Below are 46,825 nucleotides of genomic sequence, written 5' to 3'. Positions count from 1 at the left end.
ACCCGATGGCCCAGGAGCTCTCGCGCGAACTCGACGCCATACGCGCGGTGCTCGACGCCGGGCCGCCGGATCCGGGAACGGCTGCGGCGAGCGGTGTCCGGGTGCCATCCGGGGCACTCGACGGCGCCCCCGCGCAGACCCACCGCGCCCGGCTGGACCGGGCTCAGGGTGAGGTGCTCGCGGCGCTCACCGCCGGGGCGCCCGCGCCGGGGCGTTTCGACCCGGAGCGGCTGGCCACCGCGTCCCGCGCCCTCGCCGCCAAGCGTTACGAGGTGGCCTCCCGGATCGCCCCGGAGGTGACCGAGGGCGCGCGGCAGGACTTCATCGACTGGGCCAGGACCAACCCGCTGCGGGACGGGGCCCGTTCGGACGTGGCCGGCTTCGCCCGGCACCTCCTGGCCCGCGGCGGCCTCCCCGCGGCCCGCCGCCGCGCACTGCGGCGCCGGCTCCGGCAGCTCGCCCCCCGGCGCCCGTCGCGCGGCATACCCGGCGTCCCCCGCATCTTCGGAAGGAAGGTCACTTCATGAGCATCGCATACCTGTGCCTGGCGGCCTTCTGGCTGGTGACGGCCGCCTGGGCGGCCTATGGCACCGCGGCCCGCGCCAAGGCCGTACGCGCCCAGGCCGGCACGACCGAGCCGGTCCCGCTGGAGAAAGAGACCGGCCCGGCCCCGCTGCACATACTGGAACTGGCCTGGATGCACGGTGGCCCCGGCCGGGTCGTCGACACCGCGGTGGCCGCCATGCACCGGGACGGAACACTGCGGATCACCCGCAAGGGCAAGGTCCACCTGCCGCACGGCAGCTGGGCGCGTACCGACGTGGAGAACGCGGTCCGGCGCGCGCACGCCGAAGCGGGGCGCGGCACCTCGCCCTCGATGACCGCACTGCGCGCACGGGCCACGGCCCGGCCGGAGGTGCTCGCCATCGGCGACGACCTGGCCAGGCGCGGCCTGTCCTACACCCGTCGGCAGCGCAAGCGCTTCCTCTTCGGCCGACGTGTGCTCTGGCTGCTGCGGTGGCTGCCGCTGCCCTGGATCGTCCTGTTCGGCATAGACCACTACCTCCTCAAGGTCGGCAACCTGCTCTTCGCCGTGCTGCTGGCCCTGTCCGCCTACGCCGCCCACCGGGTCCGGGCGCGCGTCCTGCCCCCGCCCGGCGCCCTCACCCCCGGCGCGCAGGAGCTCGAGCGGCGGACGAGGCAGGAGGCCGCACCCACCGCACCCACGACGCCCACCACACCCACCACGACCCCTGTCACCGCGGGCGTCGGCGCGAGCGTGGCCGCCGGCCTCGGGCTGTCGGCGCTGGTCGCCCTGGCCCTGGACGGCGCGGAGAGCGTGGCGGACGAAGAGCTGCGGGAGCAGCTGGCCGCGACGGCCGAGGGCAGCACCACAGGCTCCGCCCTCGCCGACTTCTTCACCGGCGGCTGGGGCGGCGACGCAAGCAGCGGCACCAGCTGGAGCTGCGGGAGCTCCGGTGACAGCAGCTCCAGCGACAGCAACTCCGGTGACAGCGGCGGCTGTTCGAGCGGAAGCAGCTGCGGGAGCAGTTGTGGCAGCAGTTGCGGAAGCAGCTGTGGCGGTAGCAGCGACTAGCCTGGCTCCGCCGGGTACCGCGCAGCCGTCGAGGTCGCGCGCGGGAGTGCCCCCGGCCTCGCGACCCGCTGTGTGATCCACATCATGGGAACCCGCACTCCCCACCGGACATATCCAGATGTGATGTCACTACACACCCGCATCAGGGACGGCGACCCGGACTCCTTCCGCCATCTCTTCCGCGCGCACGCCCAACTCGTCCACCGCTACGCCCTCCGCGCCACCGGCGACTGGGCCACGGCCGAGGACGTCGTCTCGCTCACGTTCCTGGAGGCCTGGCGCCTGCGCGCCAGGCTCCCCGAGGAACCGGACGGCGCGAGGGCCTGGCTGATGGGCATCGCGGTGAACGTCCAGCGCAACACCAGCCGCGCCGCCCGCCGCCACGAGAAGGCCCTGGGCCGCATGCCCGCCAAGGAAGCCATGCCGGACATCGCCGGCGAAGTGGTGGACAGGATGGCGGCCGCCGAGCAACTCACCGCCGCGAAGAACGCCCTGGGCAAGCTGCGGCGGCCGGAGCGCGAAGTCGTCACCCTCTGCGTCTGGTCCGGCCTGAGCTACGTGGAAGCGGCCCAGGCCCTGGGCGTGGCTGTCGGCACCGTACGGTCGCGGCTGTCCCGGGCCCGCGAACGTCTGCGCGAGTTCGCCGAGCGTGAGCTCCGGCAGCACGCGGACGAGGCGGCGACCCGCCAGTCCGAGCGCCTCCACCTTCACCTGACCCGGCCCGACGAGAAGTGGAACCGATGATGCGCACCTCCCGGCGGCCTCAGAAGCCGCTCGACCTCGGCGACTTCGACCTCCTGCTCCCGCGGCAGGTCGAGACGTCCTTGCCGGAAGCCCGGCAGAACTTGCTGGAAGAGGCCCTGTGGGCCGAGGCGCACCGGACGGCTCCGAGCGCGCCGCGCTCCCGGTCGCGCCGTACGGTCTGGATCGCACTCCCGGTCGCCGCGGCCGTGATCGGGGGCGCCGTGATCGTCGCCCCGGACGGCTCGGGCGCCCCGAGTACGGACACCCGTCCGCCGAAGGCCGGAGTGACGCTGGAGTCCGGCACCGCCAAAGGGCTGTCGTCGGCCGTCGACCGCATCTCGCTCGCGGCGGCACGGCTGCCGGCCCTGGAGCCCCGGCAGGACCAGTACATCTACGTGGAGAGCAAGGTGACGGGAGGTTGGGTCGACAGGGCGGGCGGCAAGGAGAAGCTCGTGGTGAGCCCGCTGCACTCCCGCCAGGTCTGGCACTCGCCCGACGGCCTCAGGAATTTCGTCTACGAGCCGGGCCACAAGTTCATGGACAAGAACGGCGAGGACCTCGACCTCGACCACGCCGGTGAAGTCGCCGACCGGGGTTCCTACAACAGCGTCAAGGCGCTTCCCACCGATCCCGACGCCCTTCTCGCGCGCTTCTACGGGTCGGGCAGGATGGGCGACCCCCAGGCCGACTGGACGGCCTTCGGCGAGGTGGGCCAACTGCTGGAGGAGCAGATCGCGGCGCCGCGGATCAGCGCCGCACTGTTCAAGGCGGCCGCCAGGATCCCCGGCGTCGCTCTCGTGGACAGGGCCACCGACGCGACCGGCCGGGCCGGCATCGCCATTACGCACACGGGTCCCGACAGCCGCCAGGAGTGGATCTTCGACAGGAACACGTACCAGTACCTCGGCCAGCGCGAGGTACTGGTCAAGCCGTACCGGGGCCTCGAACCGGGCGCCATCACCTATGAGACCGTGGTCGTCAAGCGGGCCGTGGTCGACGCGAAGAAGGAACTTCCCGACGGCAGGACACTCTGATCCGCCGGCCGGACGGAATCGTCCGAGGCTGTCACCGGGTGCCTCCTGAAGCGGTGTGCACCTGCCCGGTCAGCGTGGAGCCACCCGGCTTGAGTGCGTGCCTGTGCGGCTGAAGTGGTCGTCGATCAAGGCGAAGGTGGCTTCGGGCTGTTCGATCTGCGGAAGGTGGCCCGCCTCGGGAATGACGGCGAACCGGCCGTCCCCGAAGGCCGCCGCGTACGCCGCCCCGTAAGCGGGGGTGACGATGCGGTCGCTCTCTCCCCACAGCAGGAGGGCGGGTTGCCGGACGCGTCCGAGTCGGCGCCGCAGTTTGGGATCGTGCATGTAGGGGTCGCAAGTGAGGGCACGCATGGTGGTCATGTTGGCCTGAAGTGTGGCGCGTTCGTCCGGGCTCAGAGCGGCGGGGTCGCGGTAGTAGCGGTCCGGGTCGTGCCAGGTGTGTTCCGCCGCGCCACGGGGATCGAGCGCGAAGTAGTCCGTGATCGGTTCGGCTTCGACGTGCACCCCGACCGCGTTGATCAGGACAAGGCCGGTGATGATGCCCGCCGTGTCGCGCACCGCCATCTCAGCCGCCGTCCACCCGCCGAGGGAGGAGCCGATGACCAGCACGTCCGTCAATCGGCGGTCGTGGAGGTGGTGCAGGTAGGCGAGTGCCAGGTCGTCGATGCCGGTCAGCCACGCGGGGCGGGGTGTACCGTCCCAGCCCGGGTGGACGGGGGTGAGGGTGTGCGCGGTGCGGGAGAGGTGCTCGGCGAGGCCGGCGACGGTGGCGCGGCCCCCGCCGCCGTGGAGGATCAGGACCGGTCGGCCGGTCCCGGCCTCGGACAAGGTGAGCGGCAGGTCGTCGTAGACGGTCGCTGTGCGGTCTGCTGACATGACCCGCAGAGTAACCCGCTGTGGGGACCGTGGGGACCCCTCGCCCAAGTGGGACGCCCTGCGCGCCATAAGCCGCTCGCCCGGCGCCTCTGTCCGGTGCCGACCTAGCTGCCCTGCTCGGCCTGCTTCAACACCTCACCGTAGAAGGCGACTTCAAGTAGACACCGGCGTCGGTGCCGCCCGCACTGGGGCCTGCCGTACCCCACCCCGGTGGCCGGCCCCATTCCTGAGCACCAGCAGCCGCCCGTACGGTCAACACATGGAATCTCATTGGGAATCGAGCGGCGGAAGTGACGATGTTCGGCGAGGGCGGGCGACCCGCAGGGGCGTGCTGCGAGGGCTCGGGCTGGCCACGGGAGGCATGGTCCTCAGTACGGGCACGGCCACTGCCGCCGTTCCCGGGTGGGGCCGGGCCGGGCCATGTACATATGTACTCGTCCATGGCACGCACAGCGCGGGAGCGTACTGGCTGCCCGTCGCGCAGGAGCTGACCCTGCGCGGTCACCGTGTCGTCGCCGTGGACCTGCCCCTGCACGGCTCGCAGGCATTCGTGCCGGAGTCGTACCAGAGGCAGGACCTCGCCGCCATGGCCGTCGAACCCTCGCCGGTCGCGGCACTGAGCCTGGACGACTACGAGGAGCACGTCACGCGTGTCGTGCGCCGGGCGGCCGCGCACGGTCCCGTCGTCCTGGTCGGCCACAGCCTCGGCGGTGCCACGGTCAGCCGCGTGGGCGACGCCGTACCGGAACTGCTCCATCACATCTGCTACATGGCGGCCTTCTGCCCCAGCCCCGCGCTGCCGACCCCCGACGCCTGCACCGCGGCCCCGGAGAACGCGGACGCGCTCATCCCGCTCGCCCAGATCATCGGGAACCCCGACCGGCTCGGCGTCATGCGGCTCAATCCCCGTACGGGAGACCCGGGAGACCTCAAGGCGCTGCGGGAGATGATGTGCGCCGACTATCCGGACAACGCGTTCCGGCAGCGCCTGGGCAGTATGCAGACGGACGAGTCGACCACGGCCTACGCGGGCCGGGCCGTGGGGCGGACCGAGACCTGGGGACGCCTGCCGCGCACCTATCTCCGCTTCGGGAAGGACCGCACGATCGCCACGAAGCTCCAGGACCGGATGATCGCGGAGGCGGACGCCCGCACACCGCGCAACCCCTTCCGGGTCCACGGCTTCCCGACCGCACCCCACATCGGCCCGCTCGACCCCGCGCCGGTGGCGGACGCGTTGGCGACGCTCGCCCCGTAGGCCGTGTTCCGGCCGATGGCGAGTCCTTCCTCTACGGCCGCCACCACTGCCCCGGCGCCCACCTGGTGCGCAACCAGTCCGCCACCGCCTTCCGCGTCCTGCTCGACCGCCTCCCGGACATCCGCCTCGCAGTACCGGCGGACGAGGTGCCCTGGCATCCCAACCGCATGGCGATCATGCCGGCGGGCATCCCGGTGACGTGGTGACGTCTGTGCCACGCGCGGCCGCGAACGGGATTGTCCACATTGTTTGTCGTGCGTGAGCTGCGCTTTCGGACAATGCGCGACCGCTCGAGGATGAGGGACGTCCCTGGGCGCTCTGCCGGAGCAGCGAGCAGTCGGGCCGCTGGAACGGGGGACAGAGCTCCCACAAGCCCATCCGGAACGGAGATAATGGTGATGCGCAAGTTTTCGCTGGGTGCCACGGCGGTCGTCCGCGACGAGCGGATGTCCATATCGTGGATCCCTGTGTTCTATTACAGGCACGTCTGACACTCGCAGCACCACCGCGAGTTCAGCGGGGCCGGCCGCCCGAGGAGGCGCCGGCCCCGGCACCACTCCTCCGCCTTCCGCCCGGGCCGCCGCCCGGCTGCCCTTCCGCTCTCCTGGAGTGCGCATGCGTCTTCGCCGGTCACGCGGCCTGGCCTGCTATTGGCACGAGGGCGCATTCGTCGCCCACCCCTATCCCCACGGGACTCCTACCGCGCTGCATCCCGTGGCGGCGGAGATCCTCAGCGCGTTCGAGGACTTCACCGAACCCGACGACGCGGCCAAGGCACTGGATCACCTCGCACCCGAGGACGTGGCAGACGCGGTGGCGCAGTTGACCGAGGCCGGCCTGCTGCTGGCCGAGGACGGCCCCGAGGCCGAGCGGGACGAACGCAGCGCCAGGCACTGGGGGCCCTGGGCGCCCGAGGCACCGTTCTTCCACTACGCCACCCAGGATGTGCCGTACGCCCCACTGACGGCCGCACCCGAGAACGTGACCGCGGAGCGGCAGCAGGACGAAGACCTGCCTCCCATGTTCACGCGCCACGCGTCGGCCGACCGGCTGCTCCTGCCCCGCGTGCCCGCCGACCTCCGTGCCCCCTACGACCAGGTGCTCTACGCCCGGCGCACGCACCGCGACTTCACGAGCCGACCGGTCCCGCAGGACACGCTGGCCGCCCTCCTCGCCACCACCTTCGGCCCGGTCGACTACATCGACTCCGGGCGCAGCGCCTTGCTGCGCAGGACCAGCCCGGCGGGCGGCGCCCGCCAGGAGATCGACGCCTATGTCGGCATCTTGAACGTCACCGGCGTCGACCCGGGGATGTACCACTACAACAGCCTGGAACACTCCCTGGAACTCGTCTCCCCCGGACTGACTCCCGAGGAGACGGTCTCTCTGTGCGGCGACCAGGAATGGGCGGGACAGGCTGCCTTCATCGTGGTCCTGGCCGCTGTGTTCGAGCGCACGGGCGTCAAATACCGTACGCCCCGGGCCTACCGCGTCACCCTGCTCAACGCGGGGCACCTCGGGCAGACTTTCGCCCTCACCGCCACCGCCCTGGGGCTGGGACCCGCTCAGACCGGCGCCTTCGCCGACACCCCCGTCGCGGCGCGCTGCGGCCTCGACAACATCGCGCACACCCCGCTGTACGTCCTCCTGGCGGGCCACCCCCACCCGGAGCCCCGGGAAGCACCGCCGGCGGCGACCCTGGAGACGTTCCGCCGTACGCGGTTGACCCCCGCCGGAGGCGCGGCCGCGGTGAGGCCGCTGGGTGTCAGCCTCGCAGCCGGTCCGCCAGGGCCAGGAGCAGATAGAGGTTGGGCACCTCGGGGACGCCGACGCCTTTCAGGAGGCTGCGGCTCCGGGCATCGCGGAACCACACCAAGGCGTTCGAGACGCTGACCTCACCGATCTCCGCCCAGGCGGCGGTCTTCCCTTTGAACGACACGCCGTTCCGGTCGACCGAGATGCGGCCGAAGGCCAGTGTCTCGCCCCTTGCCACCCGTTCGAGGGCGATCGATCCCTGCGTGCGCAGCACGCCGTTCTGGGTCTCCGGTCCCCACGAACGCTCGAACAGGATCCAGGGACCGCGCGTGTGCGAGGTCACGCCCGCGGCCTTGAGCTTGCCCTCGAACAGCCCGTGGGTGCCGCGCCCGACCGTCAGCGCCGCGCCGCCCGGGCCGATCAGGGTGTACGCCGCGTCCCGGACCGCGCCGTTGAGCGTGCTCAGGTTCTGCAGGACGCTGGTCGACTCCCAGCGGTACACCCACTCACCGCCGCTCTCGGGATCGGTGACGATGAGCCCTTCCTCGTACAGATGGAGCCGCGCCTCACCCCAGGTCTTCCGGAAGCGGCCCGTCCTGTTCGCGGCCACCATCCGCCAGCGCCCCAACCGCTCCCGCTCCGCCAGCGCGACCACGCGGCCGTCGGGCCCGGGTATCTGCTCCTCCATGAATACCCCCGATATCAGATGTCAGTTCGCACAATCTAGACCATCTGATCTCCCGGGAGCCGCGCCCGCGAGCGTCAAGGACCGTGAAGGCCGCACCCGTACCTACACCGCGGGCGTCGGCGACCTGACCACCGGATCGAAGGTGCCGGCCGACGGTCAGGTGCGGATCGGCAGCAACACCAAGACGTTCACCGCCGTGGTCGTGCTCCAACTGCTGGCCGGCCTGATCGTCCAGAAGGTCACGGGCAGACCCCTCGCCCAGGAGATCGACCGGCGCATCATCGAACCCGTCGGGCTGCGCCACACCTACTTCCCCGCCCCCGGTGACGTGACCATCCGGGAGCCCCATCCCAAGGGCTACTACCAGGATTCGGCGGGCGCGCCTCTGCGCGACGGCACGGAGCTGGACCCCTCCTGGGGCTGGGCCGCAGGCCAGATGATCTCCACGAACTCCGACCTCGACCGGTTCTACACCGCGCTGCTGGGCGGCCGCCTCCTCCCGGCGGCCCAGCTCGCCCAGATGCGCACCACCGTCCCCGCCGGCTACCCCTTCGCCTCCGGCGTCCGCTACGGCCTGGGGCTCACGAGCACGCCGCTGTCGTGCGGCGGCGTCTACTGGGGCCACGGCGGCAGCACCACGGGATACGAGACCCGGGGCGGCGCCACCGAGGACGGCCGCGCCGCCGGCGTCGCGGTGACCGTGCAGCCGGACCAGGCGACCAAGGACCGTGTCGAGCGCGTCGTGGACACGGCCCTGTGCCGTAAATGACGTACGCCCTCCTGCCGAAGCAGGCACCATCAGGGGGCAGTACCCCCTTGTGACAGTCAGTGGCCGTGAGCACGTCGCGCGGCCGCTGCCCCTCGCCCGCACCAGGCTCGGAGGACTCGCAGTGCCGTACGCCATGACCCCGGACGGGGTCCGCATCGCCTATCAGCTCCAAGGCGGCGGAGCCCCGCTCGTCCTGCTCGCCGGCCAGGCGAACAGCCACCGGTGGTGGGACGGGATACGGGAGGATTTCCACGGCGCCCGGAGCACCATCACCATCGACTACCGCGGCACCGGGGACAGCGACGCCCCCGAGACGCCTTCGTCCACCGAGCAGTTCGCGCGGGACGTGACCGCCGTGCTGGACGACCTCGGCATCGATCGCGCGGACGTCTACGGCACGTCCATGGGCGGACGCGTGGCCCAGTGCCTGGCCGTTCATCACCCACAGCGCGTCCGTTCGCTGGTCCTCGGCTGCACCTCGCCCGGTGGGCCCAACAGCGTCGAGCGCAGCGACGACGTCCGCCGCTCACTGGCCGGTACGGACCCCGCCGCGGTGAAGCAGGCGCTCCTCCGACTGATGTACACACCGGAATGGCTGGCGACACACCCCGGCCCGTACCGCACCCTGGGCGACCCCACCATGTCGGCCCGCGCCCGGCGGCAGCATCTGGTCGCGAGCGACCGGCACGACGTATGGGACGAACTGCCGGGCATCGAGGCCCCCACGCTCGTGCTGCACGGCGGTGCCGACCTCCTCAACCCCACCGCGAACGCCCACCTGCTCGCGAACCGCATCCCGGGGGCCTCGATGGTGATCATCCCTGAGGCGAGGCACGCCTACTTCGAGGAATTCCGCTCCACCGCCGCACCGCTCGTCCTCGACTTCCTCAGTCGTGACGCATCCCGTGGCCCGTCCTATACCAGATCGAAGGGGGCCGGAGCGCGGCCCTTCCAGATCCGGTGGGAGGCGTGTTCGGGGTAGGGAAGCGTCTTCGAGTCGGCGTCCAGGACGCGGGTGAGCTGCCGGCCTGGGTGGTACGCGGCCCATCCGGGGTCGCCGGTGGTGACGAAACCGGTCCACGCCCGCTGGAGTTCCTGCGACACGGCCATGGCCTCGGGGGCAGGCTGGTCGCCGAGGAGTTGGCGGCCGGTGGGGCTGTCCGGCGTGCCGAACGCCAGGGGGATGTCGAGGCTGTGGCAGGCACCCAGAACTCCTCCCGCGGCCGGCGAGGCCAGTCGCAGCTCGAAGAGGAACGAGGTGCCGCCGGCCGCGGCGTTCGCCTCGGCCAACAGCGTGGAGGGCATCCGGAAGAGGGCGTCGGAGTACACCGTCTCCAGCAGTTCCTCCGGGGTGGCGTGCGGGTGGGCCGCACGGTAGGCGTCCGCACCGTCCGGTGCCGGGGCGAACAGCTCCAGGGCGGTACGCGCGTCCTGCTCGGTGAACGTGCCCCGCTTTCCGAACATGACGCTGAACAGCCGGAATTCATCGCGGGTATGGCCGGCGAGAAGTTCGATGCCGCTCGCGCGGCCGCCGGCCAGCGCGGACCAGGGCGTTTCGGCGAGGACTTCGCCGTCGACCACGGGGCAGATGGCGACACCCGTCCCGGAGAGCCGTCCCCAGCCCTCGTGGTATCCGTGGAGGTCGGCACTGAGGGCGGTGACCTCTTCGGCCAGGCGCCAGGGATCGATGCCGGCCAGGACCGCGGCGGTGGGCACCGTGCCGAGCCGGTCCGCGAGCTCGACGGCGACCTGCTGTGCCAGTGCGCGAGTGCAGTGCAGGCCCGGTACGGAGTGGGTGATGGCCCGCCGGAACAGGCCGCGCGCCGGCTTCATCGTCATCAGGGCGGCGACCGACCCCGCCCCGGAGGACTGTCCGGCCACCGTGACCTGGCCGGGGTCGCCTCCGAAGGAGGCGATGTTCCGCCGAATCCAGTGCAACGCCGCGATCTGGTCGAGGAATCCGCGGTTCGGCGGGGCACCCTCCAGGAGCGCGAAACCCTCGGCGCCCACCCGGTAGTTGACGCTCACCACGACGAGCCCCGCCCCGGCAAGCGCCGCCGGGTCGAGCATCGGGTCACTTGTGTCCGCCGCCATGTAGCCGCCACCGGGTATCCACACCAGCACCGGCAGCCCCGCGGCTCCAGGGTCCGGGGTGCAGACGTTGAGCGTCAGCCAGTCCGTGTCGTCCGGCGAACTCGCGTGAACCGGCCCGGACCGCGGCACCACCGGCCCGAACTCCGCCGCCTGCCGCGTCCCTTCCCAGGACCGGGCTGGGGCGGGTGCCGCGAAACGGAGCTTCCCCACCGGTGGCTCCGCATAGGGGATGCCGCGGAACACCGCGTGCCCCCGCCGCCAGCGGCCCTCCACCACACCCTCCGCGATACGCACCGTCGGCTGTTCAGGCATGTCGCCTCCTTCCTCCACAGGCTTCAGGGTTTTAGGTCAGGCGTATTATTTCAGTCAGCTGTATTATGCCAACGGTTTGAGAACGAGGCCCATGGAGTAGCCGACGATGCCGAAACAGGTGGATCACCGCGAACGCCGCGAAACGATCGCCCGAGCTCTGTGGCGGGTGGCGGAGCAGCGCGGCGTGGCGCATCTGACCATGCGTGAGGTGGCACAGGAGGCGGGCATCTCCCTCGGGCAGCTTCAGCACTACCTCAGCTCACGGGAGGCGATGCTCTCCTTCGCCATGGACTTCGCGTCCGAGCAGGCCTCGTTGCGCGTCAGCCAGGGCCTCGTGGAGCTCGGCGACCAGCCGCACCCCCGTGACGTACTCCGAGTGATGCTCACGGAAATGCTTCCCCTGCATGCCGACGCCCGCGCGACCAGCCGGATGAGCGCCGCCTTCGCCCTGGAGGCGTTGCACAACGAAGGCTTTCACGCCCGGGCGCGCGACGGGATGGTCCAAGGGCGCGCCATGGTCGAGCAGTTGGTCCGCCAGGCGATCACCGACGGGCAGATCGCCCCCGACCGCGACCCGGCGGTCGAGACCAATCTGCTGCTCGCCCTCACCGGCTTCACCACCCTCATCGAACTGGGCGTGATCGAGCCCCGGGACGTGCTCACTGCTGTCGATCGCCACCTGGACGGACTGTTCGGCGCGGACGATCGGCACGCGGGAGGCGGGAGGCGGAATGCGGCCGGTGACGAGCGTTCGCGTCCCGGCACGGTGTAGCCTGCCCGCTCGGCAGGTTGCGGAACACTTCAGCCCGTGCACACCTTCGGCACCGTCTCCTTCACCCCGAGCAGCCCGTAGTAGTTGGCCCCGAGGGCGATGTCGCGGAACGCCTCGTCGCTCAGCGCCTTGTTGATGCGGCTGGTGACCTCGAGCTCCTGCTCATAGACGTGATAGTCCTTGTCCCGCGACGCCACGAAGTCGGTCCCGGGGATGGCCCTGGTGGGATAGCGGTCGAAGAACGCGGCGTACTTCTCCCTGACCCCCGGCTTGCTGAAGTAGCTGTCCTCCAGCACCCGCCAGCTGAGGTCCAGTGTGAGATTGGGGTACTTGTCGAGCAGCCGCTTCATGATCCCGATATGCCGGTCGGGGTCCATCGTGGTCAGCTCCTTCGACAGCCCCATGTGCGCCCACACGATCTTGTTCTGCGGATAGAGCCTGAGCGTCTCCTCCATCAGGTGCAGGTACTTCACCTGGTCCGCGTCACTGCCGAGATCCGAGTGGATGGTGATCGGCATTCCGCGGTCCCGCAGCACCTTCATCATCGGCGCCCAGTTCTTGATGTTCCCGGTCGTCGAGGGCTGATGGTGGTTGGGGAACAGCGCCTGACCGGGAAGCGCATGCTCGACATCGGTCCCGGCACGGGCCGCTGCCCCCGCTTACCTCACCTGCGGCCACCAAGCAGTCGTGGGCACGGTCGAATTCTCACCCACCCAGTACCTGCGTGCCACGGCCCGGTACGGCGATGCCCCCAGCCCACGCGCGGAGTTGCCCGGCCTGAGAAGAGGCCGGACGCCGAACAGGGTTGACACCATGAGGCGACCGGGGCGCGGAAGTGGTGCGCCCCGATGCGGGAGAGCCGCCGCAGGCGGACTCTTGGCCGGATGCCGCAGCGGTCGGCGATCGCGATCTGCCGTTCGGGGCCGGAGATTTCGTGGAGGCCAGTTGGGCAGGGTGTGGCTGACGATGTCGCCGGCGTGCACCGGCAGGCCGGGGGACGGCGGTCATGCCGGCCGCGCCGAGTCGGTGGGGAGCAGATAGTTGGGCCCGTCGACGTAGTGCTTGTTGATGTCCACGGCCCCCGAGCGGTCCTTGCTGAACAGCGTTCCGGCGGTGACCATCGCCTTGACCGGCAGCCGGGGCGCCTTGAGCACCCGGGCGCGAAGCACCGCGGCCGGTTCCGCGGGAAGCCGGTCGACGGCTTCGGTGAGCCGGTCCCGGAGGAGCCCCAGCCAGGTGTCCAACGGGCCCCGGCCGCGTTCGGCCAGTTCGAAGGCAAGGGCAGCCGCACACAGATGAACGGTCACGGTCGTGAACAGGTCGGCCAGCGGGCCGTCGTCGGTGACGAGGACCCGGGGGTCGGTGAAGCCCAGCAGATCTGCGGCTGCCGCCTCTCCGAGCCGTGCGGCAAGGCGCGCGGGGTGCACGCGTGGCCCGTCGTTGTCTTTGAGCAGCAGCCGCAACCGGGGGAGGCCGCCGTGGCCGTCGAGGACGATCGAGGTGTTCTGCTGGTGCGATTCCAGCGCGATGCCATAGGAGAAGAGGGTGGTGTGCCAGTCCAGCAGCAGCCGGAGATAGGCGTCGAGCAGCGCGACCACCGAGCCCCCGTAATGACATTCGGCGAGCACGTCGACGACGGGACGGCCGTCGGGGCAGGTGGCCAGCAGGGCGGCGACCGGCACCACATGGGCGTCCCCGAGCCCGGACGGGTAGCGGCGGACGAGCGCGGCGAGCAGTTCGTGGCCCGCGCCGAGGTGGGTGCGTTCATCGGTGAGCAGCACGGCGTCGGCGAAGCGGGGCTCGCGGGCCGCGATCTCCGCCACCAGCCGCTGCCCGCACTCGCCGTTGGGCAGGACACCCGGTTTGATGGTGCGCCGGTTGAGGAGTCCCAAGGTGGACGTCGCCAGGGGAAGTTTGATGTGGACACCGGGGTCGTCGACCACGGCGACGGTCCGCATGGACAGCGTGGGGACCACGGCCGGCCACGTCGTCTCGGCGAGCCGCGCGCTGCCGCCGAGACCGGCGGAGGTGACGGCCTCGGCGAGAGGGCCCTCGGCGGTGAGCGGGTGGACGGGCAGCGCCAGGTGCCCGTCGCCGGACCGGGCCAGGCCGAGGGAGGCGGGGGTCGGCCACCAGCGCGGCAGCCGGGCCCGCCGTCCGAGGGCCAGCGCGTCATGTGGCAGAACGAGCCAGCGCAGGCCGAATGCGGGCCGGAATTCCGGTGCGTATGCGAGGAGTTGACGCTCGTCGAGACCATTGCGCACCCGGCCGGTGGGGTAGACCGGATGGTCCCGGAAGGCGGCCAGCGCCTCGAATGCGAGGGAACCGCGCACCCCGGTCCACGTCTCCACGGGCCCGTGCTCCTCGGACAGTCGCGCGACCACGCGCGACCGCTCCCGCCACTGCAACCGGACCATGGCCACAGCCTGGTCGCATTCGGCACGGAAGGCGTCGAAACCCGGCAGATCCCGCTCGGCCACGGCCTCGCGCAGCCGGTCCAGTACGGCACCGAGGCCGGGGACCGGGCGAACCCGGATCTCGCACTGGAAGCCGTCGGGGCGTACGGGAACGGCCACCTCGGGAAGGACGAGCCAGTCGCCATCGGGCCGTCGCTCGACGACCGCCCCGGGGCGCAGGTCATACGGGTCTTCCCGCAGCAGGGCGCCGAGGGCCCGGGCGAGGACTTCGTCCTCCTCCGCCGTCACACGATCTCCCAGCGATGGGCGGCGAGGAACGCTGCCACGACACGTCCGATCCGGTCCTGGTCGGGTCCGGTGGCCCGCACGACGCCGAGGTGGTCGCGGTCGGAATGGTGAAGGGGGTGCTCCTCGCCGATCTCGCGCTGCGGCCGGTAGACCAGCCGCACCCCGTCCCGGTCCCACTCCACGGGCCCCGGTGCGGATGTGAGGGCTCCGGCGCGCTCGGCATGCACGGTCTCGATGCGGAGCAGCCGTCCCGTTCGCCGTGCGCCGAGGTCGGCCGGGAGCAGGTGACCGAGGTGGGTGCCGAGGACGTGCTCGAACAAGGGGATGCCGAGCGCCTCGGCGAGACCGAGGTCGGCCTGGTCGCCGGCAGAGCGGTAGTTGACTTCGATGACGCGGACCCGCTCGCCCTGGGCCACGAACTCGGTGTGGCAGGCGCCGAACCCGACACCGAGGGCCTCCAGCCGTGGGACGACCTGCTCCACGTGCGTCCGGGACGGCACGGGCAGCAGATCGGCGCGCCGCAGGACGAAGTGCGGCGGCACGACATCCACTTCGTGGAAGGAACCGAGGACGTGCAGGTCGTGTCCGTCGCCCAGGGTCTCCAGGGTGTGCAACGGCCCTGGCAGGTACTCCTCGACGACCAGAGGCAGGCCGGGCCGCCGGGACCGCACGTCCCGGCAGTGGCGGAGCAGCTCCGCCCGGTCCTCGACCAGCTCGGCGTCCTCACTGGCCACCCCTTCGCGGGGTTTGACCACACAAGGGAAGGGCGGCCGGACGTCCTCCTCGTCCCCGGGCCGGGTCAGCTCCGCGTTCCATACGGTCTCCAGGCCCGCCGCGGCGAGGGCCCGCCGCGTCTGTGCCTTGTTCTTGGTGAGCAGCGCGGCCCGCCAGCCCTTGCCCGGCAGGCCGAACCAGTCGGCGGCGAGCACCGCTTGCACCTGGAGGTGGTCGCTGTTGGTGAACACGGCCTCCGGCCGGCGGTCGAGCTCCGCGATGCGGGCGATCACCTCGCGGAAGTCGCGTACCTCGCAGGGGACGATGTCGATCCGGGGCCACGCGTCCCCGCCGCGCCCCTCGTAGGCCCGTCGGTGCGCTTCGGGTGCGTCGGTGAGCAGCGTGACGTCGAGCCCCAGCCGGGCGGCGGCGGGGAGGTAGCCCTCGGTGACGGAGTCGGTTGGGGGCAGCGCCAGCAAATACAGCACGAGGAAACTGTAGAACTGGCACCGGTCATGTCAATCTCTCTGCACAGACGGGCAGTTGGTCTGACGAATGCCGCGCCGCCCGGTCCGTTCGCCTGTAACCTCCGTCGCATCTCACCGTTAGGCGAACAGTATGAGGAGCAGATCATTCAGCTCCGGAACCCGCCTTTCAAGGAGACCCCATGTCCGTACGGTCCTGGTTCGGCACCGTGGTCCTCGCCGCCGCCACGGTCCTGTGCTGCACGCAAGCCGCCTCGGCCCACGGGGAACACGGCTCCCGCGAACCGCATATGACGCGCCTTTCCACCGAGAACGCGAACGCCAACCTCTTCCCGCCCTCCATCGGCGCGAGGGCCTTTCTGTACGACGCCGAGACCGGCAAGCCGCTCAGGGGTAAGCCTGTGGAGTTCACGACCCCCGACGGCAGCGAGATCTGCCGCGCCGTCACCGGCGCCGAGGGCGAAGCCGCGTGCATCGGGCCCCTCCGCCTGGGCACGGCGAGCGCCGGCACGCTGGCCAACGGCTACGTCGCCACCTCCCGAGGCGACGATCAGTACGGGGCGTCGCACGCGTTCGGCACAGTGGGCCTTCTGGTCCGCCCCTGAGACGCCTGCCCGCCCCCCGTCTGCCGGGAGGGAGCACGCCCTCGCCCGACGAGGGACCTACGACGCCCCCCACTTGCGGAATCAGCTGCGGGGCAAGACGTATGTCTGCTCCAATCTAGCCTGCGGTGACAACGACCGAGAGACCGGAAGGAGCCCGCTGATGGACACACCGGTTGCGGCCGTGTGGCCCTCCGCGTGGCAGGGCGCGACGCTGGAAGAACGGGACTGGCTGGTCCCGTTGCATCCTCCGCTGCTCGCCCGGGCGCCTGGGGGTGCCACTGACGACGCGCCCCCAGGCCGGGGTGGTGCCGATCCGGTGGCCCGGGCCGCGCAGTGCCTGACCCACGGTCCCGGGCTGGCGGTGGTGCGCGGCCTCGGCCTTGACGCGTTGACCGATGAGGAGTGCGTCGAGGCGTGCCGGCGTTTCATGGCGCCGCTGGGCGACATGCGCCCTGTGAATCCGGACCACCCGGGCGACAATCTGGTGACGGCCGCGGCCCCCGCCGCCCCCGCACGCTCGCACCGCCCCGAGAGAGAACTCGCCCTGCACACCGACCGGGCGAGATTCCCCGGACCTCCACGGCTGCTGGGCATGCTGTGCATCCGCCCGGCGCGCCACGGCGGCGAATCGGTGCTGGTGAGCGGCCACGCCGTACACAACGTACTGCTCAGGTCCCGACCGGATGTCCTGCCTGACCTCTACCAGGACTTCCACTTCGGCCATGGACCGGACTTCGAACGCATCTACCCTGTCTTCCGGCGCAGCGCCGGCCGCCTGCACGTGCAGTACAACCGGTACTGGATCACCCGCGGCCAGCAGGAGCACGGAATCCCGCTGTCCACCGCTCAGGTTGCCGCCCTGGACGCCTTCGACGAGGTCCTGGCGGACCCTCGCATGGCCTTGCGCGTGCGGCTTCGCCGCGGTGACCTGTTGCTGGTGGACAACATGGCCATCCTGCACGGCAGGACTTCATTCGCCGACCCGCCCCCACCGCACGCCGGCCGCTGCCTGGTGCGGGTGTGGGCCGACTGACCTGTTCTTCAACCTCCGCCAGCCCCTCCTGGGCCCCGACTGGAACCAGCCCGACCGCGCCCTGGAACTCCACCTCGCCCTGCGCCTGCACCTGCTCGGCAGCTGAGACCCCCTCGAACCGCCCGCAGCCGCCGGAGATACGGCCCGGCTCGACAGCGGGCCGGACGTCGGCCGATCCGCTCCGTCGGCTCGGCGACGCGTCCGGGCTCAGGAAGCGGTGCGCAGCATCGGCGGCTGAACGGGGGCGGGCAGGAGCCCGGCGAGGTGCCGGGCCACGGCGATGACGGTGCGGTCGGCGAGGTAGGGGCCGATGATCTGGATGCCCAACGGCAGGCCGTCGGCGGTCTTTCCGGCGGGTACGACCAAGGAGGGGAGCCGGACGTGGCTGGTGAGGTTCGCCCACGTGGTCTGGTCGAAGTAGGGGCGCCTGTCGCCGTCGACGGTGATGTGGCGCTGGGGAACCGGTACGGCGGTCTGATCGGGGACGGCCGCGGTGGGAGTGGCCGGGGTGATCAGGACGTCGTGGGTGGAGAAGTAGGTGGCCCACTTCGCGCGAAGGCTTTCGCGCTCTTCGTTGGCGCGCATCCAGTCGCGGTGCCGCATGGTGCGCGAGCGGAGGTAGAAGGCGCCCGGTGAGGTGTCGTCGTCAGCGAACCCGTCCGCGGCCCGGGCCTCTGCCTTGAAGGCGTCGTCGGGAGCGGTGGCGCTGGAGGTGGCGTACATCAGGCGCTGGAAGAGCTTGTCGCTGTCGGCGAGGTCCACCGGGCGGGTGGAACTGTCGAGCGTGGCACCGGCGGTGCGCAGGAGGGCTGCGACTTCCTCCAGGAGGTCGCGGGTGCCCTGGTCGACACGGCAGTACGGGTCGTCGCTCCAGAGGCCGACGCGGTACTCGCCCAGGCTGTGCCGCTCGGGGGCGGGCAGGTCCAGGCGCCAGGCGGGTGCGTCGGCGGGGGCGGGGCCGGCGAGGACGTCGAGGAGGAGCTCCAGGTCGTCGGCGGTACGGGCGACGGGCCCCAGAGTCATCATGTCGCTGGTGGTCAGCCAGCCGGGCAGGCGCGGGATGTGACCGCGTGCGGAGACGGTGCCGAAGCTGGTCCGCAGGGCGTAGACGCCGCAGTAGGCCGCGGGCAGGCGCAGGGATCCGCCGAGGTCGCTCCCGACTTCGAGGGCGGTCAGGCCCGCGGCGACGGCAGCGGCCGGGCCGCCGGAGGAGCCGCCGGCGGTCCGGTCGGTGGCGTGGGGGTTGTTGGTCCTGCCGAAGAGGGGGTTGCTGGTCTGGATGTCCTGACACATGGTCGGGACGTTCGTCTTGCCCATGATGACCGCGCCGGCGGCGCGGAGGCGGGCGACGGCGTCGGCGTCCTGGCTCGGGACGTGGCCGGAGAGGTCGGGGTTGCCGCTGGTGGTGCGCAGACCGCGGGTTTCCAGGGCGTCTTTGAGGGTGATGGGCAGGCCGTGGAGGGGGCCGAGGCGCTCGCCCGCGGCGTGTTGACGATCGGCTTCGTCCGCAGCCGCGCGGGCGCCGTCGGTGTCGAGGGTGACGACGGCGTTGATGCCGGGGTTGGCCTTGGCGTGGTGTGCGAGGTACTGCTCAAGCAACTGGCGGCTGGTGATGGTGCCGTGGCGCAGGGCGGCGAGCTGGTCGCGGGCGGAGGCGAGGTGGAGGGGCACGGGGCTGGCGACCTTTCGGCTGGTGGTGGCCTGTGCGGCAGTGGCGGGGCCCACGGTGGTGGCCGCGATGCCTGCGGTGGCGGTGAGGAACGTACGGCGGCGGATCACGGACGCCTCCCGTCCAAAGGCTACCGGGAGGTTACTTGTCGCTCGGTCCGCCGCTGACAGCACCCCGGGCAACGGCCGCGCGCTCCCGCGCCCAGATCGGCGGCGCCCCCTTCAGGAACGACGCCGGGACCAGCACCATCCGCTCCGGAACTCAAGTGACAGGATCGTGCTCGGGCAGGAGACGGACCAGCAGTGTGCTGAGCAGGTGCAGGCCGGCGTAGATCCACACCACGCCCTCGACGCCGAGCGGGCCGAGGAACAGCGTGCCCAGGAGCGGGCCGAGGGCCACGCTGGCCCCGGCGCCGAGGCTGTAGGCCGCCATCACCTGGCCCTTGCGCTCGGGCGCCTGGGCCGTCATGAGCGGTGGCAGCGGTACGTAACCGGCGAGCCCGGCGCCGAACAGGCCCGCGGCGAGGGCCGCCACCGGGAAGTCCGGGCCGGCGGCCGTCGGCAGGTAGTAGAGCGCGAGGCAGCCGCCCGCGCTGAGCACGCCGCCGCACCACATGACCGTCCGCCGCTTGCTCCAGCGGTCGCCGAGCCTGCCGAAGAGCAGGACGAAGACGAGGTTGGCGCCCATCATCACCGACAGCAGGCGCAGCCACTGGGCCAGTTCGAAGCCGAGCGAGTCCGTGAAGTAGAACGGCAGGAACACCCACAGGCCGAACTGCGAGGTGGTATTGGCCAGCCGGACGGCGGCGCCCGCGCCGACGCGGGGCCGGCTGAAGAGGATCGTCACGCTGCCGCGCAGGGCCGCCCGTACGTCCCGCTGCCCGGCGGGCAGCAGCGGGCGGCGGCCGAGGGGCTCCCGCAGCAGGACGAGGGCGAGGGCGGCGCCGGTGAGGACGAGCGCGAGGGAGATCCACAGCGTCTCGTACGCGCCGACGGCGGGCACGAGCGCGGAGGCGAGCAGGGAGCCGAGCGTCGGCAGTCCGAGGGTGAAGGAGAACCAGAACCAGCCCAGCGCCGCGCCGATCCTCCGCTGCGGGGCCGCCGCCATGATCCATACGAGGAAGCCGTAGGCGAACAGTGGGTAGCCCAGGCCCCGGATCCCGTAGGCCGCCATGATCAGCGGATAGCTGCCCAGCGGGATCGCCGTGGTGAGCAGCAGGACGTGGCAGCCTGCCCAGAAGGCCGCGCCGACGGCCATCACGCGCCGGGGTCCCCAGGCGTCGGCGAGGGCTCCGGCGAGGAACGCGCCGAGTGCGGCGGCGACCCCGTAAGCCGTGAAGACCGCGCCGACGGCCCCCTCGGAGAAGCCCAGGCCGACGAGGTAGGGCGAGAAGTAGCCGGTCTCGATGCCGTCGCCGGTCATGAACAGGACGAGCCCGGCGTAGCCCCAGATCAGCGGTCCGGGCAGGCCCGCCCGGTCGAGGAGGGAGCGCCGCTGCCGTCCGGCGGCGTCGGGCGGGGGCGGGCCGGTGGTGAGGGGCCGGGGAGTGGCAGGGGCCTGGGACACGGGGCCTCCGTCCAGGAGAGAGGTGCGAGGGATGTGCGCAAGAGCGCGCTGCGGGAGGGCAGAGCGCGCGGAAGGGTGGGAGTCGCCGGCGGCGGGGTTGCCTGTCGGTGCGACGGGCCCTGATGAAAGCCTCGCTTCACACATTCTGTCAACGGGATTGACATAACTTCTCAGAAAGTGTGTGATCTGACCGGTGACCGCACTGGCGCAGTCACCCTGTTCCGGAAGCTGTCGCCTCCAGGACAACCGGAGCGAGGAGGAACCATGTCGACTGCCCGGGGCACCGGAGCGGAGGTCGAGCAGCGCAGACAGCTGCTGCTGCGGCGGGTCGTCGAGCAGGGAGAGGCCCGGATCGACGCGCTGGCCGACGAGCTCGGCGTCAGCGCGATGACCGTCCACCGGGACCTGGACAACCTCCAGTCCCGCCAGTTGCTGCACAAGCGGCGCGGCAGCGCCGTGGCACTGGCCGGGCTCACGATGGAGACCGCCACCCGCTTCCGCGAGCACCGGCAGGAAGAGATCAAGGAAGCCCTCGCCGAAGCACTCGTCCGGCACGTGCAGCCGGGCCGGACCGTGCTGATGGACTGCGGCAGCACGCTCTTCCCGCTCGCACGCCGCCTCGCGCGCATCGAGCGCCTGACCGTGGTCACCAACTCGCTGCGCGTCGCGGGCATCATCGGCCGGGACGCGGCGGACGGCACCGGCGTGACCCTGCTCGGCGGCCGGTTCCACGCCGACTTCGAGTCCTGCGCCGGCACCGAGACGCTGCGCCAGCTCGCCCGGATACGGGCGGACGTGATGTTCTCCTCCGTCACCTCGGTCCACCGAGGACGGCTCTACCACCCCGTGCGGGAGTGGGCCGACCTCAAGGAGGCCATGCAGGACTCCGCCGACCGGTGCGTGCTGCCCGTCGACCACAGCAAGTTCGGGCGCACGGCGACCCACGGCTACGGCGACGCCACCGGTTACGACCTGGTGGTGACCGATGAGGCCGCCCCGGCCGAGGAGGTCCGGGCGATCGAGGAGCTCGGCGTGACCGTCGAGCGCGTCCCCCTCCCCCGCGGCTGACGTCCCCTCTCCCCCTGCTCGCCCTTCACCCCCCGCCCGAAAGGAAGCCGCCGCATGCGCGCTCTCGTCGTCGAAACCCCGGGAAAGTTCTCCGTCCGGACCGTCCCCGACCCGGTGCCCGGCCCCGGCGAGGTGGTGGTCGCCGTCGCGGCCGTGGGCATCTGCGGCACTGACGTCCACATCGTCGACGGGGAGTTCGCCCCCACCCCGTACCCGATCGTCCCGGGACACGAGTTCACGGGCGAGGTCGTGGCGCTCGGCGCGGGAGTGAGCGCGGTCCGCGAGGGCGACAAGGTCGCCGTCGACCCCTCGCTGTTCTGCGGGGCCTGCCACTACTGCGCCATCGGCCGGGGCAACCTGTGCGAGCGCTGGGGTGCGATCGGGGACACGGTCGACGGCGCGATGGCCGAGTACGTGAAGGTGCCCGCCGCCAACTGTCACCGGCTGCCCGAGAACGTCTCCCTCGCCCAGGGGACCCTGGTGGAGCCGTTGTCCTGCGCCGTGCACGGCTTCGACAAGCTCCCCCGCGACCTCGGCGCCCACTACCTGATCTACGGTGCGGGCACCATGGGCCTGATGATGCTCCAGCTCGCCGCCCACGCGGGCGCGGCCTCCGTCTCCGTCGTCGACCTCAACCCCGGACGGCTGGAGATCGCCCGGCAGTTGGGGGCCGACGCCGCCGCCACGAGCGCCGACGCCCTCGGCCGCCCGCAGGGCTGGGAGGTCGTCATCGACTGCACGGGCGTCGTCCCGGCCATCGAGGACGCGCTCACCCGGGTGCGGCGCGGGGGAACCTTCCAGCAGTTCGGGGTCGCGCCCTCCGGAGCGACCGCGCGCCTCTCACCGTTCCGCGTCTACAACGACGAGATCACCATCGTGGGGTCCATGGCCGTCGTGCACAGCTTCGGCCGCGCCGTGGAACTCATGGGCAAGGGCGTCATCGACGCCGACACCATGATCACTCACAGCTTCGGTCTGGACGGGTTCCCGGAGGCACTGCGAACCTTCCGCGAGGGAACCGGCCGCAAGATCCAGATCCGTCCGGCGGCCTGACGCCGCACCGTCAGCGAGAACGTCAGCAAGAAAAGGGCGCACCATGGCGACCGTCGTCGGAGTCGATTCCTCCACCCAGTCCTGCAAGGTCGTCGTCTGCGACGCGCGGACGGGAGCAGTGCTGCGGCGGGGGCACGCCCCGCACCCCGAGGGCACCGAGGTGGACCCCGAGGCCTGGTGGCAGGCGCTCCGGCAGGCACTCCGGGACGCGGAGGCGGAGAGTCTGGAGGGTGTCGACGCCATCGCCGTCGCCGGGCAACAGCACGGCCTCGTCACGCTCGACGCCGACGGCAGGCCCGTACGCCGTGCGCTGCTGTGGAACGACACCCGCTCCGCACCCCAAGCCGCCGATCTGGTACGCGAGTTCGGCGGCGCACAGGCCTGGGCGGAGACCATCGGCACCGTCCCCGTCGCCGCCCTGACCGCCGCCAAGCTGCGCTGGCTCGCCGACCACGAGCCGCACGCCGCGGACCGCACGGCGACCGTCCTGCTGCCGCACGACTGGCTGACCTGGCGGCTGTGCGGGGGCCCCGCCTCGGGCGCGGCCCCCGCCACGGACCGCGGCGACGCCTCCGGCACGGGCTACTGGTCACCGTCCGAAGGCCGGTACCGCACCGACCTGCTGCGGCTCGCCTTCCGCGGCCGTACGCCCCGGCTCCCGCGCGTCCTCGCCCCGCACGAGGCCGCCGGGCACACCCCCGGAGGCACCCTGGTGGGAGCGGGCACCGGCGACAACATGGGCGCCGCGCTCGGCCTCGGCCTCGCGCCCGGCGAGGCGGTCGTCTCCCTCGGCACCAGCGGTACCGTCTTCGCCCGGTCCTCGCGCCCCACCGCCGACCCCGGCGGCGCGGTGGCCGGATTCGCCGACGCCACCGGGCAGTTCCTGCCCCTGGTGTGCACGCTCAACGCCGCCCGCGTGCTCAGCTCCGCGGCCCGCATGCTGAGCGTCTCCCTCGACGATCTCGACGCCCTCGCCCGCCGGGCCGCCCCCGGCGCCGACGGCCTCGTCCTGCTCCCCTACCTCGGCGGGGAGCGCACCCCCAACCTCCCCGACGCCACGGGCAGCCTCCTCGGCATGCGGGTGGACAACATGCACCCGCACAACCTCGCCCGCGCCGCCGTCGAAGGAATGCTCTGCGGCATGGCCGACGCCTTGGACCGACTGCGCGGACAGGGCGTGCCGGTGGACCGCTTGTCGCTGATCGGCGGCGCCGCCAAGGCCCCGGTGGCCGCCGAGGCCGCCGCCCAGATCTTCGGCATGCCGGTGACGGTGCCACAGCCCGAGGAGTACGTGGCCCTGGGCGCCGCCCGCCAGGCCGCCTGGGCCCTCACCGGCACCCCCGAACCGCCTCCGTGGCCACGCCCGGGCGGCACCGACGTGCCGGCCCCGGCCGACGGGGGCACGGCCGGGCTCGCGGTCCGGCACGCGTACGCCCGTGCCCGGGCGCAGGTCCACGGGGCGGGCGCGTAGGGCAGGGCGGGCCGCACGACGCCGTTCGTGCCGTAGACACGTGACGTGACCTCAGCCTGTGACCGGAGCGGCGGGGGAAACCGGGCGTTCGCACGGTCAGGGAGCGCGAGGCCCTACACCGCCTCCGCCCCGAAGTCCTCCTCGAAGTAGCTGTCGTGCCGTACACGGAACTCCCTGAGTTCCTCGCCACCGCGCTGCGACATCTCCGCGACCCTTTCGAAGAACTCCTCGCGCGGAGCGCCCGGGGTGAAGAGCATGAGCATCGACATGGGCTCGTCCGTCACGTTCTTGAAGGCGTGCAGACCACCGACCGGCACGTACAGGAAGTCACCGGCGCGGCCCGTCACCCACTTCTCGCCGTTGAAGAGCTCCAGTTCTCCGGAGAGAACGTAGAAGGACTCCGACATCGCCTTGTGGAAGTGGGTCTTGGCGCCGGCGGCCCGCGCCGCCAGGTCCACCTGGTACAGGCCGTACTCGCCGCCGGTCGACTCGTGCGTGGCGAGGTAGCGGTAGGCGTCACCGCGGGGCGAGGTGTGGTCCGGCGGGGTGTCGGCGCTGCGGAAGGACGCGTTCACCTCGCCCCTGTCTCCGTGGTAGCGGGGGACGGGGTACTGCGGGTGCTCCGGGTACGACATCGTGCGCTCCTGTCGCTCAACCTTGAGAATCTCGACGACGAGATAAGAGCACCTCGACTATCTCAGAGTCAAGTATCTCGAAACTAAGAAAAACAGCACTGATAGAGTCTCCGTCGAGAGAGTCCGTACTGAGAGGAGTGGCCGCGATGAGCGATGCCGTGGACGCGATCATCGGCCAGTGGGTCAAGGAGCGCGCCGAGGTCGAGGACGACCTCTGGCCGGTGCAGCTCTTCGGGCGCATCCAGCGGCTGGCCGTGGTGGTCGAGAAGGCGGTCAAGGCGAACGCAGCCGAACACGGCCTGGACACCGGCGAGTTCGACATCCTCAACACGCTGCAGCGCTCCGGGCCGCCCTACGCCCTCACCGCCGGGACCTTCCTCAAGGCGTCCATGGTGTCCTCCGGCACGATCACCAATCGCATCGACAAGATGGAGGCCAAGGGCCTGGTGGAACGAGTGCGCGACGGAGAGGACCGGCGCACCGTCAAGGTCCGCCTCACCGAGCGCGGGCACGAGGTCACACGGGCCGCCTTCACCGGCCATCTGGCGAACTACGCGCGCCTGCTCGCCGACGTGGACCGCGATCTGGTCGAGAAGGCCGCCGAGGGCCTCCGGCCGGTGCTGGAGGCCCTCGGCGACACCACCATCAAGTGACGGCCGCCCGGCACAACGGACTTCACGCGAGCCGGATCGGGGCCGCCGGGGCGGTTTCCCCGCCTGCGGCGAAAGGCTCGTCGGCGAGGTAGGGCGGGGCGGGTTCGTACTGGATGTACTGGCGGACGGCACGGGCGTGGTCGCGGCCGTGGAGGCGGCCGATGAGCCACAGGGCCATGTCGATCCCGGCTGAGACGCCCTGGCTGGTGACGAGGTTCCCGTCCACGATGTAGCGGGCGTCGCGGACCACCGTGATGTCGCCCCGGGCCTGCAGGGTGTCCTCGAAGAGGTAGTGGGTCGCGACCCGGCGGCCGCGCGCCGGACCCGCCTCGTGCAGCAGCAGGGCCCCGGTGCACACGCTGGCGGTCCATGCGGCGCCGGCGGCAGCGGTGCGAATCCATTCCATGAGCACGGGGTTGGACACTTCGCGGCGGGTCCCCTTGCCGCCCGGCACCAGCAGGACGTCCAGCGGGGGGTGGTCGTCCAGGGTGTGGTCCGGCAGGACCCGCATGCCCTTGTTGCAGCGGACGGCGCCGGGGTGTTCGGCGATGAGCAGCACGGTGTCGGCGTGGTCGCGCAGCATCGAGGAGGCGGTGAACACCTCCCACGGCCCCGCGAAGTCCAGCTCCTCCGCCCCGTCGAAGATCGGTATCCCGTAGGTGGTCATGTGTACTCCTTGGTGGACCGGAATCGGTCGCGGTAGTCGGACGGTGCGACACCCAGGTGCCGGTGGAAGGCGCGGCGCAGTGTCTCCGCGGTGCCGAAGCCGTACCGACGCGCGATGGTCTCGACGGGGTGGTTGCTCTCGGCGAGCGCCCGCTTGGCAGCCTCGATGCGTACGCCCTCGACATACGTCGCGGGCGGGACGCCGAGCTCGGCTGTGAACCTGCGCTGGAGATGACGGGGGCTCAGGCCGGCGTGCGCGGCGAGGTCGTCGATGCCGTGCCGGGTACCGGGATCGGAGTGGATCGCCGTGACCACGGCGCGGATGGGGTCGCTGGACGGCTGCGCGGACCACAACGCCACGCTGAACTGCGACTGGCTGCCAGGACGGCGCAGGAACAACACCATCTCCCGCGCGACGGCGTGGGCGACCTCCCGGTCCAGGTCGTCCTCCACCAGGGCGAGTGCGAGGTCCATCCCCGCCGTCACCCCGGCCGACGTCCATACATGCCCGTCCCTGAGGAAGATCGGATCGCAGTCGACGACCAGTTCGGGATGCTCCCGGACGAGCTGTTCCTCGCGCGCCCAGTGAGTGGTCACCCTCCGTCCCCCGAGCAGTCCGGCGGCGGCCAGCAGGAACACCCCGCTGCACACCGAGGTGACGCGCCGGGCGGTGGCCCCCGCGGTGGCGATCCAGCGTGTCAGCACCGGATCGTGCCGGGCCCGGTCGATCCCGGCGCCGCCGGCCACCACCAACGTGTCGATCCCGGCCGGGTCCAGATCGGCCACACCGTAGGGAACGTGCACCGGAATACCGCTGCGGGACCGTACCGGGCCCGGCAGCGGTGCCGTGATCTGGCAGGAGTATCCGCCGGTGAGCCGGTCGGCGTGCTGGAACACCTCGTGCGGGCCGAAGAGGTCCAGGGGCTGGAAACCCTCGAAGATGACGAAGACGATACGGCGCTGCTTCACCCCTCCACTCTGTGATCCGGCACCGGTGACGTCAACGACACACACCCCACGCTTCGCGCCATGCCGGGGGGCCGGTGTCACAGGCAGACTTCGGGTTCACCCCGGGCAACGGCACCTACGCGGCGAAACCGACGCTGGTGCAGAACTCGTAAGCCCCCCACTGACTGCCCAGGTCCGGCAGCACCTCGGTGCTCCACGCGTCGTCCAGGCCCTGGTCGTCCCCGGCCGCCCACGCACCGACGATCCTGTCCCAGCGGCGCACGTTCATCGACCGGTACTCCACCACCCGCTGCAACGGACGCGGCACCTGCGACTGGTTCAGCGGATGGAACTCCACCCGCGTCCCACGCCCCTCCCGGTTCAGCCGCCCCAGGAGATGCCGGGCCACGTTCCGGCGGCGCACCGTGCGGTAGGCCGCGTCGATACGCTCCAGGTTCGCCCTCGAAGGGCTGCGCCTGCCCTCCAGCCACGCCGTGAGCGTACGGCCGGTGACCGTCAGACCGGCCTCCCGGGCCGCCGCGCGCGCGTGATCCGTACGGGTCAGATAGTGCAGGCGCGCCATCCAGCCGCGCTTGACGGTGACGGGGGTGGCGATACCGCCGGCAAGCTCGTCGAGCCTGCGCGCGACCAGGTCACTGCCCCGCACCCCGCGCGCGCCGAACTTCCCGAACTCGATGTTCCGCTCCGGCATTACCCCTCCTCCTGTCCGGCGGCGGCGTCGGTTCCCGCGGTGTAGGTGTCCTTCACCTTGACCTCGGTAACGCCCCGGCCCTCGGCGAAGACACGGCGCCAGTCACCGATGACGTGCAGTTCGTCCGTGCCCATCGCGCGCACGACGGTAAGGCCCTCGTCGTGGGCCTTGAGCGCTTTGAGCCACAGGTTGGCGAACGCCTGGGAGCGGACGATGTGCATCCAGTCCGGGCGGTACAGCTCCCTGTTGTAGTTCGACTCCCCCATCGTCGAGACGAACTTGGAGTACATCGCCTTCACATACTCCAGCGTCACCTCGTCGCCCTCGGCGATAGCGGTGTCACGGGCGTCCTTGAGCGCGACGCGGAACTTCTCCAGGAGGTTCTCCGTGGCACCGGAGGTGTAGGACTCGTGAACCACGGGCGGATCGCACAGCCCGTGCTTCGGGCCCGACAGCCGCAGCAGCAGGCGCAGAGTCGGCTCGGTCACCCACAGCGGGCCGGGCTCGTCCCGCTGCCCGACCGGATTCGGCAGCACCGCCTCGTGCTCCCATACGGGCGGCGTGATCAGGTGGACGCCCGCGCGGCGCCGGTCGTGAGGCAGGCCGGCGGAGTGTTCCAGCTGGCCGAGCGGGAGATGCGTCTTGAGGGCGGAGAGATAAGCACCGTTGATGTCCAGCGCCGTCACCTCGTGCACACCGGACGGCAGATCACAGCGGGTCCACTTCGGGCGCGCCTCCCAGATCTGGTCCGCGCCACGGGAGCTCTGCTTCCTGAGGACGTCGGGAATCCACGGGTGGGCGATCACGTCGTAACGGCCGCCCTTGCGCGTCTCGTCCAGCAGCCGCATCGCATCCGGGATCGCCCGCTTCAACAGCGCCGCCGACGCCGCCTCCACGTCGCCCCGGTGCTCGGCGAGCGCCCCCTGAACCGCTTGGCCGATGAGATCGAGCGGACCGGCCGGCTCCTGGAACGCACGCCGGGCCGGCCCCTTGGAACGCTCGGAGGGGCGCATCGTACGCGGTGCACGCGCCGCCGCCGGCTCCCCGGCCGCAGCGGTCCCGGGCCGTACGGGCGCCGGGGCGGGCTGGACGGGCTGGGCGGGCAGCACGGCTGCGGCGGCCTGGCAGTCGGCCGGGTCGAGGTGCTGAGCGAACCCCGCCACCCTCTGCGATGCCGGGCTCCCGCACAGCACACACGGCTCCGGCGCGGCAAGCGCCTCCACGTCGTCACCGTCACCGCCTTCTTCGGGCGCCGGGGAAGGCGGAGGAGCGTCGGGCGCGACAGGGGCCTGTGCCACGGCCGGCTCGGCAGCGGGCGACGTCACCGGGGCGGTGTCAGCGGCGAACTTGGCGGCCAGCCCGTCCAGCAGATACGCGTACCTGGTCCGGGTCTCGCCGACCGGATCCCGGCCGCTCTCCCACGCCGCGACCGTGGACGGGCTCACCCCGAGCGCCCGGGCCACCTGCGCCTTCGACAACCGGGCCCGCTCCCGCAACTCCCGCCGCCGGCCAGGCTCCGGGAGCTCGGCCTCCGGGACGACGGCGGCGAGCAGCGAGTCGATCGCGTCGAAGTCACTCACCGGACCGCCCCCTCTTCGCGGTGGCGGTCCGGCGCCGGGCGGTGGGCAGGACCTCGCACGCCCGGGTCGGGCCGGCCAGGAGGTCCAGCGCTGCGACGTCGTAGTGCTCGGCCAGGGCATCGACATCGCGCAGACTCCACGAAATCGCACCCGACTGCCGACGCGACACCTGCGTCTGCGTCAAACCCAGGACCGCGGCGACCGACCGCTGCGACTCCCCCGTCGCCTGCATCAACGCAGCCACCGTCAACCGCAACGACTCCTCCAACCCCAAACCCATAGCCCACACCCTACCCAGAGCCATGCAAAACCTGCATCAAACCAAGCCCATCACCCTCACACATGCATCAGAGCCTGTCCCCGGCATCAGGCTCCCGGGGACAGGATGAAGAAGGTCCGTTCACGCACCCTCAACGAGCGGGAAACCAAGTGGTTCCGGCTCGGCAATACCGGTCATGGGGTGCGGGAGGCGGACACTTCCGCCTCCGGGATGTTCAGCGTGGTTTCACTGGTCCGCACCGGTCCGGCACCCCAGTACGGGCCCTTCTGCGAATACTTCACGGACAAGGAGTAGTTACCGCTCCCCGGAAGCCTTGTCCATTCGCCATAGAATTCACCAGCGCGTTCGACGGTGTCGCCGGCAGCGCTGCCTGACGACAGCGTCGCGCCCCGGTATTTGACGGTGTGGGATTGTTCCGGAAGGCACTTGTAGTCGCTCTTCGACGTGTACCACACCCCTCCCCACTTGTAGGCGCAGTTCCGGACGCGGGTAACCGTTCGGACCTTTCCCTTGCCGTCCGTCTCCAGGCAGTTCTGTACGCGCGATTCCACCAGGCCGTCCCGGCCTTCGTAGTCGTATCCGTCGCCGCAGTACGTGTTCCCTCTCCTCGGGGTCGCCCCCTCGTAGGGAGAGGCGAGGAAGTCCATGACCTTGCCGGCCACCCATGGGTCCCTGTGGATCTCGTTGTGCCCCAGGCAGGGCGTGACGATGTTGGTCGCCCCGTTGACGGCCGAGGTCTTCCCCGCCCTCACGGGGAAATTGCTCGGCACCCCGCCGACGATTCCGTCGCAGTAGTACCCCGGCAGTTCGTTGGTTCTGCCTTCTCCTACGTTTGAGCGGAATGTGGCGTACCGCGTCGGGCCCGGTGCGGATTTCACCGGATCCTCCTCGCCCTCGTTCAGCCGCTTGACGAAGGCGGACCCTTCGGCCATCTCGGCGCCTTGGACAGCCAGGGCGGTGCCATGGATCGGAGAGGCGATTCCCGCCCAGTGGGCGACCAGCGGGCTCCCTCCCATTTTCCTCAGGTACCAGAGGGTCGACAAGCCGCCCATGGAGTGGGCGACGAGATCGACCTTCCCGTCGGGCGACTTCTTCGCTTTTTCTTCGACGACTTTCCTGAGTTCGCCCGCGATCTCCTCGTTTCCCTTTTTTATCGAGTCGTAGCCCCAGGCGTAGAGTTCGTCCTCGGCATAGCCGGCGTCCCGGAAATACTTCTTCATGTCGTCGAACGTCGCGGGTTTGCCGCTCCAGCCGTGGACGAATATGACAGGCCTCTTCCCCCCTTCCTCGCGGACGGCGGCGTGTGCCGGCGGCATCTGGAACTGGGACAGGACTGCGGTGAGCGCGCCTGCCGCGACAAACGCTGTGAAGCGGTGTCGCGCGGGGCGGCCGGACGGCTGGGGGTTGCCGGAGCGGGTCGACGGCATGGAATGACCTTCCTCTCCAATGACTTGAGCACGCGACCGAACAGGCCGCTGCGCTCAATGAGGGTCGAAGCAGGAGGACGGCGAGCTTCGGCATGGCCGTCGCTCTGTTCCTCGCTCTTCGCGGGAACCGTCGAATTGATCGTCCCCGGTCGGCCGGTGCGGGGCATCGGGGTAAATCCGCAGGGTTTCTGCGGATTTACCGCAAGCGGGCGGACAGTTCACACACGACGGTGGCAGGCCCCTTCTTGCCGAGTTCCGTCACCAGCACCTCGGAGAGGCACGAGGCCGTCACGCGCCGCGGCGATCACCGGGGAGCGGAATGGTGGCCCGCACGGTGGTCCCGCGTCCGACGCCACCGGAGGTGAGGGAGAACGTCCCGCCGTACGCCTCGCACCGCCAGCGCATGCCCTCCACCCCGTACCCGAGTACGGTCGCCGGAGAAGTGTCCGGGAGTCCGCGTCCGTCATCGGTGACCGACAGCACGACGTGGTGGTGGCGGTATGCCAAGGACACACACACCTTCTCCGCGTCCGCGTGTTTGACCACGTTGCTGAGGGCTTCCTGGACCACGCGGTAGGCGGCGAGGCACGCCTCGTCGTTCGCCATGGGCGACCCGAGCCATCCCTCATCGACGTCGACGTCCACGATCAGCCCGTTCTCGGCCGCCACCCGCGCGGCGAGCGAACGGACCGTCTCGGCCAGGCCCAGTCCACGCAGGGCGACCGGATGGAGGGTGGCGACGATGCTGCGCAGCACGGAGGTCAGTTCGTCGAGCCGCCCCACGGCTGTCCGCGCCGACACCCGCAGCACGTCCGGGTCCTCTTCGGTGAGCGCCGCGTCGAGCTGCCGTCTGGTGAGGGCCAGGAGCTGGAGCACCTCGTCGTGGAGTTCTCCGGCGATCAGCGCCGCGTAGTGCTCCTGCCTGCCGAGCAGGGCGCGGGCCCGGCCCTGCCCGAACAGCGCCCTGGCCTCGGGCCAGGCCGGCGCCGCGTACACCGCCGCTGCCAGGAGGAGGACCGGTGCCACGTATCCCGCTTTCGCGTGGAAGAGCCAGCTGCCGGCCAGGGCCGCGAATCCGCAGGCCACCAGGGCCAGCGGCACACGGACCTTCGGCAGCGTGCGGGCCATGACCGCCAGGACGCCGGTGGCCGAGGCGACGGCGAGGGCCGCGACAGGCCGGATCGGCAGCGGCTCCTCGGTGAGGGCATCCACCGCGTAGGCAACCGTGCCAAGGAGGGCCAGCGCCAGGCACAGATCACGTACGAGGCCGAGGATGTGCGGCCTGTGGATCGCGGAGCGCTCGCGGGGACCGTCACCCATGAGACCCATGAGACCCGTGGGACCCGGGGGTCAGACCGGTGCTCCGGGCGTGGGCGACGAGGTCGGCCCGGGTGACCAGGCCGAGCCTGTTGCGCAGCGCGGCCCTGATGCTCTCCACAGTGCGCACGCTCAGCGTGAGATGTGCGGCGACCTCGCGGTTGGTGTGCCCGTCGGCCAGCAGCGCCAGCACCTGTTCCTCCCGCGAGGTCATCGCCTGCGGGGGGACCGGGACATGCGCGTTGTCCGCACCGAGCGGGGGCTGTACGTAACTCCCGCCGGCGGCCACCGTGCGGGCCGCCAGGACCAGTTCGGGTACGGACGTGTTCTTCGACAGATAGCCGGACGCTCCCGCGCTCAGGGCCCCGCGCACGAGCGCCGCGTCCTCGTGCATGCTGTGCACGAGAATTCCCGTATTCGGGGCTGCTGCCAGCAGTGCGGGAATGGCCGACAGCACCGGTCCGGAATCCAGCACCATGTCCAGCACGAGGAGATCGGGGCGACTCGTTCTCACGACGTCGACCGCTTCCTGTTCGGCCGCGGCCTCCCCCACCACCACGAAGCCCTCCGGCTCCAGAAGCGCCCGCGTACCGGCTCGCACGGTGAGGTGATCGTCGACCAGGACGACGGTCACGGGAGCGGCCATCAACTACCGGGTCCTGGGCATCGCATGAAAAACCACGAATCCTTGTGCAAGAACGGGACGCGTCCCACCTTCCGATACGCGACCACTACTGTCAACCACGCGCACGAACGGTAGCCGTACCGTCGCGCCACGGATTTCCGCGAGGCGGCGGCAGCGCTTTGCGGGAAACCCGCAGGAATCTTGCGGCATTCCCCGGATGCGGGCGCGGGTACGGTGCTGGGATTCTCGGTCCACCGGTTCTCGCTCCACTCAGGTCAAAGGCGAGAGCACCCATCTCATCGAACCCGACCGGGAATGGAGAAGCACGTGACCCTCAACCTTCCTCGCACGGCGCTCGCGGTCACCGGGACGGCGCTGCTGCTGTCCCAGTTGCCCGCGGGCACGGCAGCGGCCGCGAACAGTACCCCGTCCCTGAACATCATGGCGTTCAACGTGGAACAGCTGCCGTCCATCACCGATATCGCCGGCACCCCGGGCAGCGACCGCAAGGCCGAGCGGCGCGAGGCCGCGGCCGCGGTCATCAAGCGTGAGAACGCCGACGTCGTCGTGCTGGACGAGGCGTTCAACAAGTACGCCCAGGCGATGCGCAACGCGGAACTGAAGGAGATCTACCCGTACCAGACGAAGCTGGTCGGCGAATACTGCAGCGGATCCGACAAGTGGTCGAGTTTCGCGGGCAACTGCAGCAATTCACCGTTCGTCGTCAACGGAGGAGTGACGGTCCTCAGCAAGTACCCGATCCTCGAGTCCCACCAGCTCGTGTACAACAACTCCGACAGCAAGACCGCCGACTACAAGTCCAACAAGGGAGCGGCGCTCGCGCGCCTCGCCGTGAACGGGACATCGGTCTGGGTCGCGGGAACCCACCTGCAGGCGGACGAGCCGGGGAGCAGCCCGGTCGAGAACACGCGCAAGGTCCGTCTTGAGCAGCTCAAGGAACTCAGGTCATGGGCCTCGCAGAAGTCCGGGGGCAAGCCCGTGGTGGTCGCGGGCGACTTCAATGTCGAGCACTACACCACGGACCCGAAGAACGGTCACGCTCCCGGAGGCGTCAGCGGTGATGTCGCCAAGGCGGACGAGGCGCTCGGCGGGCAGCTCACGACGCCCAGCACCTCGGGCTACACCTACGACATGGTGAACAATCCGCGCGCCAAACTGCGTGACGAGAACAACCGCTACGCCAAGTACCGCAACCGGCTGGACTACATCGGCTACATCAAGGGGACGGGGACCCAGCCCTCCATATCCGACGAGAAGATCGTCGGCTACGACGGACTGCTCAAGGGCGGTGACCCTCTGGCCGAGATCCCCTCCGACCACCAGCCCATCGTCTCCCGCGTGACCTTCAACAGCTGAGCACTCGCAGCCGTCCCGGTGGCATACCCACCCGTAGGCGGGTGTGCCACCGGGCACGACGAGGGCGGCTTCACAAAGGAACGGCGCCGTCCGGTGTGGCCATCAGCGCCGTCATCCGCACCCGGTTCCGGGCGCGGGTGTCACAGCGCCTGGGGGAAGTCGAAGACGCGCTGGGGGTCGTACTGCCGCTTCAGCTTCGCCAGCCGGTCCGCCGCGTCCCCGTAGTACGCCGTGCGCCAGTCCTTCAGGTCCGGGTCGGTGTAGTTCTGGTACGCGGCCCCCGAGGCGTGCGGGCGCATCGCCGTGTGCAGGCTGTCGAGCCAGGCCGCCTGCGTCTGACCCGCCCCACCTGCCGCCCAGGAGGTCAGGTACTGCGCCAGCACCCGCTGGCGCCGGTGCACGAAAGCCGTCGCCAGGGGCTGGACGCGGTTGACCGCGCCGCCCAGGGCCGTCAGCTGCACCGAGCCGCCACCGCCCTTGACCTCACGCCCGAAACGCTCCAGCTGACCGAGCAGGGTACGGATACCCGCCGCGTCCAGGGAGCGGTCGAAGAAGTCCGAACGGGCCACGTATGTCTCGCGCTCCAACTGCCCCGCGGTGTCATGGCCCGGCGTCTTGCCCGGGAGGTGGCACTGACTGGTGGACTTGTCGCCGCAGCCGGCGTAGGCGCGGACGGTATCGAGGTAGGAATGGCGGCGCAGGCTGACCTTCCCGATGCCGGCGCTGCCACCGCTCGCCTTGGCCACCTTGTCGGTCAGCCGGTCGTACGCGTTCTCCAGGTCCTGCTGCGAACCGACCGTGAACGCGGCGACGGATATGTGTGGGGTGCCGCCCGCCGCGACGGACAGGTCGCAGGCGGACCAGATCTCGTCCGGCAGGCCCGGCCCCCACTCCTGCCACGCCTGGACCACGGCCGCGGCCTTGGACCAGGGGAACGACAGATAGCCGGTCACTCCTTCGCCCACCTTGTGGGTACGGAAGCGGAGTTCGGTGACGACACCGAAGTTGCCGTTGCCCGCACCGCGCAGGGCCCAGAACAGGTCGGGGTTGCGGGTGGCGTCACAGTCGACGCTCTTGCCGTCGGCGGTCACGACGGTCGCGCCGGTGAGGCTGTCGCAGGTCAGACCGTAGGCGCGGGAGAGGATGCCGTGCCCACCTCCCAACGTCAGCCCGGAGACACCGACCGTGGGACACGAACCCGCCGGGACGGTCACGCCGTGCGCGGCGAGGCCGGTGTAGACGTCGATGAGCTTGGCACCGGCGCCGATGACGGCGGTGGACGCGGAGGGGGTGCGGACGCTCTTCAGCCGCGAGACGTCGATGACCAGCCGGCCGTTGCCACTGGACCACCCGGCGTAGCTGTGACCGCCGTTCCGTATGGAGACGGGTATGGAGAAGCGGCGGGCGAACGCCAGGGCCGCGGAGATGTCCGCGGTTCCCGCCACATACGCGATCCCGGCCGGGCGCAGCGCGTCGAAACGCGTGTTGTACAGCCGGCGGGCAACGGTGTAATCGGCGTCATCGGGGCGTACGAGGCTCCCCGCGAGGCCCTTGCCGAGAGCGGTCCAGTCACCGCTGCCGGCCTTCTTCGCGGCTGCCCCCGCAGTGCTCGTCGAGGCCGTGCTCGTCGAGGCCGTGCCGCCCCAGGTGGCTGCCGCCGCCAGCCCGGTGCCTGCTGCGAGTAGTGTGCGCCTGCCGATGGTCATTCCGATTCCGCCCCTTTGGTGCCCTTGCGTGTACGCGGTGCGCCTTACCGGAAACCCCGCTGATCACACAGATGGCCACTGAAGGCAGGCGGTTCCCGGGTCGCCAGGGGCGGCGCCGGACGGTGCCACCCCTCCGGCTGCCCCGAGCCGGCCGGCAGCGCAGGTCAGCGGACCTGGTACTGGCCCACCTCAAGGAACTGGCGCACGGCGGGGGGGGCCACCGTTGAGGGCCTTGTTGGCGGCCGCGCTGAACTTCTCGCCCGGGTGGGTGGCCATCAGGCTCAGCACCGCGACTCGGTCGTCCTCCTCCTGGGCCCGGTACTGTCCGGTCTCCAGGAAGTGACGCACATCAGCAGCACTACCGTTGAGCGCCCTGTTGGCCGCTTCCGTCACCCCGTAGCCAGGGTGCTTGCCCAGGATGACGAGGACCGCGACACGGTCGTCCTCCTCCTGAACCCGGTACTGGGTCACCTGCAGGAACTCTATGAGCGCCGCGGCCGTGCCCTTCTTGAGGGCGGCATCGCCGTAGGGCCGCATCGAGGACACCATCGCGGCGGACTCGGCCGGGCACAGCCTGCTCACCCAGTCCCAGGTCCTGCCCCGGATCACCGACGATCTCACCCGGCGTTGCTCGACGGACCTCGGCAAGCGGCTCTACCCGGCGTCGGGGGTGGCCGTGCTGGACGGCTCGCGCCGTGCCTGCGCGCTCGGCCGCGACGAGGACGCGCTCCAGCCCGGCGTCTTCGGCCCGTCGGCGATGCCGACGCTGGTGGATGCCCCGTACGGGTTGAACTCCAACGACAGCGCCTGGCTGACCAACGCGGACCGGCCGCTCACCGGCTACCCGCGGGTCTTCGGTGACTTCGCCACCCCGCGTTCGCTGCGTACCCGCGGCGCGGTCGAGGACGTCTCCGCCATGGCCCGGCGCGGCCGGCTGACCGTGGCCGACCTGGAGAGGCAGCAGTTCGCCGACCGGGCGCCGGCCGGTGAACTGGCCGCCGCCGACACCGCCGCGGCCTGCGCGAAGCTGCCCGCCGGCCGGGCGGCCGACAGCCGCGGTGACACCGTCGACGTCTCGGCGGCCTGCGGCGTACTGGCGCGCTGGGACCGTACCGTGCGGACCGGCAGCAAGGGCGCCCTGCTCTTCGACCGCTACTGGCGCGAGCTCACCGACACGGTGCCGCAGGACAAGCTGTGGCGCGTGCCGTTCTCGGCCCAGGACCCGGTGCGCACGCCGCGTTCGCTCGACACCGCGAACCCGGCCGTGGCCCGCGCCCTGGCCGACGCGGTCGCCGAGCTGCGCGCGACGGGCACGGCGCTCGACGCGCCGTGGGGCGAGCGGCAGTTCGTCGAGCGGGGCGGCAGGCGTCTGCCGCTCGGCGGGGGCTCGCACGGTCTGGGCGTCTGGAACGTCGTCAAGTCCCGCTGGGACGCGGCGCGCGGCGCGTACACCGACGTGCTGTCGGGCTCCAGCTATATCCAGGCCGTGGGCTTCGACGGCGGCCCCTGCCCGGTGGCCCGTACGCTGCTCACCTACTCCCAGTCCTCGAACCCCGATTCACCGCACTACAGCGATCAGACGGAGTTGTTCTCGGCGGGCCGGATGATCCGGTCCCGGTTCTGCGAGAGGGACATCCTCGCGTCGCCGCAGTTGCGGGTGGTGCGGGTGAGCGAAGGCTGACGCGCGGGCCCGGCTGCCCCCGCCACCTGCGACCATGGCACCCGGTCAGCACAGCGGGCGGCCGCTCGCGGCCCGGTCGCTTCACCGGCCGGCAGCCGGCCGGACCGCGGAACCGGACGACACCCGAGAGGACCCCGTACACATGCCGGACACGCCCGACAAGTGGAGCCAGGAAGACATCTCCGACCTGTTCGAGCTGGACGAGGAGCACGAGCGTGACGGGCTGGAGACCGTCATCGCCTACATCGGCGAACTGACGGACCGCGGAGTGACCGTGGAGAGCGTCGAGAGGGAGATCGACGCGGAGAGCGGCCTGATGATCGCCACCGAACTCCGCTCGGACGGCGACCGTGTGCTCCGGGCCCACTTCCCCGCGGTGCCCCTCCCCTGGCTGCGCCGGCGCACCGACTTCGCCGAGGAATGGGACGTCTGGGGCCAGAACGAGATCTGCGAGACGTTCGTCGAGGGTGAGGGGTACCTGGACTGGACGCAGGCCGTGGAAGCCGGCGTCCGGGCAGTGCGCGCCGACGCCTGAGGGCTCTTCTCTCATACGTCACCTCACTCCGCGGCCGCGTGCCCACCACCGGGCGAGGGCGGAGACGTCAATGACGTCAGGTAGTCGTCGAGAAGCTCGGCCTGGTGGTGGGGCGGGAACGCCGTCGGGTTGAACAGAGCCTGCACCACCAGGCCGAGCACGAAGGACTGGGCGCCGGCCGCGATGCGCTCCGGGGCTCCGGGCGGCAGTTCGCCGAGTCGCTGGGCCGCGGCGACCAGGTCGCGCAGCCTGGCGCGGCTCTGCGCGTACTTGTCGGCGTAGTCGTCGCTCAGGGCGGGGTCGGCGAGGGCGGTGTCCCAGGAGGACACCCAGATCCGGTTGCTCGCGGTGGCCTCGGCCGTCAGCGGCAGGATGTCGAGCAGGGCGGCCCGCACGGCGGACAGACCCTCCCCCGCGGCGCGCCGGGGGCGGGCGGCGGTGCGCTCCGCGAGCAGGTCCAGGGCGTACGCGACCAGGTCGCGCTTGGCGGGGAAGTAGTGGGTGAGCAGGCCGGTGGTGGCGCCGAGTTCGGTGGCGACGGCACGCATGGTCAGCCCGCCGAAGCCGTGCGCGGCCAGCACCCGCCACACCGCCTCGGACACGTCGCGGCGGCGGGCCTCATGATCTCCCTTGGTACGTGGCATGCTGCTACGGTACATAACCGTAACGCTTGTTATGTGAATGAGGTCCTCATGTTCTCCCTCCCCCTGCGGGACAACGCCAGCCTCCGCCCGCTCGAGATATGGCACGCCGAGGAATTCGCCGCCCACCTCGACAGGGCCCGCGAGCACATCCGGCCCTGGGTCGGGCCCGCGTTCGTCACCGACGACCTCGACGGGGCACGGGGCACGCTGCGCCGCTACGCCGAGCGGCAGGCCACGGACGGCGCCCGTCTCTACGGCATCTGGCTCGACGGCGCGCTGGCCGGCGGCGTGATGTTCACCGACTTCGACACCACCACCGGCACCTGCGAGATCGGCTGCTGGCTGGAACCGGCCGCCGAAGGCCGCGGCCTGGTCACCCAGGCCTGCCGCACCCTGCTGGACTGGGCCTTCACCGACCGCGGAGCACACCGCGCCGAGTGGCACTGCCGCGCCGACAACGGCCGGAGCTCGGCGGTCGCCGAACGGCTCGGCATGACGCTCGAAGGCGTCCGCCGCCAGGCGTGGTCCTTCGACGGCGTCCGCCACGACAAACAGGTCTGGGCCGTCCTCGCCCCCGAATGGCACGCCGAGCGCCGGTAGGCGGCCTGGCGCCCACCGGCGGTGGGCGGCAACGCGCCTCGCCTCCCGCACCGTTGAGGGAAGCGAGGCGCCTACGTGTACCCCCTTACCTCCAGGGGGCGTTGAACGACCGGCCGGGTACCGGCTTGGCGATCAGCGCCACGGGGATGAAGAAGCCGACCTGTCCAATGGCGATCATCAGCGTGGCGAGCGCCTTGGCGTCATAGTGCTCGGACGCCTCGGCGTACAGCTCGTCGGAGACCCGCTCGCCCTGCGCGGCGGGCTGGAAGACGGCTTCCACCAGCGCCAGCGCCGCTCGTTCGGCGCCGGTGAAGTACGGCGCGTCCCACCACGACGCCACCGCCGTGATCCGCTCCTCGGCCTCCCCGGCCTTACGGAGGAAGCCCGTGTGCAGAACGGTCAGGTAGGTGTTGCCGACGATCTGGCCGGCGCGCAGCTGGATCAGGCTGATCGTGGTCCGCGGCACAGACTGGTTGCCGGTGGCCCTGAACAGCGCCGCCGACACGTCGGCCAGCTCCGGGACGAGATCCACCGGGTCGTCCGCCATCCGCGGCGTCATCGGGATCTCGGCAGTGATCGATCGTGCTTCCATAGCCATCTCCTTACGGGCTTTCGCATCGCTTTCACCGCACTGACGGATCACGGCACAGAAGTGTGACCGCGGGCCCCGCCCGGTTCGGCGCCCGCCCACTCCCCCGGAGCCATGAGCGCTCGGATCACCAAGCGCATCACCCCAATAAGGTATAAATTGGGCTAAAACCATGAGGGAGGAGCCAGCATGTCCTCGAAGCGACGTCGCAAGAAGAAGGCGCGCAGCCGTAAGGCCGCCAATCACGGCAAGCGGCCGCAGTGCTGACATGGTCCTGGAGCGATCCAGGACCATGCCGGCTCCTCAGGAGGCGTGCCGCACGCGGAAGCGAAGACCCGCGGAGTCCAGCCGCCCGATCAGGGCGTCGCCCATCGCCATGGCCGTCGTGACCTGACCCGCTGTGGGCGGCAGGTCGTCCAGGGCGAGGCACAGGGACGCCTCCGCCAGCATCTTGGCCGTCTCGCCGTAGCCCGGGTCGCCGCCCGAGACCTCGGCGAACACACGGCGGCCGCCCCCTTCACCCACGGCCCGCACCTGGAACCAGGAGCGGGCCCGCCGCTCGCGGCTCGGGCCCCGGCCCGGTTCGTAGCGGTCCATCAGCCAGGACCGTACGGCAGGCACCTGCGCGGCGGCGGCCAGGGTGCCCACACCGACCGGGCCCGCCAGGGCCATCGGCAGCGATTTCACCGACGCGTAGTGGCGGTAGCGGAAGTCGGGGCCGTACCGCTCCAGGCCGGCGGCGGAGCGGCGTACGACCTGGGGGTCGATCGTCGGCAGGGGTAGCGCCCACGTGCCCGTCTCCTTGCTGAACCGCGGCGCCCCCAGCGGAGCCCGGACCCGGCGCCCGGCCGGCCGCGGTTCGTGCCGGCGCCGTTCCCGGGCCGCGTCCCTCGCCTGGCGCGGGCGCCCGGCGATCGTCAGGGATGTGCTCAGCGTGCCGCCGGAGATGAGCCCCGACGCCCGGACGAACCCGTCGACCGTCAGCGGCACCCCTTCGGGCAGGTGCTGGACGGTGAAGTACACGCAGAGGTCGTGCGGCATCGAGTCGAAGCCGCAGGCGTGCACGAGCCGCGCTCCCGTCTCCCGCGCTCGCGCGTCGTGGCGCACGTACGTCAAGTCCACGAACTCCGGCTCGCCGGTGAGGTCCGTGTAGTCGGTACCGGCCTCCGCGCACGCGGCCACCAGTTCCTCGCCGTACCAGATGTACGGGCCGACGGTCGAGGCGACGACCCGCGTCGACTCCGCCAGCGCGCGCATCGCGCTCGGGTCGCTCGCGTCCGCGGTCACCAGGGCCACTTCGGCGGCCCGTGCCGGGGCGAGCGCGGCGAGCCGGTCGCGCAGTTGCTCCAGCTTCCGCCGGTCGCGCCCGGCCAGGGCCCACCGGCACCCTTCCGGTGCGTGTGCCAGCAGGTATTCGGCTGTGAGCTCGCCGACGAATCCTGTGGCCCCGAAGAGCACGACGTCATAAGGCCGTTGCGGGTCTGTCTGCCTGTTCATGGAGCCTCCGACTGCTGGGATCGCGTTCATGTCCTTCTACCCCGGCGGCTGCTGCCCGGCCGCTCGCTTGTGAGGCGGATGAGGCAGGGTGGACACCGAACGAACGAGCGAACAATCGGAAGGCCAGCATGAGTTTCTTCGTCCGCGCACGGTTCGATGTGCGTGACCAGCGACAGCATGACTTCGAGGAGGCGGCGCTCGCCCTGCGCGAGCAGGCGGGCGAGGAGCCCGGAACGCTCAACTACCGGTGGTTCTCGGCCGGTGCCGGCAGTTACCTGGTGCTCGAGGAATACGTCGACTCGGCGGCGGCCATGGCCCACAACGCACGCGGGGCGGACCTGCTGGTACGCATCAACCAGTGCGCGGAGATGGTGTACGCGGAGCTCTACGGGCCGCTCGGGCCCGAGGTCAGGGAATGGGTAGAGGCGCACCCTCAAGCGACCGCGTTCGCGGAGTTCCCCGACCACGGCGGCGAAGGCTGAGACACGCTCTCCGGCCCGGTCGCGTGCGGCCGAGGACCGCCGTTACCGCGAGTCCGCGCGCCCACGGCCGTCGCCGAGATCAATCCCACATCCCGAGACGGCAAGGGTGCACAACCCAACAGACAGGCACATATCGCCCTAGAGGGAGGCCCCGATCCTGCCTGCCTCGCGGCTGAAAACGATCGCTGGACAGGCCATCTTTCTCCTGCTTCGCATCCTCACCCGGAAGGCACAGAGGCATCACGCCCTGTGACACGGGGGCGCTACCAGCTGCCCACGGGCAGCCGGTAGCGCGGATCCGGCCGTTCGTCCCCTTCATTGCTGAACGGTGAACTCCGCTGGATGTCAAGGGTTATTACTCCGCCACGGCCTTGTATGGCCAAATCTCCATGCGGTACACATGTGGCGCTTGTTACCCAAGAGCCAAGAGAAAGGGAAGTGATGCCAAGCAGTCCCTTGTCGAAATCACTGCCGGATACGTTGCCCGAGACATTGCAGGTCCTGCGCTCGCGGACCGTTCTCCGGAACTACGCGTCCGAGCAGCTCGACGACTCACTCATTGACCAGATGCTGGAGTGCATGCTCGCGGCGCCCACCGCCTCCAACAAGCAGGCGTGGTCCTTCGTCGTGGTGCGGCAGCCGGAAAGCGTGCGGCGCGTCCGGGCGTTCTCCCCGGGAATGATCGGGACTCCGTCGTTCGTCGTTATCGCGTGCGTCGACCGGCGGATGACGGACGGTCTGTCCGGAGAGATCTCCCAGAAGATCTACGAGACGTCCAAGCTCTGCGTGGCCATGGCCGTGGAGAACCTGCTGCTTTCCGCGCACGCCCTCGGTCTCGGCGGCTGCCCGGTGAGCAGCTTCCGCGAGGACGCCCTGCGTCTCCTGCTCGATCTCCCGGAGCCGATAGAGCCCGTCCTGCTGGTGCCCATCGGCCGTCCCGCAGAAGCTCCCACGCCGTCCGACCGTCGCAACAAGAACGAGGTGATCAGCTATGAAATCTGGGGACACGGCACTGCCGCATGAGCAGTTGCGCGAGGAGATCGCCCTTCTCGCCACCTATCTCCTGAGCAGCGGGAGAGGGCTTCTCGACGAGCCGGCGGACTACGGTCCGTACCGCTGCGCGGATGCCGCTCGCCGGACGCTGGAGATCCTGGAGCGGGCCGGGGCGAGCACGCCCGAGCTGTCCGCGATCCGTGAGCGCCTGGACGGCATCATGTACGCCCCGATGGGGGGCGACCTGAAGATCGCCGAAATTCTCGATGAGCTGTGCCTGAAGATGGCAGGCGCTCTGAAGGACCCCAAGTCCTCCTGAGCGGAGTGGAAGGAGATCGGCATGCAGCCCGATTCGCTTGCGGAGAACATCCCTCTGGATATGCACGCGGTGCCGCTCAGCGACAACTGCCAGCGCGTCTGGCAGCGTGGGGAACACGCCCTCATCGGGATAAGCGCGGGAAACAGCTATTTCAACCAGGAGCGCCTCACCGCGCTGTTGGAATGGGCGGGCACTTCCTTCCGTGAGGTCGACGTCGTCTATGTGGACACGCACATAGACACGATGCTCACCGCGGACGGCCGCACCCCGGAAAGCGCCATGAGGTCGGTGAAGGCCACCTTGAAGGACGTGCGCCGCCGAATACGGCGGGCGTTGGAGAGGCTCGGCCCCGAGGCCGCGCGGTTCCGCGTCCGGGCACTGTCCGAGCTGATGGAACTGCCGGTCTACCAGGCGGTACGGGAGCGGACGGACCAAGCCATCGAGGACGACCGGGAGTTCTCCTCGATCTGCGAGGCGATGGTCCAGGAGATCGTCCAGAGCCGGCCCGGCGCGGAGGGCGAAGTCACCCCGGAGCACCTGCGCGCGGGTTTGAGCTACGTCCAGGCCGAGGCCCCGCTGTTCGCGGACTCGCCGAGCATCTTCGAGGTCTCGACCTCAGTGGTCCTCTACCACATGAAGACACCGATTTCCGAATATCTCGCCCAGCAGCCCACGGGGTTCCGTGCCGCGCCGGGCCAGGCGTTCGTCGTCGTCAAACCGTCCTCGATGGTGCTCGCCGGGGTGTGAGACAGAACTGCGCATTCAGCCACGGCGACACTGAGGAGAAAGCATGACGCAGCAGTACGACGAGGTCGCCAAGAGCTACGACGCGGCGGACGATGTCGTCCGCTTCTACCGGGAGCAGGTGGAATACCCGTCGTTCCAGCGCGCCTTGGGACCGGTGCGGGGCAAGCGGGTGCTGGACGTGGGCTGCGGTGAAGGCAGCTACACCCGCATGATCAAGCGGCAGGGTGCCTCGGAGATCATCGGGGTCGACCTGTCCGAAGGCATGGTCGAGCGGGCCCGGGAGATCGAGGCCCGGCAGCCGCTCGGCATCGAGTACCACGTGCACGACGTCGCCACGATGCCCGTGCTGGGCACGTTCGACGTGGTCGCCGCCGCCCATGTCCTGCACTACGCGGACAGCCGCGAGAGCCTGGAGAGCATGAGCGAGCGGTTCTTCGCCCACCTCGCTCCCGGCGGGCGGCTGCTCGCCTTCGTGGGCAACGTGCACGCGAGCGAGAGCGCCCAGGAGGCCAGCGGCTTCCAGATCGACCGCCCTGACCAGCCGTGCGAGGCGGATCCCTATACGATCTCGATCCGGACGACCCCGCGCACGTCGTTCCAGGTGCACTACTGGCCCAGCGAGACGGTCGCGAGGGTCCTCGAAGCCACGGGATTCACCGCCGTCACATGGGAGCCCATGGAGGGTTCGCCCACCGGCGACGACCCCGAGCGCGCCCGGCGTTGCACCAAGAATCCCGTCAACCTTCTCCTGAGCGCCCGCAAGGCGTAGTCGGGGCGCCGGACGTATTCCGGCCGCTCATCGGCTGTCAGGACACACCGGCAACGCCGTACACCGGAACCGCGCGGCCACCGCGAACCCCCACGCCTCCACCGTGGGGAACGCTGGCCGACGCGGTTCCGGCGTTCCCGTACGCGGACCGCCGCTGCGCCGCCCTCTCATGGGGAGAGGGCGGCGCAGTGGTTCAACGGGCTTCCCTCGCACGGCCGAGCGCGGCCCGCGTACGTACGGCGGCGAGGAGAGCGACCGCCGTCGCCGCCAGGGCGGCGCTGACCCACGCGGCACCCCGGTAGTCACCCGTCACCCCGGTCGCGCCGCCTGCGAGCAGCGGCCCCAGGAACGCGCCGACATTGAGCGCGACCGTGGCGAACGAGCCGCTGAGTGACGGAGCTCGGGCCGCGAAGCGCATGACGTGGGCGGCGAGGGCCGAACCGATGCCGAACGACAGCCCGCCCTGGACGATCGTCACGGCGAACAGCGGAACCGCGTGGGCACTGCTCGCGGCCAGCACCGCCCATCCGGTGGCCAAGGCGCACAGCGCGAGCGTCACTCCCCGCCCCAGCTGTCCGCCACCGGCACGGCGGCCTGCCAGGGTGACTCCGGCGAACGCACCCGCCCCGAACACGGCCAGGAGCCCGGGCACCGCGCCACCGGGCAGGTGGGTGACATCCGTGGCGATGACAGCGAGGTAGGCGAAGGTCGCGAACGTCGCGCCGTTGACCACGGCCGCGAGCACCAGGGTCAGCCACACGGTCCGCGACCTCAGCGCACGGGCTTCCTGCCTGATCGAGACGTCGGCACGGCCGGCCGTGCCGGCAGGCGCCGCCCGGAACACCCAGACCAGCGCCGGCAGGCACAGGGCCGCGACGGCCGCGAACACCGCACGCCAGCCGGACCGGTCCCCGAGCACCGCGCCCGCGGGCACGCCGACGACACACGACAGCGTCACCCCGGACAGCAGGACCGCCGTGGCCCTGGCCTGCGCGGCCGGGCCGGCCAGGGCCACCGCGACGGACATGGCCACCGCGAGGAAACCGGCGTTGACGATCGCGGCGACGATCCGTGTGCCGAACAGCAACCAGAAGTCCGTCGCGGCCGCGCCGACGACGTGCACGACGACGAACGCGGCCAAGAAGCCCGCCAGTGCCCGTCGGCGTGACCACCGCGCGCTCAGCGCCGCCATGACCGGCGCACCGATGATCATCCCGATGGCGTACGCGGAGGTCAGGCTCGTCGCGGCTCCCATCGACACGGACAGGTCGCGGGCGATGTCCGGGGCGAGGCCGGACAGCATGAACTCGGAGGTTCCCTGCGCGAAGACGGCAAGGCCGAGGACGTGGATGAACAGAGGCAAGAGGTCGACTCCAGCGATCAGATGCGCGAACAGGAGCATCCGCGCGCCGGACATCGGCCTGCGTCCGTGATGGGGACGAGAGCCCGAGAAGGGGCCGGACACGCGAATCGTGTCCGGTCACCGGAAGCGGGGCCGACCGAGGGAACCGAGTGGTCGCCGGTCAGACGCCGGACCGCCGCCGAGTGACCGGCGGCCGCGCTCTGTCTGATTCGGGGTTCGTCACCCGAGGCACGTTAGCCGTCACCTCGCCGGTGATCAACCGGATTTGAGGGAGGCCGCCTTACGGGCCGTCAGCTCGGGCCGAGGGTGAAGAGTGCGACCGCGAGCAGGACCAGCAGCGTCCAGCCGACGATCCCGATCCTCCGGCGCCGCGGGTCGCGCCCCTGGTGCCATGCGCCGGCCTCGTGCGGTG

44 protein-coding genes and 4 pseudogenes are annotated in these 46,825 nt (G+C 70.9%); 25 read left to right on the top strand and 23 right to left on the bottom strand.

What is annotated here, in order from left to right; genetic code table 11:
- The 4 genes and pseudogenes from AB0435_RS25300 to AB0435_RS25285 all read left to right on the top strand — a co-directional run.
- Positions 1-527, top strand: a pseudogene (locus AB0435_RS25300) (endonuclease); the annotation flags it as partial.
- Entirely contained in the window at positions 524-1,597 is a 1,074-nt protein-coding gene (locus tag AB0435_RS25295) for a TIGR04222 domain-containing membrane protein (RefSeq protein WP_366428025.1), read from the top strand. The pseudogene AB0435_RS25300 and the gene AB0435_RS25295, both read left to right, overlap by 4 nt.
- Positions 1,598-1,720: 123 nt before the next feature.
- On the top strand, positions 1,721-2,341 hold the full coding sequence (locus AB0435_RS25290; RefSeq protein ID WP_366428024.1) for an RNA polymerase sigma factor: 621 nt from the start codon (positions 1,721-1,723) through the stop codon (positions 2,339-2,341).
- Positions 2,338-3,375 carry a CU044_5270 family protein gene (locus AB0435_RS25285; protein ID WP_366428023.1) on the top strand — a complete coding sequence of 346 codons (1,038 nt, stop codon included), beginning with the start codon at positions 2,338-2,340 and terminating at the stop codon, positions 3,373-3,375. Before AB0435_RS25290 ends, AB0435_RS25285 begins: the two co-directional genes overlap by 4 nt.
- Positions 3,376-3,444: 69 nt before the next feature.
- On the opposite strand, the gene AB0435_RS25280 is transcribed toward AB0435_RS25285, so the two are convergent.
- On the bottom strand, positions 3,445-4,251 hold the full coding sequence (locus AB0435_RS25280) for an alpha/beta hydrolase (RefSeq protein WP_366428022.1): 807 nt from the start codon (positions 4,249-4,251) through the stop codon (positions 3,445-3,447).
- 361 nt (positions 4,252-4,612) lie between these two features.
- Between AB0435_RS25280 and AB0435_RS25275 the strand changes: the two genes are divergently transcribed.
- The 3 genes and pseudogenes from AB0435_RS25275 to AB0435_RS25265 form a co-directional block, all read left to right on the top strand.
- The gene (locus AB0435_RS25275; RefSeq protein WP_366005608.1) at positions 4,613-5,509 is read left to right on the top strand and encodes an alpha/beta hydrolase; all 897 of its coding nucleotides are present in this window, start codon (positions 4,613-4,615) and stop codon (positions 5,507-5,509) included.
- Positions 5,510-5,574: 65 nt separating this feature from the next.
- Positions 5,575-5,715, top strand: a complete 141-nt coding sequence (locus AB0435_RS25270) for a hypothetical protein (RefSeq protein ID WP_366005609.1) — start codon at positions 5,575-5,577, stop codon at positions 5,713-5,715.
- A gap of 409 nt (positions 5,716-6,124) precedes the next feature.
- Positions 6,125-7,153, top strand: a pseudogene (locus tag AB0435_RS25265) (SagB/ThcOx family dehydrogenase); the annotation flags it as partial.
- A 121-nt stretch (positions 7,154-7,274) separates the two neighbouring features.
- Here the strand turns inward: AB0435_RS25265 and AB0435_RS25260 are convergent.
- Positions 7,275-7,952, bottom strand: a complete 678-nt coding sequence (locus AB0435_RS25260; RefSeq protein WP_366005610.1) for a DUF6585 family protein — start codon at positions 7,950-7,952, stop codon at positions 7,275-7,277.
- Between AB0435_RS25260 and AB0435_RS25255 the strand changes: the two genes are divergently transcribed.
- Both AB0435_RS25255 and AB0435_RS25250 read left to right on the top strand, forming a co-directional pair.
- Positions 7,951-8,721 carry a serine hydrolase domain-containing protein gene (locus tag AB0435_RS25255; protein WP_366005611.1) on the top strand — a complete coding sequence of 257 codons (771 nt, stop codon included), beginning with the start codon at positions 7,951-7,953 and terminating at the stop codon, positions 8,719-8,721. The two genes, AB0435_RS25260 and AB0435_RS25255, sit on opposite strands and share 2 nt — an antisense overlap.
- Before the next feature lie 121 nt (positions 8,722-8,842).
- Entirely contained in the window at positions 8,843-9,703 is an 861-nt protein-coding gene (locus AB0435_RS25250) for an alpha/beta fold hydrolase (RefSeq protein ID WP_366005622.1), read from the top strand.
- On the opposite strand, the gene AB0435_RS25245 is transcribed toward AB0435_RS25250, so the two are convergent.
- The gene (locus AB0435_RS25245; protein WP_366428021.1) at positions 9,637-11,127 is read right to left on the bottom strand and encodes a carboxylesterase family protein; all 1,491 of its coding nucleotides are present in this window, start codon (positions 11,125-11,127) and stop codon (positions 9,637-9,639) included. The genes AB0435_RS25250 and AB0435_RS25245 overlap by 67 nt on opposite strands.
- Before the next feature lie 106 nt (positions 11,128-11,233).
- Here AB0435_RS25245 and AB0435_RS25240 point away from each other — a divergent pair, with 106 nt between their 5' ends.
- Positions 11,234-11,899 carry a TetR family transcriptional regulator C-terminal domain-containing protein gene (locus AB0435_RS25240; protein WP_366005613.1) on the top strand — a complete coding sequence of 222 codons (666 nt, stop codon included), beginning with the start codon at positions 11,234-11,236 and terminating at the stop codon, positions 11,897-11,899.
- Positions 11,900-11,928: 29 nt separating this feature from the next.
- Here AB0435_RS25240 and AB0435_RS25235 read toward each other — a convergent pair.
- From AB0435_RS25235 to AB0435_RS25225, 3 genes and pseudogenes are all read right to left on the bottom strand, one after another.
- Positions 11,929-12,540 (bottom strand): annotated as a pseudogene (locus AB0435_RS25235) (amidohydrolase family protein); the annotation flags it as partial.
- A 363-nt stretch (positions 12,541-12,903) separates the two neighbouring features.
- Positions 12,904-14,604, bottom strand: a complete 1,701-nt coding sequence (locus AB0435_RS25230; protein ID WP_366428020.1) for an IucA/IucC family protein — start codon at positions 14,602-14,604, stop codon at positions 12,904-12,906.
- Positions 14,601-15,806: an ATP-grasp domain-containing protein gene (locus AB0435_RS25225; RefSeq protein ID WP_366428019.1), complete on the bottom strand. Its 1,206-nt coding sequence runs from the start codon at positions 15,804-15,806 to the stop codon at positions 14,601-14,603. Before AB0435_RS25225 ends, AB0435_RS25230 begins: the two co-directional genes overlap by 4 nt.
- Positions 15,807-15,985: 179 nt before the next feature.
- Between AB0435_RS25225 and AB0435_RS25220 the strand changes: the two genes are divergently transcribed.
- The gene (locus AB0435_RS25220) at positions 15,986-16,408 is read left to right on the top strand and encodes a hypothetical protein (RefSeq protein ID WP_366428018.1); all 423 of its coding nucleotides are present in this window, start codon (positions 15,986-15,988) and stop codon (positions 16,406-16,408) included.
- Between the two features lie 160 nt (positions 16,409-16,568).
- A complete protein-coding gene (locus AB0435_RS25215) occupies positions 16,569-17,441 on the top strand; it encodes a TauD/TfdA family dioxygenase (protein ID WP_366428017.1) in 873 nt (290 codons plus the stop codon).
- 207 nt (positions 17,442-17,648) lie between these two features.
- Here AB0435_RS25215 and AB0435_RS25210 read toward each other — a convergent pair whose 3' ends face one another.
- Together AB0435_RS25210 and AB0435_RS25205 are read right to left on the bottom strand one after the other, a co-directional pair.
- Positions 17,649-19,220: an amidase gene (locus AB0435_RS25210; RefSeq protein ID WP_366428016.1), complete on the bottom strand. Its 1,572-nt coding sequence runs from the start codon at positions 19,218-19,220 to the stop codon at positions 17,649-17,651.
- Positions 19,221-19,371: 151 nt separating this feature from the next.
- Positions 19,372-20,676, bottom strand: coding sequence for an MFS transporter (locus AB0435_RS25205; protein WP_366004804.1), 1,305 nt, complete (start codon positions 20,674-20,676; stop codon positions 19,372-19,374).
- Between the two features lie 264 nt (positions 20,677-20,940).
- On the opposite strand from AB0435_RS25205, the gene AB0435_RS25200 reads away from it, so the two are divergent.
- From AB0435_RS25200 to xylB, 3 genes are read left to right on the top strand one after another with little or no spacing between them, the layout of a single operon-like run.
- A complete protein-coding gene (locus tag AB0435_RS25200; protein ID WP_366004805.1) occupies positions 20,941-21,744 on the top strand; it encodes a DeoR/GlpR family DNA-binding transcription regulator in 804 nt (267 codons plus the stop codon).
- A 54-nt stretch (positions 21,745-21,798) separates the two neighbouring features.
- Complete coding sequence (locus AB0435_RS25195; RefSeq protein ID WP_366004806.1) at positions 21,799-22,797, top strand: zinc-dependent alcohol dehydrogenase family protein; 999 nt, start codon at positions 21,799-21,801, stop codon at positions 22,795-22,797.
- 43 nt (positions 22,798-22,840) lie between these two features.
- Positions 22,841-24,268: a xylulokinase gene (gene xylB / locus AB0435_RS25190; protein WP_366428015.1), complete on the top strand. Its 1,428-nt coding sequence runs from the start codon at positions 22,841-22,843 to the stop codon at positions 24,266-24,268.
- A gap of 113 nt (positions 24,269-24,381) precedes the next feature.
- On the opposite strand, the gene AB0435_RS25185 is transcribed toward xylB, so the two are convergent.
- Positions 24,382-24,903, bottom strand: coding sequence for a cupin domain-containing protein (locus AB0435_RS25185; protein WP_366428014.1), 522 nt, complete (start codon positions 24,901-24,903; stop codon positions 24,382-24,384).
- A gap of 146 nt (positions 24,904-25,049) precedes the next feature.
- On the opposite strand from AB0435_RS25185, the gene AB0435_RS25180 reads away from it, so the two are divergent.
- The gene (locus AB0435_RS25180) at positions 25,050-25,556 is read left to right on the top strand and encodes a MarR family transcriptional regulator (protein ID WP_366004810.1); all 507 of its coding nucleotides are present in this window, start codon (positions 25,050-25,052) and stop codon (positions 25,554-25,556) included.
- 22 nt (positions 25,557-25,578) lie between these two features.
- Here AB0435_RS25180 and AB0435_RS25175 read toward each other — a convergent pair whose 3' ends face one another.
- The 8 genes from AB0435_RS25175 to AB0435_RS25140 all read right to left on the bottom strand — a co-directional run bounded on the left by AB0435_RS25175 (position 25,579) and on the right by AB0435_RS25140 (position 33,132).
- Entirely contained in the window at positions 25,579-26,223 is a 645-nt protein-coding gene (locus AB0435_RS25175; RefSeq protein ID WP_366428013.1) for a DJ-1/PfpI family protein, read from the bottom strand.
- Complete coding sequence (locus AB0435_RS25170; RefSeq protein ID WP_366428012.1) at positions 26,220-27,191, bottom strand: DJ-1/PfpI family protein; 972 nt, start codon at positions 27,189-27,191, stop codon at positions 26,220-26,222. Before AB0435_RS25170 ends, AB0435_RS25175 begins: the two co-directional genes overlap by 4 nt.
- Positions 27,192-27,306: 115 nt before the next feature.
- Complete coding sequence (locus AB0435_RS25165; protein WP_366428011.1) at positions 27,307-27,882, bottom strand: transcriptional regulator; 576 nt, start codon at positions 27,880-27,882, stop codon at positions 27,307-27,309.
- Positions 27,882-29,462, bottom strand: a complete 1,581-nt coding sequence (locus AB0435_RS25160) for a helix-turn-helix transcriptional regulator (RefSeq protein ID WP_366428010.1) — start codon at positions 29,460-29,462, stop codon at positions 27,882-27,884. The genes AB0435_RS25165 and AB0435_RS25160 overlap by 1 nt, the downstream gene beginning before the upstream one ends.
- Positions 29,455-29,742, bottom strand: a complete 288-nt coding sequence (locus AB0435_RS25155; RefSeq protein ID WP_366428009.1) for a helix-turn-helix domain-containing protein — start codon at positions 29,740-29,742, stop codon at positions 29,455-29,457. The genes AB0435_RS25160 and AB0435_RS25155 overlap by 8 nt, the downstream gene beginning before the upstream one ends.
- A gap of 173 nt (positions 29,743-29,915) precedes the next feature.
- On the bottom strand, positions 29,916-31,169 hold the full coding sequence (locus AB0435_RS25150; RefSeq protein WP_366428008.1) for a hypothetical protein: 1,254 nt from the start codon (positions 31,167-31,169) through the stop codon (positions 29,916-29,918).
- A 288-nt stretch (positions 31,170-31,457) separates the two neighbouring features.
- A complete protein-coding gene (locus AB0435_RS25145; protein ID WP_366004817.1) occupies positions 31,458-32,489 on the bottom strand; it encodes a sensor histidine kinase in 1,032 nt (343 codons plus the stop codon).
- On the bottom strand, positions 32,482-33,132 hold the full coding sequence (locus AB0435_RS25140) for a response regulator transcription factor (protein ID WP_366428007.1): 651 nt from the start codon (positions 33,130-33,132) through the stop codon (positions 32,482-32,484). Before AB0435_RS25140 ends, AB0435_RS25145 begins: the two co-directional genes overlap by 8 nt.
- 306 nt (positions 33,133-33,438) lie before the next feature.
- On the opposite strand from AB0435_RS25140, the gene AB0435_RS25135 reads away from it, so the two are divergent.
- On the top strand, positions 33,439-34,488 hold the full coding sequence (locus AB0435_RS25135; RefSeq protein ID WP_366004819.1) for a sphingomyelin phosphodiesterase: 1,050 nt from the start codon (positions 33,439-33,441) through the stop codon (positions 34,486-34,488).
- Positions 34,489-34,628: 140 nt separating this feature from the next.
- On the opposite strand, the gene AB0435_RS25130 is transcribed toward AB0435_RS25135, so the two are convergent.
- Positions 34,629-36,188, bottom strand: a complete 1,560-nt coding sequence (locus AB0435_RS25130) for an FAD-binding oxidoreductase (protein WP_366428027.1) — start codon at positions 36,186-36,188, stop codon at positions 34,629-34,631.
- Positions 36,189-36,383: 195 nt separating this feature from the next.
- Positions 36,384-36,731 (bottom strand): ALF repeat-containing protein, encoded by a 348-nt coding sequence (locus tag AB0435_RS25125; protein ID WP_366428026.1) that lies wholly within the window; start codon positions 36,729-36,731, stop codon positions 36,384-36,386.
- A gap of 4 nt (positions 36,732-36,735) precedes the next feature.
- On the opposite strand from AB0435_RS25125, the pseudogene AB0435_RS25120 reads away from it, so the two are divergent.
- Positions 36,736-37,875, top strand: a pseudogene (locus AB0435_RS25120) (penicillin acylase family protein); the annotation flags it as partial.
- Positions 37,876-38,017: 142 nt separating this feature from the next.
- On the top strand, positions 38,018-38,410 hold the full coding sequence (locus AB0435_RS25115) for a hypothetical protein (RefSeq protein WP_366004820.1): 393 nt from the start codon (positions 38,018-38,020) through the stop codon (positions 38,408-38,410).
- A 23-nt stretch (positions 38,411-38,433) separates the two neighbouring features.
- On the opposite strand, the gene AB0435_RS25110 is transcribed toward AB0435_RS25115, so the two are convergent.
- On the bottom strand, positions 38,434-39,054 hold the full coding sequence (locus tag AB0435_RS25110; protein WP_366004821.1) for a TetR/AcrR family transcriptional regulator: 621 nt from the start codon (positions 39,052-39,054) through the stop codon (positions 38,434-38,436).
- 48 nt (positions 39,055-39,102) lie between these two features.
- Between AB0435_RS25110 and AB0435_RS25105 the strand changes: the two genes are divergently transcribed.
- Positions 39,103-39,654 (top strand): GNAT family protein, encoded by a 552-nt coding sequence (locus tag AB0435_RS25105; RefSeq protein ID WP_366004858.1) that lies wholly within the window; start codon positions 39,103-39,105, stop codon positions 39,652-39,654.
- Between the two features lie 85 nt (positions 39,655-39,739).
- On the opposite strand, the gene AB0435_RS25100 is transcribed toward AB0435_RS25105, so the two are convergent.
- Together AB0435_RS25100 and AB0435_RS25095 are read right to left on the bottom strand one after the other, a co-directional pair.
- Positions 39,740-40,246: a carboxymuconolactone decarboxylase family protein gene (locus tag AB0435_RS25100; RefSeq protein ID WP_366004822.1), complete on the bottom strand. Its 507-nt coding sequence runs from the start codon at positions 40,244-40,246 to the stop codon at positions 39,740-39,742.
- Between the two features lie 300 nt (positions 40,247-40,546).
- Positions 40,547-41,740 (bottom strand): saccharopine dehydrogenase NADP-binding domain-containing protein, encoded by a 1,194-nt coding sequence (locus tag AB0435_RS25095; RefSeq protein ID WP_366004823.1) that lies wholly within the window; start codon positions 41,738-41,740, stop codon positions 40,547-40,549.
- 128 nt (positions 41,741-41,868) lie between these two features.
- On the opposite strand from AB0435_RS25095, the gene AB0435_RS25090 reads away from it, so the two are divergent.
- From AB0435_RS25090 to AB0435_RS25070, 5 genes are all read left to right on the top strand, one after another.
- Positions 41,869-42,222 (top strand): antibiotic biosynthesis monooxygenase family protein, encoded by a 354-nt coding sequence (locus tag AB0435_RS25090; RefSeq protein WP_366004824.1) that lies wholly within the window; start codon positions 41,869-41,871, stop codon positions 42,220-42,222.
- Positions 42,223-42,702: 480 nt separating this feature from the next.
- Complete coding sequence (locus AB0435_RS25085; protein WP_366004825.1) at positions 42,703-43,245, top strand: nitroreductase family protein; 543 nt, start codon at positions 42,703-42,705, stop codon at positions 43,243-43,245.
- Positions 43,214-43,534, top strand: coding sequence for a DUF6092 family protein (locus AB0435_RS25080; RefSeq protein ID WP_366004826.1), 321 nt, complete (start codon positions 43,214-43,216; stop codon positions 43,532-43,534). Before AB0435_RS25085 ends, AB0435_RS25080 begins: the two co-directional genes overlap by 32 nt.
- A 21-nt stretch (positions 43,535-43,555) precedes the next feature.
- Entirely contained in the window at positions 43,556-44,281 is a 726-nt protein-coding gene (locus AB0435_RS25075; RefSeq protein WP_366004827.1) for a tRNA-dependent cyclodipeptide synthase, read from the top strand.
- Positions 44,282-44,324: 43 nt separating this feature from the next.
- Positions 44,325-45,050 (top strand): methyltransferase domain-containing protein, encoded by a 726-nt coding sequence (locus AB0435_RS25070; RefSeq protein WP_366428006.1) that lies wholly within the window; start codon positions 44,325-44,327, stop codon positions 45,048-45,050.
- Positions 45,051-45,243: 193 nt separating this feature from the next.
- On the opposite strand, the gene AB0435_RS25065 is transcribed toward AB0435_RS25070, so the two are convergent.
- Positions 45,244-46,467 (bottom strand): Cmx/CmrA family chloramphenicol efflux MFS transporter, encoded by a 1,224-nt coding sequence (locus tag AB0435_RS25065; protein ID WP_366428005.1) that lies wholly within the window; start codon positions 46,465-46,467, stop codon positions 45,244-45,246.
- Between the last annotated feature and the right edge of the window lie 358 nt (positions 46,468-46,825).

The organism is Streptomyces sp. NPDC051173, from assembly GCF_040689515.1.
Lineage (GTDB): Bacteria > Actinomycetota > Actinomycetes > Streptomycetales > Streptomycetaceae > Streptomyces.
This window is presented reverse-complemented; position numbering and strand designations above follow the sequence as displayed.

Bases quoted from the DNA above. Each gene is read 5' to 3' on its own strand.
- AB0435_RS25070 (WP_366428006.1), top strand. From the start codon at position 44,325: ATGACGCAGCAGTACGACGAGGTCGCCAAGAGCTACGACGCGGCGGAC.
- AB0435_RS25145 (WP_366004817.1), bottom strand. From the start codon at position 32,489: ATGGGTGACGGTCCCCGCGAGCGCTCCGCGATCCACAGGCCGCACATC.
- AB0435_RS25195 (WP_366004806.1), top strand. From the start codon at position 21,799: ATGCGCGCTCTCGTCGTCGAAACCCCGGGAAAGTTCTCCGTCCGGACC.
- xylB (WP_366428015.1), top strand. From the start codon at position 22,841: ATGGCGACCGTCGTCGGAGTCGATTCCTCCACCCAGTCCTGCAAGGTC.
- AB0435_RS25080 (WP_366004826.1), top strand. From the start codon at position 43,214: ATGAAATCTGGGGACACGGCACTGCCGCATGAGCAGTTGCGCGAGGAG.
- AB0435_RS25185 (WP_366428014.1), bottom strand. From the start codon at position 24,903: ATGTCGTACCCGGAGCACCCGCAGTACCCCGTCCCCCGCTACCACGGA.
- AB0435_RS25240 (WP_366005613.1), top strand. From the start codon at position 11,234: ATGCCGAAACAGGTGGATCACCGCGAACGCCGCGAAACGATCGCCCGA.
- AB0435_RS25200 (WP_366004805.1), top strand. From the start codon at position 20,941: ATGTCGACTGCCCGGGGCACCGGAGCGGAGGTCGAGCAGCGCAGACAG.
- AB0435_RS25280 (WP_366428022.1), bottom strand. From the start codon at position 4,251: ATGTCAGCAGACCGCACAGCGACCGTCTACGACGACCTGCCGCTCACC.
- AB0435_RS25095 (WP_366004823.1), bottom strand. From the start codon at position 41,740: ATGAACAGGCAGACAGACCCGCAACGGCCTTATGACGTCGTGCTCTTC.
- AB0435_RS25255 (WP_366005611.1), top strand. From the start codon at position 7,951: ATGAATACCCCCGATATCAGATGTCAGTTCGCACAATCTAGACCATCT.
- AB0435_RS25285 (WP_366428023.1), top strand. From the start codon at position 2,338: ATGATGCGCACCTCCCGGCGGCCTCAGAAGCCGCTCGACCTCGGCGAC.
- AB0435_RS25090 (WP_366004824.1), top strand. From the start codon at position 41,869: ATGAGTTTCTTCGTCCGCGCACGGTTCGATGTGCGTGACCAGCGACAG.
- AB0435_RS25100 (WP_366004822.1), bottom strand. From the start codon at position 40,246: ATGGAAGCACGATCGATCACTGCCGAGATCCCGATGACGCCGCGGATG.
- AB0435_RS25165 (WP_366428011.1), bottom strand. From the start codon at position 27,882: ATGCCGGAGCGGAACATCGAGTTCGGGAAGTTCGGCGCGCGCGGGGTG.
- AB0435_RS25290 (WP_366428024.1), top strand. From the start codon at position 1,721: ATGTCACTACACACCCGCATCAGGGACGGCGACCCGGACTCCTTCCGC.
- AB0435_RS25125 (WP_366428026.1), bottom strand. From the start codon at position 36,731: ATGCGGCCCTACGGCGATGCCGCCCTCAAGAAGGGCACGGCCGCGGCG.
- AB0435_RS25110 (WP_366004821.1), bottom strand. From the start codon at position 39,054: ATGCCACGTACCAAGGGAGATCATGAGGCCCGCCGCCGCGACGTGTCC.
- AB0435_RS25075 (WP_366004827.1), top strand. From the start codon at position 43,556: ATGCAGCCCGATTCGCTTGCGGAGAACATCCCTCTGGATATGCACGCG.
- AB0435_RS25295 (WP_366428025.1), top strand. From the start codon at position 524: ATGAGCATCGCATACCTGTGCCTGGCGGCCTTCTGGCTGGTGACGGCC.
- AB0435_RS25180 (WP_366004810.1), top strand. From the start codon at position 25,050: ATGAGCGATGCCGTGGACGCGATCATCGGCCAGTGGGTCAAGGAGCGC.
- AB0435_RS25155 (WP_366428009.1), bottom strand. From the start codon at position 29,742: ATGGGTTTGGGGTTGGAGGAGTCGTTGCGGTTGACGGTGGCTGCGTTG.
- AB0435_RS25245 (WP_366428021.1), bottom strand. From the start codon at position 11,127: ATGCCTGAACAGCCGACGGTGCGTATCGCGGAGGGTGTGGTGGAGGGC.
- AB0435_RS25150 (WP_366428008.1), bottom strand. From the start codon at position 31,169: ATGCCGTCGACCCGCTCCGGCAACCCCCAGCCGTCCGGCCGCCCCGCG.
- AB0435_RS25115 (WP_366004820.1), top strand. From the start codon at position 38,018: ATGCCGGACACGCCCGACAAGTGGAGCCAGGAAGACATCTCCGACCTG.
- AB0435_RS25105 (WP_366004858.1), top strand. From the start codon at position 39,103: ATGTTCTCCCTCCCCCTGCGGGACAACGCCAGCCTCCGCCCGCTCGAG.
- AB0435_RS25215 (WP_366428017.1), top strand. From the start codon at position 16,569: ATGGACACACCGGTTGCGGCCGTGTGGCCCTCCGCGTGGCAGGGCGCG.
- AB0435_RS25175 (WP_366428013.1), bottom strand. From the start codon at position 26,223: ATGACCACCTACGGGATACCGATCTTCGACGGGGCGGAGGAGCTGGAC.
- AB0435_RS25260 (WP_366005610.1), bottom strand. From the start codon at position 7,952: ATGGAGGAGCAGATACCCGGGCCCGACGGCCGCGTGGTCGCGCTGGCG.
- AB0435_RS25140 (WP_366428007.1), bottom strand. From the start codon at position 33,132: ATGGCCGCTCCCGTGACCGTCGTCCTGGTCGACGATCACCTCACCGTG.
- AB0435_RS25220 (WP_366428018.1), top strand. From the start codon at position 15,986: ATGTCCGTACGGTCCTGGTTCGGCACCGTGGTCCTCGCCGCCGCCACG.
- AB0435_RS25065 (WP_366428005.1), bottom strand. From the start codon at position 46,467: ATGTCCGGCGCGCGGATGCTCCTGTTCGCGCATCTGATCGCTGGAGTC.
- AB0435_RS25275 (WP_366005608.1), top strand. From the start codon at position 4,613: ATGGTCCTCAGTACGGGCACGGCCACTGCCGCCGTTCCCGGGTGGGGC.